The organism is Pseudarthrobacter sp. NPDC055928 (genome assembly GCF_042270935.1).
In the GTDB taxonomy this organism is placed as follows: Bacteria; Actinomycetota; Actinomycetes; order Actinomycetales; family Micrococcaceae; genus Arthrobacter.
Window position 1 is genome coordinate 1 of the sequence record NZ_JBHJZH010000008.1, and the last position, 57,671, is coordinate 57,671.

Consider the following 57,671-nt stretch of genomic DNA (forward strand, 5'->3'; position numbering starts at 1 on the left):
GCTCCGGAGCCATCTCCGGAGCCGGGCGCTTTCTTGTTGCGAATGACGCTGTGCCCTGCCGGCTTCCTGGAATGCGCTCGCCTAGTGCGCCTTCGGAACCCGGTGAAGCACGACGGCGGCAAGCACCGCAGCTCCTGCCAATAGGACCAGCGCGATCCCCGCGGTGATATGCACCCCGGAATCGAAAGCCGCACGCGCTGAGGCGCGGAGTGCTTCCGCGAGCGGTGCGGGCAACGTGCCCGCGAGCTCCATGGCACCGGCCAGGGTCTCGCCCGCCTGGTGAGCGCCGGATCCGGATGTGGCCGCTGCGAGACCGGCGGGTACCAGCAGGTTGTGCTGGTACGAAGCAGTCAGGATTGAGCCCAGGACGGCCGTTCCCAGCAGCGATCCCACTTCGTAGCCCGTCTCGGAAATGGCGGCTGCGGCGCCTGACTTCTCGGCGGGAACAGCGCCCAGGATGAGGTCGTTCGAGATGGTCTCGGCCGTTCCCACCCCCAGTGCCAGGATGAGGAGTGCTCCCAGCAGGAGGGCCGGGCCGGCGCTGTGGTTACCGAAGGCCACGAGCCCGTGGCCGGTTGCGCTCAGGGCCAGCCCACCGGCCACGACAAAGCCCGGACGGACCTTCCGCACCAGGGGTACTGCCACCAGTCCGGCCACCACCGTTGCCACGAGGGCCGGGATCATGGCCACGCCGGAGGCGGACGGCGTCATGCCCTCCAGTAACTGCAGATGCTGGGCGAGGAACAGGATAAAGCCGTTGAAAGAAAACAGCGCCAGGACGTTTGCCGTGATGGCCGTACTGAAAACCCTGTTGCGGAACAGGGACATGTCCAGGAGGGGGCTCGCCAGCCGCAGTTGCCGGCGGACAAAGACGAATCCCATGGCAAGGCCAAACCCTATGACGAGCAGCGGAAGCGTCCCTATGCCTTCAGTGGCAAGTTCTTTGATGCCATAAACAACGGGCACCATCACCAACAGGGAAAGCAGGATGCTCGGCACGTCAACCCGCCCGGGGTGTGGGTCCTTGGACTCCGGGATGAAGGCGGGACCGAAGGCCAGGAGGGGCAGCATGATGGGTACGGCGACCAAAAGGATGGCGCCCCACCAGAACTGCTCCACCAGCCAGCCACCGAAGATCGGCCCCAGCGCGGCGCCGCCGGAAAAGCCGGCCGCCCAGATGGCCACGGCCAGCCGGCGCCGGTTGGGGTCCGGGAAGATATTGCGGATGAGGGACAGGGTGGACGGCATCAGCATGGCCCCGAAGAATCCCAACGCCGCCCTGCCGGCTATGAGCCACTCGGGGCTCGGGGCGAATGCTGTGGCCGCCGAGACTGCCGCGAAACCGACACTGCCGACCAGCAGCAGCCGCCGGCGTCCAATCCGGTCACCCAGGCTGCCCATGGCAACCAGCAGCCCGGCAAGCACGAGGGGATAGGCGTCCACAATCCACAGCAGCTGGACGCCTGAGGTCTCCAGGCTTCTCGCGATGGCAGGCAGCGCAAACGTCAGCGCCGTGTTGTCCACGGCAACCAGGAGTACCGGAAACATGAGCAGCCCCAGAGCGAGCCAGTCCCGCCACTGCCCGGAAGTGCCGGCGGGTATTGATGCGGTGGTGGGTGGCGTGCTGCGGGTGTTCTGGCGGGAGGTTGCGGACGTGGTCATGACAATAACTGTACCGTCTGGACGGTATAGTTAAGAAATGGGGGACCCTTAGGATGCATGATTGGACCCATGGCCAGAAAACCCGTCGCGCGAGATGCCGTCCTCGACGCCTTTGAAGAACTCCTCATCGACGTCGGGGAGCGTGCTGCCACCCTCGATGCAGTTGCCAAAAAGGCCGGGGTGTCCAAGGGCGGCCTGCTGTATCACTTTCCGAACAAGGAAACGCTGATCACCGCAACCCTTGAGCGCCTGGACCGCCTGGCCGGTGAGGACCTTGCGGCCATGGCGGCAGCGCCTGAGGGTGCCGCGGCGTACTTCATCCGGTCCTCACTCTGGTCGGACACCCCCATGGACCGTTCGTTTGTTGCCGCCACCCGCCTGGCCGAGGTAGCCCACGAGGAGGCCCGCCGTCGTTTCGCCGCCATCCAGCAGCAGTGGCTGGAGTTGATCGGGGCGGACGTTGGCAAGGCGATGGCCAAGGCCGTGCTGTACATGGGGGACGGCTTGTACTTCAACGCCATGTGGGAGAGCGGGCCGTCCGGCAATGCAGACGGCAGGCAGGGTGACGTTGCCGAACTCCTCGCAGCGGTAGAGCGGCTGAGGGGCTGAGTGGCGCCAGGCCGGTCCAAAGTGGTGATGCGGTCACCATTTGCCCGAAAGCCTGCGGCATAGGACAATTGGTGATGGCTGTCACCGGCCAAATCTCAATCCCAAATGAATAAGCCTTTGATCTGCGGCGGGAGAGTTCTGCTAGTAGGTACAAGCAGGCGCCGTAGGAGCAAATCCTCCCCAGGAATCTCTCAGGCCCATGTACCGCCGCGGCGAGGCAACTCTGGAAAGTAGCAGGCTGTCCGCCTGAGGTGTCCCGGTTCGTTCCGGAACACCCGGACCGGTCTGCTCACCGACGGTGCAAGTGTTGTCCCGCAGCAGCGGAACCGCACGGAAACTCTCAGGTCCAATACAGAGCGGGGAGGAACCCGAATCGATGTGGCGTACCCTCGCCGCCTGAATTATGGAGTTCCTTGTGACCGTCTATCCGGCCTCCGCCGCCCCAGCTACCGCTACTTCAGCCTCTGCGCCCTTTGTTGACAGGCACATCGGTGCCCGCCGTGAGGCTGACGTCGACGCCATGCTTAAGGCCGTCGGCTACGACACCGTCGATGCGCTGGTAGACACCGCGGTTCCGAAGGACATCCGCCAGGACTCCGCGCTGGAACTCTCAGCAGCCTTGAGCGAGGTTGAGACGCTCGCCGAGCTGCGCAGGATCGCCGCCAAGAACAAGACCGCCGTGCAGATGATCGGCCAGGGCTACTACGACACCGTGACGCCGCCGGTGATCCGCCGCAATATCCTCGAGGGCCCGGCCTGGTACACCGCGTACACGCCCTACCAGCCGGAGATCTCCCAGGGCCGTCTTGAGGCGCTGCTGAACTTCCAGACCATGGTCCAGGACCTCGTGGGCCTTCCCATCGCCAACGCGTCCCTGCTGGATGAAGCCACCGCCGTGGCTGAAGCCGTGCTGATGATGCGCCGGGCCAACAAGAACAAGGACGCCCGCGATGGCAAGACCGTCCTGGACGCCGACTGCCTGCCGCAGACCATCGCCATCGTGAAGGGGCGTGCTGAGGCACTGGGCTTCGAGGTGGAGGTCGCTGACCTTTCCAAGGGCCTGCCCGACGGCGTCATCAACGGTGTGGTGCTGCAGCAGCCAGGTGTTTCCGGCCGTGTCTTCGACCACTCCGCCGTGATCGCCGACGCCAAGTCCCGCGGTGCCCTGGTGACCGTGGCCGCGGACCTGCTGGCACTGACCCTCATCACGCCTCCCGGCGAGCAGGGTGCCGACATCGCCGTCGGCTCTGCCCAGCGCTTCGGCGTCCCGCTGTTCTACGGCGGCCCGCACGCCGCCTACATGGCAGTGCAGAAGGGCCTCGAGCGCTCCATGCCGGGCCGCCTCGTTGGGGTCTCCAAGGACAACGCCGGCGTGCCGGCCTACCGCCTGGCGCTGCAGACCCGTGAGCAGCACATCCGCCGCGAGAAGGCCACGTCCAACATCTGCACCGCGCAGGCACTGCTGGCCATCGTGGCCTCCATGTACGCCGTGTACCACGGTCCGGACGGCCTGAAGGCGATCGCGCAGGCCGCCCACCACCACGCTAGGACCCTCGCAGCGTCCCTGAAAGCCGCCGGCCTGGACGTGCTCCACACCAGCTTCTTCGACACTGTCACCGTTTCGGTACCGGGCAAGGCCGCCGCGATCGTCGCCGCCGCCGAAGCCAAGGGCATCAACCTGCGCAGCATCGATGCCAACACTGTTGGCTTCTCCACCGATGAAACCACGACGCCGGCAATCGTCGATGACGTACTGGCCGCCTTTGGTGCCGAGGCTGTTGACGCGGCCGCTGGCACCGACCCTGCGTTCGAGCTGGATGCCGCCGTCGAGCGTTCCTCCGACTACCTCCAGCACCCCGTGTTCAGCACCCACCGCTCCGAGACCCAGCTGCTGCGCTACATCCGCAAGCTTTCGGACCGGGACCTCGCGCTGGACCGCACCATGATCCCGCTGGGCTCCTGCACCATGAAGCTGAACGCCACCGCCGAGATGGAAGCGATCTCCTGGCCGGAATTCGCCTCCATCCACCCGTTCGCGCCCGACTCCCAGACCGAAGGCTGGCGGGAACTGATCGCGGACCTCGAGTCCCAGCTGACCGAGATCACCGGCTACGACCAAGTATCCATCCAGCCCAACGCCGGTTCCCAGGGTGAGCTCGCCGGCCTGCTGGCTATCCGCGGCTACCACCGCTCCCGCGGGGACGAACAGCGCAACATCTGCCTGATCCCAGCTTCGGCGCACGGCACCAACGCGGCCTCGGCCGTCCTGGCCGGCATGAAGGTGGTTGTGGTGGCCACCGCCGCCGACGGCACCATCGACCACACCGACCTCTACGCCAAGATCGAGGCCCACAAGGACGCACTGTCCTGCATCATGATCACCTACCCGTCGACGCACGGTGTCTACGACGCCGACGTCCGCGAAGTCTGCGACGCCATCCACGCCGCAGGCGGCCAGGTGTACATCGACGGTGCCAACCTGAACGCCCTGGTGGGCCTGGCCCAGCCCGGCAAATTCGGCGGCGACGTCTCGCACCTGAACCTCCACAAAACCTTCTGCATCCCGCACGGCGGCGGCGGACCCGGTGTGGGCCCGGTCGCCGCAAAAGCACACCTGGCACCGTTCATGCCGGGCAACGCTGCCACCTGGACCGAAGGCGACGACGTCCCGATCTCAGCCTCCCGCTTCGGCTCCGCAGGTGTCCTGCCGATTTCCTGGGCCTACGTGAAGCTCATGGGCGGTGCTGGCCTGACCGAGGCCACCAAGTCGGCACTGCTCGCGGCCAACTACATCGCGGCCCGCCTGAACGACTTCTTCCCGGTGCTGTACACGGGCGAAGGCGGACTCGTGGCGCATGAGTGCATCCTTGATCTGCGTGAGCTGACCGCCCAGACCGGCGTCACGGCCGAGGACGTGGCCAAGCGCCTGATCGACTACGGGTTCCACGCCCCCACCCTGGCATTCCCCGTGGCCGGGACACTCATGGTGGAGCCCACCGAGTCCGAGGACCTGCACGAGATCGACCGCTTCATCACGGCGATGATCGCCATCCGGGCCGAAATCGACCAGGTGGCCCACGGCGACTTCACCGTCAACGACAGCCCGCTGCGCAACTCCCCGCACACGGCTGCCGCCGTCATCAGCACCGACTGGGACCGTGCCTACCCGCGCGAACAGGCCGTGTTCCCGGTGGCCTCGCTCAAGCAGGACAAGTACTTCCCGCCCGTGGGCCGCATCGACGGAGCCGCCGGCGACCGGAACCTGATCTGCTCCTGCCCGCCGCTTTCCGAGTTTGAAAACTAAGGACTCCACGATGACTGAGAACTACACCGCGCTCTACGAAGAGCACAAGAAACTCGGCGCCTCCTTCACCGACTTCGGTGGCTGGCAGATGCCGCTCAAGTACAGCTCCGAACTGGCCGAGCACCACGCCGTCCGCAGGGCGGCAGGCATCTTCGACCTCTCCCACATGGGCGAAGTCTGGGTCACCGGCCCCGATGCCGCAGCGTTCCTGGACTACGCGCTGGTGGGCAAGATCTCCGCCATGGCCGTGGGTAAGGCCAAGTACTCGCTGATCTGCAACGAGGACGGCGGAATCATCGATGACCTCATCACGTACCGCCGTCCTGCCGCAGAAGACGGCACAGACCGCTTCCTGGTGGTCCCCAACGCCGGCAACGCCAAGACTGTGGCAGCTGCGCTGGCCGAGCGCGCTGCCGGCTTCGACGTCGTGGTGGACGACGTCTCCGCCGAGACGTCCCTGATCGCTGTCCAGGGACCTAAAGCGGAGGAACTCCTGCTACGTCTGGTCCCTGCCGCCCAGCACAACCTGGTCACGGAGCTCAAGTACTACGCCGCCGTCGAGGTCCCGTTCCTGGTGGCAGGTGCCGGCCAGGAGTTGCTGCTGGCCCGCACCGGCTACACCGGCGAGGACGGCTTCGAGATCTTCGTGGCCAACGAGGACGCCGCCGCGCTTTGGCAGGCCATCGTCGCCATCGCGGACGAAGGGGAACTCGTGCCTGCAGGCCTCGCCTCCCGCGACTCGCTCCGCCTCGAAGCCGGCATGCCGCTCTACGGCAACGAACTCTCCCTGGAGGGCGACCCCTTCGCCGCCGGCCTGGGACCCGTCGTCGCGCTTTCCAAGGAAGGCGACTTCGTGGGCAAGGCGGCGCTCGCCGCCAAGAAGGAAGCCGGTGCCGGAGCCACCACCGGCCGCAGGTTGGTTGGCCTTAAGGGACTCGGGCGCCGGGCCGGCCGCGGACATTACCCAGTCCTCAAGGACGGCGCCGTGGTTGGCGAAGTCACCTCCGGCCAGCCCTCGCCCAGCCTGGGCTACCCGGTGGCCCTGGCCTACGTCGACGTCGCTTTCATGGAGCCCGGCACTGCCCTGGACATCGACCTCCGAGGCAAGACCGAGCCCTTCGAAGTCGTGGCATTGCCGTTCTACAAGCGCCAAAAGTAGTCCGCGCCACCCGACGTTCTCTCAGTTTTCAAAACCAAACTAAGGAAATAACACATGGCTAAAGTTGCCGCAGAACTGCAGTACTCCGACGAGCACGAGTGGGTTGCCCGCGAGGACGGGAACCTCGTGTCCATCGGCATCTCCGCCGTGGCCACGGACGCCCTCGGTGACATTGTGTACGTGGACCTGCCCGAGGTCGGCTCGACCGTGACCGCGGGGGAGACCTGCGGCGAGGTGGAATCCACCAAGTCCGTCTCCGACCTCTACTCCCCGGTGACGGGCGAGGTCACGGAAACCAACCCGGCCGTCGTCGAAGATCCCGCACTGATCAACAGCGACCCGTATGGCGCCGGCTGGCTGTTCAAGGTGGCGGCCGAGTCTGACGGCCCGCTGCTCTCCGCGCAGGACTACGCGTCCAAGAACGGCGGCGAGCTGTGAGCCCGGCAACGTCAGAAACCGCGGAGTTTACGCAGGTCGTTTCCCCGTCACTGGACGCGGACCTGTCCGTCCTGGACCCGGAGATCGCGGCCAAGATCGACGACGAACTGGGCCGCCAGCGCGACGGCCTGGAAATGATCGCCTCGGAGAACCACACCGCGGTGGCTGTCATGCAGGCGCAGGGCTCGGTCCTGACCAACAAGTACGCCGAGGGCTACCCGGGCAAGCGCTACTACGGCGGCTGCGAGCACGTCGATGTGATCGAGCAACTGGCTATCGACAGGGTTAAGGCCCTCTTTGGCGCGGAGTTCGCCAACGTGCAGCCGCACTCCGGTGCGCAGGCGAATGCCTCGGTGATGCACGCGCTGATCAAGCCGGGCGACACCATCATGGGCCTGAACCTTGCTCACGGTGGCCACCTGACCCACGGCATGAAGATCAACTTCTCCGGCCGCCTGTACAACGTGATCCCGTACCAGGTCCGCGAGGAGGACCACCGGATCGACATGGCCGAGGTGGAGCGCCTGGCGCAGGAGCACAAGCCGCAGCTGATCGTCGCCGGCTGGTCCGCATACGCCCGGCAGCTGGACTTCGCAGAGTTCCGCCGGATCGCCGATTCCGTGGGCGCCTACCTGATGGTGGACATGGCGCACTTCGCAGGGCTCGTGGCCGCCGGGCTGCACCCCTCGCCGGTGCCGCACGCCCACGTCACCACCTCCACCACGCACAAGACCCTCGCCGGTCCGCGCGGCGGCATCATCCTGACCAACGACGCCGCGATCGCCAAGAAGATCAACTCGGCCGTGTTCCCGGGCCAGCAGGGCGGGCCGCTGGAGCACGTCATCGCAGGAAAAGCCGTGGCGTTCAAGATCGCCGCGTCCGCCGAATTCAAAGAACGGCAGGAACGCGTCCTGGCCGGTGCCCGGATCCTGGCCGACCGCCTGGTCCAGCCAGACGTCACCGCCAAGGGCATCAACGTGATCTCCGGCGGCACCGACGTGCACCTGGTCCTGGTGGACCTGCGCAACTGCGAACTTGACGGCCAGCAGGCCGAGGACCGGCTCGCGGAGATCGACATCACGGTCAACCGCAACGCCGTGCCGTTCGACCCCCGCCCGCCGATGGTCACCTCCGGGCTGCGCATCGGCACCCCGGCGCTGGCCACCCGCGGCTTTGGCGAAGCCGCCTTCCGTGAGGTCGCGGACATCATCGCCGAGGCTCTGAAGGCCGACGCCGGCACGGACCTTACGGGCCTGCGTCACCGCGTAGAGGCCCTTGCTGCAGCCCACCCGCTCTACCCCGCGGTCGCCAACCTCGCCTGAGTGCCTCGTTGCGGCTGGGTCCGCGCCGGCGGACCGGACTTTTCACGCGTGCTGCTCCTTCGTCGCTTTGACGCACGCTTTCGAAAAGCCCGGCTCCGCCGACGCTCGCGGTCCCGTCGCCCTGGCGACATGCTCACGCAACCCCACCACTTACCTAGTTAGGAACTGACCATGGCTGTTGGTGTCTTTGATCTTTTTTCGATCGGGATTGGACCTTCCAGTTCACACACTGTGGGTCCCATGCGGGCTGCTGCTGTGTTCGCAGAGGAGCTTCAGGCCTCAGGGAAGCTGGGGGACGTTGCGAGCCTGCGGGTTGACCTGTACGGCTCCCTCGCCGCGACGGGCCACGGGCACGGGACGATGACGGCGATCCTTCTCGGCTTGGAAGGCTTCCATCCCGAGAAGATCCTGCCTGACGAGGTGGAGGAGCGGCTGGCTGCGATCGCTGAGACGGGAACGCTTCAGTTGGCCGGTGCTGGCGGTGGGAACGGTGTTCCCCTGCCCTACGGCGTGAAGGACATGGTCCTGCGCCCGCTGACCATCCTGCCGCGGCACACCAACGGCATGACCTTCACCGTTTCGGACTCTGACGGCGAAATCCTCCACAGCGCCACTTTTTTCTCAGTGGGCGGCGGCTTTATCGTCCGCGAGGGCGAGGAGGACGCCGCGCTGAAGGAACTGGACGAGTCCAAGAAGGAACTTCCGCTTCCGTTCCGGACAGCGGCCGAACTGCTGGGCCGCTGCCAGTCCAAGGGCCTGTCCATCGGTGAGGTCATGTTCGTCAACGAACGCGCCTCCCGGTCCGAGCAGGAGATCCGCGCAGGGCTCCTGCACATCTATTCGGTGATGGAAGGTTGCGTGGAAACCAGCCTCAAGCGCGAAGGGCTGCTGCCCGGCGGACTGAAGGTCCGCCGTCGGGCCCCCGACTGGCACGAACGTCTCCTGAAGGAAAGCCGGGACCACGATCCCGACTACCGGGACCCCAAGTACTGGCAGGAATGGGTAAACCTGATCGCCCTAGCCGTCAACGAGGAGAACGCCTCCGGCGGGCGGGTGGTCACCGCCCCGACCAATGGTGCCGCCGGCATCATCCCGGCTGTCCTGTACTACGCGCTGCACTTCGCCCCAGGGATGGAGAACGCCACTCAGGAAGACCGCGACGACGTCGTGGTGAAGTTCCTGCTCACGGCCGGCGCCATCGGGGTGCTGTACAAGGAACAGGCGTCCATTTCCGGCGCCGAGGTGGGTTGCCAGGGCGAGGTGGGGTCGGCGTCGTCCATGGCCGCCGCAGGCCTGGCCGAGGTGATGGGCGGGACACCGCAGCAGGTGGAGAACGCCGCGGAGATCGCCATGGAACACAACCTGGGCCTCACCTGCGACCCCATCGGAGGGCTCGTACAGGTGCCGTGCATCGAACGCAACGCCATCGCTGCTGCCAAGGCCATCAACGCGGCGAAGATGGCGCTCTGGGGTGACGGCTCGCACCGCGTGTCCCTCGACGAAGTCATCGTGACCATGCGCGAAACCGGCAAGGACATGAGCTCCAAGTACAAGGAGACCGCGATGGGCGGCCTGGCCGTCAACGTTGTTGAATGCTAGTTATGCAGCGCCGCCCAGAGATTCAGGGATGACGCAAACACGATCCAGGTGATGTAGGGCAGCAGGAGTAGTCCTGCTGCCGTGCTGATGGGTCCGAACCGGAGCACCGTGAAAGCCACAGCCACGATCAAGGCAAGGATGATCGCGAACGCCAGCCACAGCGCAGTGGTGCCCAGCACAGGGTAGAGGCCAAAGAAAACCGGGGTCCACAGCAGGTTGAGGATCAGCTGGATACCGTAGGTGACCAGCGCCGGCCTCGACTCCGGCACACGGCGGCGCCACACCAGCCAGGCGGCCACGGCCATGGCCGCGTACAGCAACGTCCAGACCGGACCGAAAACCCCATTGGCCGGCGTCCACGGAGCTTTGTCGGCGGTGACGTACCAGCCGTTGACGTTGTTTACGGTGGCAAAGGCCCCCAGCCATGCCACCAGTGCTGAGGCTCCCAGGAAGATGGCGAGTGCCACAATCTGCGTGCCCGGTCCGTAGTTTCCTGCGGGGTTGCCGGAGCGGGGCGTGGACTCTTCAGGGTGCGGCTCCATGCGTCAACCCTTACGAAGCGTGGACCCCGAGTCAAGGCGGCCACGGACGCGCGGAAAAGCCCGTACCGGTTCAGGCTTTAGACTTGTGGCTACATGTCTGCCCGCAGCCACACGTACAGAACCGCGCACAAGACCAACAGACAGGACACGCCCCCTTGCGAGAATTCACCGCCCGCTTTGCCACAGGCGAGGAAATTGAGAACTGGGACAAGCACGTCACTGCGAACCCGAACGGCGGCAATATGCTGCAGTCTGCGGCCTACGCTTCGGTGAAGAACGGCAACGGTTGGGCTGTCCGCTTCCTGGTCCTGGAGAACAGCGGAACCGCCAGCTACAACCTGGTCCTGGAGAAGAAATTCCCGGTGCTGGGCCGTCTCTGGTACCTCATCAAAGGGCCCGACGTCCGGGCCGCGGAGGACCTCAAACCGGCCTTGGCCGCCTGTGCCGAATTTGTGAAAGCACGGAAGCTGAACGTTTTCGCCATCAAAGTGGAGCCGGACATCGTCGCCTCACCGGAAGCCCGGGCTGAGCTGGCTTCCGCCGGCCTGGTGAAGGCCCCCAACATCCAGTCGAACGACTCCACAGCCCTGCTGGACATCTCCGCGCCGGAAAACGAGGTGTTCCGGTCCATTTCCTCACGTGCCCGCAACGCTATCCGCCGGGCAGAGCGCGAGGGCTGTGAAGTGGTCCAGCGGGAGCAGGGCCCGGAGACCTACCGCGCCCTCTATGACCTGATGGCCAACACCGTCAAAGCCAAAGGGTCCATGCCCCTTCGCAGTTATGAGTACTACGCCCGGTTCTGGGACGAGTTCTGTGACCGTGGCCAAGGCAGCTTCTTCTTCGCCTACGAGGACGGGAAACCGAGCGTGGGCGCCTTTGTAATCAACTATGGGGCAAAGGCGACGTACAAAGACGGCGGGTCCACCCAGAACCGGAAGCAGTACGGTGATTCGCACCTGGTCCAGTGGGCCGCGATCCGCAGGATGAAGGAGCTCGGCTGCGCCGAGTATGACTTCTGCGGCACCCCGCCCGCGGACAGGATCAAGGACAAGTCCCACAACCTTTACGGCATGGGCATGTTCAAAACCAGCTTCAGCAAAACAGTCACGGACTTTGTGGGCTGCTACGACTTCGTCCTCGCACCCGTCCGGCACCGGCTCTGGGTCAAGGGCGCCGAGCGTGTTTTCCGGCGCCTCGAAACCATGCGTACCGGCAACCAGTTCTACTGAGCCGCCACACACCACCGTCCACAACATCTCAGCGCTGCCACCATTCGGCAGCACATCCACAGGTGAGGAACTTTCCCGTGAATTCAACCAAGGCCGCGACCGAGCTCGAGTTCGCTATCCTCAGCGACGCCGACTTCGAGGCCTTTTCAGTCAGCCACCCGCAGAACAACTTCATCCAGTCCGCCGACTTCGCCCGGTTCCAGCGCGCCCGCGGGCAGGCAGTGGAGCTGTTCGGAGTCCGTCGTGATGGCGAACTGGTGGCCGCCGGCAAACTGAACTACACCACCAACCGCTTCGGGTACACAGTGTGCGAGTGCGCCAAGGGGCCGCTGATGGACTACACGGACTCCACCCTGGTGCGTGACGTCGTCGAACTCCTGAAAACCAGGGCAGCGGAACGCAAAGCCGCTGAGCTGCGGATCTCCCCGAACCTTCCCTTTGTCGCACGCGACGAGGACGGGGCCGAACACCCAGAGATCACGGACAACCGCCCGCTGGTAGCAGAGCTTGCGCGGCTCGGATTTGCCCACCAGGGCTCGGACATGAACTTCGCCAACGTGAACTGGATGTTCATTAAGACCCTCGACGGCGTCACGGACGCCGAAGAGCTCATCATGGGCACCAGCTACCGCACGCGCAAAGCCATCCGGAAGGCCGAAAAGAACGGCGTCTTCCTGGAACAGGCCACCCTGGAAACCCTGGACGAGTTCTACGACGCCCTGAGCACGGCCGGCGACGAAAAGGGCTTCATCTACCGCGAACGCGAATACTACGAGCAGCTGCTGCGGACCACTTCGTCCGAGTTCACCAAGCTCATGATGGCCAAGATCGACATCCCCGCGTACCGCAAATCCATCACCGAACGCCTTGAAGCCGAGACCGCTGCGGCGGCCGAACTCCGCCGGGAGGTCGAAGAGACCGGCAGCAAGAAGAAGGCCAACCGCCTCAAGGTGGTACAGGACCTCGTCGACAGCTATGAGCGCAGCCTCAAGGACATTGAGCGGTTCCCGGATTCCGTTGGCGTGGCAACGGTGGCGGCCATCCACTTCGTCTGCTTCGGCGACGAGCTGGTGTGCGTCATCGGCGGCACCAAACAGGACTATATCTACTTCAACGGGGCCACCTCCCTCTACTGGGGCATGATGCTCCATGCGCTGGAAAAGGGCTACAGCCGCTACAACTTCTACGGCACCTTCGGCATCCAGGGACAGGACGAGGAAGGCCACGGCGGCTACGCCTTCAAGAAGGGTTTCGGCGGTGAGGTGGTCCAGCTGCTGGGCGATTTCGTGATGCCGGTGCGGCCCTTGGTTTTCCAAGCCAACAGGATCGCCCGGGCCGCGGTGGCAATTGCCCGCACGCTGCTGGGCAGGCTCCCGCTGAAACGCCAGGCTTCCGGCGAAGAACCAGCCCCCGCCGAAAACACCGCGTAAAGACCACGATAAGCACCCCCGGAAGAGGACCAGCGTGACAGATCGACCCGGGGATCCCCGGAACAGGCCTCACACTGACGGCCTGCCGAAGACTGAGCCACTTTCCCCCTCCCAGGTCCGGCAGAACGCCGCGGCAAAGCGGATGCTGCGGCGCCTGGTCCAAGGGGAGAACCCACCGACGGCGCCGCTGAGTATCGTGGACAGGCTCGCAGGCAGCCCGTACGCCAACCCCATGATCCAAGTGGGAGGCGTGGACACTTCCGCCCGCAAGACCCTGGACTTTGCCCTGCACCTGGCCGAAACCATGTTCCGTTATGGCGCCGGCGCATTGGAAGTCGAGACGAGCATCATCGCCGTGACGGCAGCCCTGGGGCTGAAGAACATCGAAGTGGACATCACCAACCAGTCGGTCGGGATCAACTACGCGCCCAAAGACCAGACGCCCATAGCCCTGTTGCGCGTTGTGCGGTCCTGGACCAACAACTACGCCGGGCTGGCCAAGGTCCATCAGCTCGTTACGGACATCGTGGCCGGGGGAGTGGGCCGGGACGAGGCAATCCGCCGGCTCGATGAGGCCATCACCAGCCCCAAGCCCTTCCCACGTTGGATGGTGACCGTGGCCTTCGGCGTCTTCGCGGCAGCATTCGTTGGCGTACTGGGTGGCGGTCCCGTGTCCTCAGCTATCGCCTTTGTGGTCAACATCGGCGTGAGCCTGCTGTCGCGCCAGCTGGGCCGTTGGCGAGTACCTGACTTCTTCACTACCGCGACGTGTTCGTTTGTGGTGACTTTCATGGCACTGCTGCTGTGGCAGTTCAACCTCACCACCGCGCCGGCCATCGTGGTGGTGGGCGGTATCCTGCTACTGCTGCCCACGGGCCGCCTGGTGTCCTCGGTGCAGGACGCGATCAACGGCTTCCCGGTGACGGCCGCCGGAAGGTTCCTGTCCACAGTCCTGATCTTCGGCGCCCTCGTGGCAGGCATTGCCGTCGCGTTGGTGGTCGGTTCCATGACGGGGATGCAGGAAATCGACGTCACGGAAACATTCAGCCCCGCCTATGACCTGTGGGTGCTGGTGGTCCTCACGGCCCTGGCTGTCATGGCCATCGGGGTCACCGAACAGACGGCGTGGAAGCTGCTCCTGCCCACCGCTGCCGTGGGCGTCGCCGGGTACCTGGTGCTTCTCGGCGCCAGCTCGCTGGGGATCAGCGACAGGTTCTCGCCGGCGTTGTCCGCCGTGGTGATCGGTCTGCTGGCCCGGGTGGTGGCATTGAAGATGGGTGCGCCCCAGCTGGTGGTCGCCGTGCCGGCGGCGCTGATCCTGCTGCCGGGCCTGACGATCTTCCGGTCCATGTATGTCCTGTCCATCGAGGAATCCGAGATCCTCCTGGGCGCAGGGGGCATGCTGAACGCCGGCGCCATCGTGCTCGGCGCTGCGGGCGGGATCGTCCTGGGCGACACCCTGGCCAGGCCGTTGACGCGGAGCCTGGCCAGCAACGAGCGCAGGCGCGCCCGCCGCCGCTAACGGGGCTAAATCTGCCCGATGGGCAGTTTCTTCTCGGCCTGGAAGTCATCTTCGACCCGGCCCGCGGCCCAGTAACCGGACAGCGAAACCTGCTTGCGGTCCAGGCCCTGCTGGACAAAGAACACCTCGCGCAGGCCCTTCATGTAGCCGCGCTCGCCATGGGCAAAGACGTCGACCTTGCCGACGGCGGGCCAGTCGGCGTTAGCGACTGCCGACACCAGCAGGTCACCGGTGCCGGCCGGTGCGCCGTTGCGCCGGAGCCACGTGAGCTTGACACCGGCAGGGGCTGCGATGGGCTGGATGTCGGCGTCGGAGTCAACCTCGAGGAAAGCCACGCCCTGTGCCTCCGTTGGCAGGGCTTCCAAGGAGGCCGCGATGGCGGGCAGGGCGGCTTCATCGCCGGCGAAAAGGTACCAGTCGGCGTCGGGCGCCGGGTTGTAGGCGCCGCCGGGACCGGTAAAGGTCAGCGGGTCGCCGGGCCGGGCGGAGGCCGCCCACGGGCCGGCCAGTCCTTCGTCGCCGTGGATCACAAAGTCGATGGCCAACTCCTGTGCCACGGAGTCCACCCACCTGACGGTGTAGGTCCGGGTGAAGGGCCACTGCTCACGGGGCATGGTCTCGCGGATGGTCCACAGGTCCAGCGGCTGGGCGTAGTCAACGCCTGCCTGGGGGAACACGATCTTCACGTAGCGGTCAACAAAATCGTTGTTGACGTAGTCGGCGAAGCCGTCGCCGCCGGCAACGATCCTGACCATGTGCGGCGAAAGCTGCTCGCGGCGGACCACGGTGAGGTTGATTTGGGGACGCGACTTTTTGGTGGCGCTGGTGGCAGCGGGAACGGTGCTCATAAGGCAAGCCTAAGCTAAGGGAGTGGCGGGAGTTCCCAGGTTACGCCAGGGCTTCCTTGCTCGTTCAGCAGCGCATTGGCTTGGCTGAACGGCCGGGAACCGAAGAAACCGCGCGACGCCGACAATGGGCTCGGGTGCGCGCTGGACACTACCGCGGCGCCGGGCAAAAGGGGCCGGACTGCCTCCGCGTCCTTGCCCCACAGCACAGCCACCAGCGGAAATGCGCTGCCGTCAGCTTTCCGTCGCCCGGCCACCGCGGTGACTGCCGCCGTCGTGATTTTCTCCCAGCCCTTTCCGCGGTGGGAACCCGCGGCTCCGGCACGCACGCTCATGACCCGGTTCAGGAGCAGCACGCCCTGGTCCGCCCAAGCGCTGAGGTCGCCGTGCACGCGCGCCGGTACTCCCACATCGGCCTCGAGCTCCTTGTAGATGTTTGCCAGGCTGCGCGGAATGGGACGGGTCTGCGGGGCCACAGCGAAGGACAGGCCGACGGCGTGCCCCGGGGTTGGGTACGGGTCCTGCCCCAGGATCAGTACCTTGACGTCCGCCAGCGGCTGCCGGAACGCGCGGAGGACATTCGACGGCGACGGCAGCACCTGGTGCCCGGCCGCGACGTCGTCAGCGAGGAACCTCAGTACGGCACGCAGGTCATCTTCCACCCCGGCCAGGGCAGCGGCCCAGTCGGCGGCCATCAGTTCGTCCAGTGGCAATACAGCCATCTCGGCATAACCGACGGGCTCCGCCGCTTCCGGCTCCAGCTCGAACAGGGGTTCCGAATCAAACACGCCCCCATTGTCTCAGTACTCCCGTTTGTCTACTGCCAGCCCGTTGCGGCGTAAATGACAACGCTGTTATTCGTCCGTAACATGGGGGTGAGACTTTTAACCTTATCCAGCGAAGGAGTATGCCGTGGCGGAACCAGCCCGGGAACACCTGGCAGAGCCTGGCGAGCGTGGCTCCCTGCTGGCTGACTTTTCGCTCCGGGACTCGCCGCTCGGCGAGCGGGAGCAACAGATGCTCGCCCTTGAGCGGCAGTGGTGGAAGTACGCCGGTGCCAAGGAACAGGCCATCAGGGAACTCTTCGACCTGTCAGCTACGCACTACTACCAACTGCTCAACGCGCTGATCGACTCCGAGGATGCGCTCGCGCACGATCCCATGCTCGTCAAGCGATTGCGTAGACTACGTACGTCGCGACAACGGGCACGCACCGCACGTCGCCTGGGTTCGGACGCGTAACTTCGCTCGTGCTGAGCCATCAGCAACAATCAACAAGGATGTCTCTCCACTATGACCAGATACGCTCGGGATGAATTCGACAAAGTTCCGGAGGCTGCCTCCCGCCAGGGCGTCCACCGTTCAGCTTCGGCACCGTCCAGGCCCCGGCTATGGCCCATGCTCGCCGTGGGCGTTGTGGCACTTGCCGTCGGCCTGGTCTCCTTTCTGATCCTGCCTCAGCTGGGATTCACCCAAGCCGGCAGCCAGGCGTCCACCAGCGTGGAGTCATCTGCCCCCTCTGAGGCTGCCTCTCCCTCTGCCAGCGCTGAACCTTCCGCAACTGCAGAGCCCACGGCCAGCGCCGAGCCCTCACCGAGTGGCGAACCTGAGCCGAGTCCCACACCCTCCGCCGCGGCCTCCCAGGCCGCCGTGAACAAGACCCAGGGCCTGGCGGTCTACAACGCCGCCGGAACAGCCGGCCTGGCGGGCAGGGTCAGCTCCACCGTACAGGCGGACGGTTGGACCCTCGGCCAGGTAGGAAACTGGGGTGGCGCACCCCAGCAGACGTCGGTAATTTTTTATGCTGGTCCGGCACAAAGGGCCAACGCGGAGGCCCTCTCCGAACTCCTGAACATTCCCACGATGGTCGACAGCGCCGACTTCCAGGTTCCGCTGGTGGTTGTGCTGGGGCCGGGCTTCCAGTAAACGGGTTACACCTGAATAACTATTGAACACCGACGCGGCCCTGTGCCTCGGCTCGTCCGGGGACCATTGGCTAGAGTGATTTCAGGCTTCGGTCCGTAACGAGCGGCACACAGTGGCGTGGGCCTTACGGACGCTACTGAAAGAGTGGGCATCATGGCACTGGGAACCGTGAAGTGGTTCAACGCTGAAAAGGGCTACGGCTTTATTACGGTGGACGGCTCGGGTGACGACGTCTTTGTCCACTGGTCCGCCATTCAAGGCGAGGGATACCGCGCACTCGATGAGGGGCAGCGGGTGGAGCTTGAAGTCGGCGAAGGCGAGAAGGGCCCGCAGGCAGAAAGTGTCCGGCCGGCAGAGTGAAGTCCGTAAGTTTCCGATCTTCCTTGGTCCGTGTCCCCGCATCGGCGGCCCTCCTTCTTGGGCTGGCCGGGTGTGGGGCTGCTGCTGGGAATGCCCGCCTTGACTCCGTTGAAGCCTCCGGCGATGGAACGCTGCGCGTTGGCGTGATCCTGGACAGCACCGGAACGCGGGACTTCCTCAGTGGCTCGCAGCTGGCCGCGGCAAAACTGGCCGTGCAGGAAATCAACGCCACCGGCGGGCACAAGGGCAAGCCCATTGAATTGTTGCCCCGGGCCGCCGGCGACTCCGGCGCGCAAGCCATGGAGCTGGCCGCGGCCAAGGCCGACGTCGTGATTGGACCCACTGATTCCAGCAACGCGGCTGCTGCCATTGACGTTCTCTCCGCCGCGAAGATTCCACTCATTTCACCGGCCAATTCGGCGGCAGGGCTGAGTAAGTACAAAAGCGGCGGCTACTACTTCCGGACTGCACCGGCCGACGTCGCCCAGGCTTCGGTGCTTGTGAAGCTCGCCAAAGACGGGGGCGCGAAGAGCCTGGCGATCGTCCACCAGGACAGCAGCTACGGCAAGGATGTTTCCGCAGCGGTGGCCAGTGCGGCCAAGGACGCAGGCGTGGAAACCTCCAGCACGTCAGCGTTCGAGCCCGGCGATGCCCAACGGGCCGCAGCTGCTGCCCGGAAAGCGGCCCCGGATGCAGTGGTGCTCATTGCGCGGGATGGCGCCCAGGGGGCCATCGCTGAGCTGAACAACGCTGGACTGTCCGGCAGTAAAGTCATCCTCAGCGACGGCGCTTTCGCCCAGTATGGTTCCGGGTTGGGGTCAAAAGCGCTCGACGGCGCACGGGCAGTGGTGCCCGGCGTATTCCCCTCCGCGGACTTCCAGGCCCGCCTGCTGGCGGTCGATCCTGGGTTGAAGGACACCTCTTTCGCCGCTGAGACGTACGACGCCGTGACGCTGGCTGTCCTGGCGGCCGCGGCAGCCGACGACGACGCCGGCCGATCAATAGCCGCACACCTCATAGCTGTCTCCGGAGGCACGGTCCCCGGCGCGGAACCGGCGAAGGCCGCACCCTGCCAGTCCTATAAGGACTGCGTGTCAGCGCTGAAGACCGCAGGTGCCGCGAACTACGACGGCCAATCCGGTCCGATCGGCTTCGACGCCAACGGCGACATCACCTCTGCGAACTTTATGGTGTTCACGTACGGAGCTGACAACAGGGCAAAGCTCAGCGGTCGTGAATCCGCGGGTCGGGCCGCAGGCTGATCGCCGGGAGCGAAACGAGGCCCCGCAGGCACTGGTTTTCGGGACTATTCGCTTGCACTCTCACCTATGGAGTGCTAATTATTGACTTAGCACTCTTACGTACCGACTGCTAAAGCGACGCCCGGCTCAGGCCGGTTACGAAGCCCAGGCGCCGGTCGAGGAGCGAAAGAAATACTTACTGGAGTGAGATCGGGAACCTGAGGCGTACAGAGGCCGAGGGCGAAGGATCGTCCGTCGCGGGCACTTCGGTGGGTTCATTCTTAACGTCTGTCCCGAAAGGACTACTGCCGTTATGGCCAAGATCATTGCATTTGATGAAGAGGCACGCCGCGGCCTTGAGCGGGGCCTGAACATCCTCGCCGACGCCGTTAAGGTCACCCTCGGCCCGCGTGGACGCAACGTCGTCCTCGAAAAGAAGTGGGGCGCCCCCACGATCACCAACGATGGTGTTTCCATCGCCAAGGAGATCGAGCTGGACGATCCTTACGAGAAGATCGGCGCCGAGCTGGTCAAGGAAGTTGCCAAGAAGACTGATGACGTCGCTGGCGACGGCACCACCACGGCCACCGTGCTCGCCCAGGCACTGGTTAAGGAAGGCCTGCGCAACGTCGCGGCCGGCGCCGATCCGCTGTCCCTCAAGCGCGGCATCGAGAAGGCTGTAGAAGCCGTCACGGTGGAGCTGCTCGCTTCGGCCAAGGAAATCGAAACCAAGGAAGAGATCGCCGCCACGGCTTCCATCTCTGCCGGTGACGACGAAATTGGTGCCCTCATTGCCGAGGCCCTGGATAAGGTCGGCAAGGAAGGTGTTATCACCGTCGAGGAGTCCAACACCTTCGGCCTGGAGCTTGAACTCACCGAAGGCATGCGCTTCGACAAGGGTTACATCTCCGCGTACTTCGTCACCGACACCGATCGCCAGGAAACGGTCCTCGAGGACCCGTACATCCTGATCGTCAACTCCAAGATCTCCAACGTCAAGGAACTGGTTGCTGTCCTGGAAAAGGTCATGCAGTCCAACAAGCCGTTGCTGATCATTGCCGAGGACATCGAGGGCGAGGCCCTGGCCACCCTGATCGTCAACAAGATCCGTGGCACCTTCAAGTCCGTCGCCGTCAAGGCTCCGGGCTTCGGCGACCGCCGCAAGGCTCAGCTGGCCGACATCGCCGTTCTGACCGGCGGCCAGGTCATTGCCGAGGAAGTTGGCCTCAAGCTGGAGACCGCTGGCCTGGAACTCCTGGGACGCGCCCGCAAGGTTGTTGTCACCAAGGATGAAACCACCATCGTTGAAGGTGCCGGCGACGCCGACCAGATCGCTGGCCGCGTTTCCCAGATCCGCGCCGAGATCGAAAACTCCGATTCCGACTACGACCGCGAGAAGCTGCAGGAACGCCTGGCCAAGCTGGCCGGCGGCGTTGCAGTCATCAAGGCCGGTGCCGCAACCGAGGTTGAGCTCAAGGAACGCAAGCACCGCATTGAGGACGCTGTCCGCAATGCAAAGGCTGCCGTTGAAGAAGGCATCGTCGCCGGTGGTGGCGTTGCACTGATCCAGGCTGGCGCCAAGGCGTTCGCGAACCTGAACCTGACCGGTGACGAAGCAACGGGCGCCAACATCGTCCGCGTTGCCATCGACGCCCCGCTGAAGCAGATTGCCTTCAACGCTGGCCTTGAGCCGGGCGTTGTTGTGGACAAGGTCCGCGGCCTGCCCGCAGGCCATGGCCTGAACGCTGCAACCGGCGAATACGTCGACCTGCTTGCTGCCGGCATCAATGACCCCGTCAAGGTGACCCGCTCTGCCCTGCAGAACGCGGCCTCCATCGCCGGCCTGTTCCTCACCACTGAGGCTGTCGTGGCCGACAAGCCGGAGAAGAACGCTCCGGCCATGGGTGGCGGCGACGACATGGGCGGCATGGGCGGCTTCTAGTCTCCAAGCGCCCGGAATACGTTCCGCGCAAACAATGCGGCCCCCTCCGTTTGGAGGGGGCCGCATTTGTGCGTCTTGGCAGGCTCTGCAGCCGCCGGGCTCCGCTACTTCCGTGCCGTTGCCAGCATTCCTTCGACTTCTTTCTTGAAGGCTTCGGCTGCTGCCTGCGGAGTCAGGCGGTCGTACAAGACCTCGTCGGTGAACCGCTTGATGACGTTCTGGACGCTGCCCGCGCCCACCGGCGGGACGGGTGGAGCGTCGGCGATGTCCGGCGCGATGTCCTTCAGGAAGGCCACAACGGTTGTGTCTGCGGGTTTGAGGGTGGACGTGATGCTCTCGACGATCTCAGAGTTGCTGGGGACGCCGCGGTCAGTCATGAGGATGGCACCGGCAGCCGGGCTGTTCGCCAGGTAATTAATGAAGGTTGCGGCCGCCTCAGGATGCTTGGAGCGAGAAGACGCAGACCAGAACATCGTGGGCTTGTAGTACATGCCGTTGTCTGCGGACTTACCGTCCAGGCTGGGGGCGCGGAGCATTTTGATGCTGCTGCCTGTAGTGGTTTCCAGCGAGCCGAGCTGGTTGGTCCACCACCACGCCATGCCGACCCGGTTGGTGCCGAACAGGCTCTCCTCCAAGCCTGCGCCGGAGTCTTCGGTGGCCACGGTGGCGGGCGGGCTTGCCTGCGAGTCACGCTGTTCCTTAAGCCGCTCCCAGAAGGAAGCAGCGGTGGCTGTGTCGAAATCCAGCTTTCCGTCCTGGGAGTAGAGGTTCTCGCCGTGCTGCCGAAGCCAGATGATGAGGTCTGCTTCGTTGCTGCCATAGGCCGCACCGTAGCTCTTCCCGTTACCCGCCGCGCTGAGCTTCGCGGCAGTGTCCATGAAGTCACTCCATGTCCACGTGGTGTCGTCGGGTAAAGGGACGTTGGCTGCTTCGAAGACCTTGGTGTTGGCCATGATGACGTAAGCATTCTTGCCGGTGCTCAGGCCATACTGTGCGTCGTCGTATTGGCCGGAGGCCAGTGATTCCTTGTCCAGCTTGGAGGTGTCGACCCCGCTTTGCTTGGACAGGTCCAGCAGTGCTCCGCGGCCGCCGTACTCGGCGATGTACTTCTGGTCCATCTGGATGACATCCGGTGCATCGTTGGCGGCGGTCTTAGTGGCCAGTTTGTCCCAATAGCTGGCCCATTCGCCGGGCTCGGATTCGATCTGGATGTTGGGATGCTCAGCCTCGAACGCGTCGATGACCTTTTCGGTCTGGGCGTTGAGGTACTCGTTGCCCCACCAGGCGAAACGCAGGGTGACCTGGTCGTTGCTGCTGGATCCTGCGGGCGCGCCGCAGCCGGTGGCGAGCAGCGACACCGCGACGGCGACTGCGCCGAGCTGGAATCTCCTGCGGCTGATGGCCTGAATCTTCATTGATGTGCCTTCCTCGAAGGGTGGGGTCCACCCCGCCTGTGTTCCCGTGCCGCGTCGATGCCGGTGGGAGAGCGTCGAATGAGAAAGCGTTTTCTCACTCAGGTTTCCGATTCTGCCCCGCATCGACTTCAGCGTCAAGAGTTTTCGGTAAGCGGTTTCCCGGCAGTTGCCGAATTCCATGTAGGCGTCGTCTGGCAGGATGGTTCCGTGACGATTACTGCAGCGGCCGACGGTTCGGCTCTAGGAAATCCAGGTCCGGCTGGCTGGGCATGGTACGTGAACGACGACTGCTGGCGGGCCGGAGGGTGGCCTCACGGCACCAATAACCAGGGCGAGCTGATGGCCGTGCTGGACCTGTTCCGTGCCACAGCCCACGTTCCCCACGAAGACCTGAGAGTTTTATGCGACAGCCAGTACGTGATCAACTCCATTACCAAATGGATGCCTGGATGGAAGCGCAAGGGGTGGCGGAAAGCGGACGGAAAGCCAGTCCTGAACGTTGAACTGTTCAAGGAATTGGACCGGGAACTTGCCGGGCGAAAGTACACGTTTGAATGGGTCAAGGGGCATGCGGGCCACGACCTCAATGAGGCCGCTGACGAACGGGCCAGGGCCGCGGCCACCGCATACCAGCAGGGCGTTGCTGCCCGCTCCGGTCCGGGATTCGCCGGCGCGCCGGGCCACGTGGGCGCCAAGGCTCCTGCCGCGGCCGGTGCGGCGGCGGGTATGGGCGGATCTGTTGGTTCCAATAATGCTGCCTTGTCCAATCACCAGGAGCTGCTGAGCGAGCCAGATCTGTTCAGCGAGCTGGAGGAAGATCCGCTGGCCACGCCTGGCGCCCCCGGGAAGTCGCCGGAGGAAATCGTTGAGGCCCTCGAACGGGAGCTGCTGGGCCCCGATGTTCGAGGCGACATCGGCCGCACGGGTGTCCTGCTGCATCCCGACTTCATGGAGATTGGAAGCTCGGGGAGGGCGTGGACCCGCGAGGCGATGATGCTCGCGCTGGAGGAAGATCCCGGTGAGCGGACGGAGCTGGAAATACTGGGCGCGGACCGCATCGGAACCGGCGCGGTCCTGCTGACCTACCGCAGCTACGCGCGTTCAGGAACAACGCTCCGCAGCTCCTTGTGGGTTCTCGACAACGGCCGCTGGCGGCTCCGCTTCCATCAGGGAACGCCCGAAGCCTGAAAGCAGGCATCGCAGTGGCGGCGGGGCCTCTACGGGCACCGCGCACTGCCTCCACGTCCGGCCGCCGTTCTCAGCTAAAACGCTGGGTGTTGCCCTGCTCGGCTTGGGCATAGGTGGCCGCGGCCAAGGCCAGCGCAAGGTTGATTGACGCAAGCGAGGCCTCCACCTTGCCCTGGGTCAGGGTCCATTCCGATATCAGCGCCTGGAAGTTGGTGGCCGCCGAGCCCCGCCAGGTGGACTGTAGCTCGTCCAGGCCGCGCTTCATGGCCTGGACGTCGGCGCTGATCCGGTCCACTGTCGCTTTGACGTTGGCGGACTTGAGCTGGAGGAGTTCGGTGTCAACGGAAATGATGCTCATGGCTGCTGCCTTTCAGGTGGTGGACAGCCAGGCTGTCCGGTCCGGCGGCTCCGGACCACTGCCATGAGCCTATGGAGCCGGACGCAGCCAGGGCCACGGGCAGTTGCTATATGTGGATAACGCGGCCGTCGTTGGCGCTTCCGCCGTCGCCATGATCCTGCCCACCGGTGTCCTGGACTTCGCGAATCCGTCCCTGGCCGGGTTCGCCTTGTGGGTCCTGTCCTTCGTCCTCGTCCCGTGTGGGCAGGCTGACCACCAGGGTGGCGCCGCCGCCGTCCGTGGCCTGGACCCTGACGCTGCCGCCATGTGAGCCGACGATTGCCGCGACGATGGCCAACCCCAGACCGCTGCCGCCCGTGTCTCTGGTCCGCGACGTATCCGCGCGGTAGAAGCGCTCGAAGACCCTGGAGGCGTCGTCGTCGGAAATCCCGGGGCCGTGGTCCCTGACCTCGATCACGGAGGCGGGCTGGCCGCCGTCGGACGTCCGGACGCCCACCGCCAGCTCGATCGGGCTGCCGTCCGGCGTGTAGCGCAGGGCGTTACCGACCAGGTTGCCTACCACCTGGCGCAGTTTTGCTTCGTCCCCGAGGACGGGGGCGGGCGCCGCATTGTCGCCGTCGAGACCAACCAGTGAAATGGTGCGCGTACGGTCACTGGCCTGGGTGTCCACCACGGCGTCATGGGCGATCAGCTGGAGGTCAACCGGCTTCTGCTGGAGAGGCCGCTGTTCGTCCAGGCGGGCCAGGAGCAGGAGGTCTTCCACCATGGAACCCATCCGCTTGGCTTCACTTTCGATGCGGTCCATCGCGGTGGCGACGTCGGCATCCGTAGCGAGGGCGCCATGGCGGTACAGCTCCGAGAAGCCCCGGATGGTTACCAGCGGTGTGCGGAGTTCGTGTGAGGCATCGGCTGCAAAGCGGCGCATCCGGCCCTCGGAGGCTGTCCTGGCGGCAAACGCCGTTTCGATGTGCGCCAACATGGCGTTCAGCGAACTGGCCAGCCTGCCCACCTCCGTGCCGGGATTCTCGACTTCCACGCGCCGGGACAGGTCGCCGGCGGCGATGGCGGCAGCGGTCTTCTCAACCCGGGCCAGTGGACGGAAGGACCGCGACACGGTCCAGCTGGCAATCAGCGAGGCGAGCAGGAGCGTCAGCAGTCCCACGCCTGTGACCACCAGCGTGGCGTGCTTGAGGACGTCGTCCACGCTCTGCAGCGGCAGGCCGATGACAACCACGGCGCTGCGTCCGTTGTTCAGGACGGGCACGGCCACCACCCGCCAGTTCTGGCCGTCGGTGCCGCGGACCTGGTAGGGGCGGGTTCCCAGATCCTGCGCTTGATCCGCGGTGATGTTGCTGATGTCCGGGCGGTTCACGGCATCACCGCCGAACGGGTAGGGATCCTCGCCCGGGGTGTAGAGAATCAGGGAGTAGTCCGTGGGTACCGGATTGGGTGCCTGCAATTGTGTGAAGGACCGCTGTCTGTGGGCCAGTTCGACGGCGGCATTGAGTTTGTCATCCACCTGGCCTTGGAGGTAGCTATGGAGCAGCGTCAGGGTGCCCGCGCCGGTCACCGTCAGCGCAACGATCAGCAACGCCATGATGATGGCGACGAGCTGGGACCTCAGGGAGGCCGATTTCCACCGCTCCAGCAAGGTCAGCGCTTCTCTGCCGTCCGGAGCACGTAGCCCACCCCGCGCTTGGTCTGGATCAGGGCCGGCGCCTCCGGGTCAATGTCCACCTTGCGGCGGAGATAGGAGATATAGGACTCCACGATGGAGGCGTCCCCGTTGAAGTCGTACTCCCAGACATGGTCCAGGATCTGGGACTTTGAGAGCACCCGGTTGGGGTTCAACATGAGGTAGCGGAGGAGCTTGAACTCTGTGGGGGAGAGCTCGATGACGGTGCCGCCACGCCGGACTTCGTGGGCGTCGTCGTCGAGCTCCAGGTCATCAACGCGAATGACGGCGTCGTCGTCGAGCAGCGGCTGGGTACGGCGGAGGACGGCGCGGATCCGCGCCACCACCTCGTCCAGGCTGAAGGGCTTGGTGACGTAGTCGTCGCCGCCCACAGTGAGGCCAGTGACCTTGTCCTCGGTGTCATCCTTGGCAGTCAGGAACAGGACGGGAAAGTGCTTCCCGGAGGCACGGAGCCGGCGCGTGACCGTGAAGCCATCCATGTCCGGAAGCATCACGTCCAGGACGGCCAGGTCGGGGGAGTGGAGTTCAGCGGCCGCCAGGGCATCGCGCCCGTTGCCCGCGGAGACGACCTCGAAACCTGCGAACCGGAGGGAGGTGGACAGCAGTTCGCGGATGTTGGGTTCGTCATCAACAACAAGGAGCTTCGCCTCTGGGCCGTTCTTCTTCATACTCCCATGATGCTCCCAGAGTCTGGGAGTTTTCTGGATGGATGGTGGGTGTTCTTCGTGAAAGGCAAAACAGGGCCCCTGCCATCGCATGCAGGGACCCTGGTTTTGGTGCCCACAGGCACCCCGTAAGACCTATCCGGCCTGCTCTACATCCTTGGCATCCATGATCCGGTAGGCGTAGCCCTGCTCGGCCAAAAACCGCTGGCGCTTGGCCGCGAAATCCTGGTCCAGGGTGTCCCTTGCCACCAGCGAGTAGAAGCGGGCTGCCCGCCCGTCTTTCTTGGGACGCAACAGGCGGCCCAGCCGCTGCGCTTCCTCCTGGCGGGATCCGAAGGAGCCGGAAACCTGGATGGCTACGGAAGCCTCGGGCAGGTCGATGGAAAAGTTGGCCACTTTGGACACCACCAGTGTCTGCACGTCACCGGCTCGGAACGCGTCGAAGAGCTTCTGCCGTTCCTTGACGGACGTATCGCCCTTGATGACCGGAGCGTTGAGGCGCTCGCCGATCTCGTCCAGCTGGTCGATGTACTGCCCGATCACCAGCAGCGGCTCGCCCACATGCTTGGCTACGAGCTGTTCCACGATCTGCGTCTTGGTCTCGGATGTGGAGCACAGCCGGTACTTGTCGGCGTCCTCTGCCATCGCGTAGGCGACGCGCTCGTCGCGGGGGAGGTCCACCCGGACTTCGACACAGTCCGCCGGGGCGATGTACCCCTGCGATTCGATGTCCTTCCAGGGCGCGTCGTACCGCTTGGGCCCGATCAGGCTGAAGACTTCGCCTTCGCGCCCGTCCTCCCTGACGAGGGTAGCGGTGAGGCCCAGCCGGCGTCGTGCCTGCAGGTCTGCCGTCATGCGGAAGATCGGGGCGGGAAGCAGGTGCACTTCGTCGTAGATGATCAGGCCCCAGTCATTGCCGTCCACGAGCTCCAAATGCGGATACAGTCCGCCGCGTTTGGTGGTGAGGACCTGGTACGTGGCGATGGTGACAGGCCGGACTTCCTTGACCGCCCCGGAGTACTCACCTATTTCGTCCTCGGTCAGCGAAGTGCGTTTGAGCAACTCGTCCTTCCACTGCCGGGCAGCCACCGTGTTGGTCACCAGGATGAGGGTGGTTGTGGAACTGACGGCCATGGCCGCTGCCCCCACCAGAGTCTTACCCGCACCGCACGGAAGGACCACGACCCCGCTGCCCCCGGCCCAAAAGTTTTCCGTGGCCAGCCGTTGGTAGGGGCGCAGCTTCCAGCCGTCCTCATTCAAAGCGATCAGGTGCGGCGTGCCGTCCACATAGCCGGCGAGGTCCTCCGCCGGCCAGCCGATTTTCAGCAGCAGCTGCTTGAGCTGGCCCCGCTGGGAGGAATGGACCACGATGGTTTCGCCGTCGATCCGTGGCCCCAACAAGGGCTGGATTTTCTTGGCCCGGATGACCTCTTCCAGCACGGGGTAGTCGTCAGTGCGCATGACCAGGCCGTGCTGCGGATCCTTTTCCAGCCTCAGCCGCCCGTATCGGGACATAGTCTCTTCGACGTCGATCAGCAGCGAATGCGGCACCGGGAAGCGTGAGTACTTCAGCAGCGTGTCCAGGACCTTTTCCGCGTCCAGCCCCGCGGCCCGCGCGTTCCACAGGCCCAGCGGCGTCAGCCGGTAACTGTGCATGTGTTCCGGGGCGCGCTCGAGCTCGGCGAACGGGGCAATGGCGTGGCGGGCTTCGGTGGCCAGTTCATGGTCCACCTCAAGCAGTATGGTCTTATCGCTCTGGACAATTAGCGGTCCGTCGTTCACGCGGTGGCGTCCTTTACTGGCGCAGTTCCCCTGCGGCCTCGATATCAATGATCCGGTGGATGGAAACCACCCGTTCGGTCTCCCGCGCCGGATCGAAGACCCTGACCCGTCCGCCACTTACCGATAAGGGAACAACCGTCTCCAGGCTCGCATTCCCCCCACCGTCCACGACATTCATGCTCACAGTCTGCTTGAGCCGGATGGCCCGCTGCAGGGTCTCCAGCCCAAGCTGGGTTGCGGTTTCCCCGGACCCGGACTGGGGTGGGGACACGGACGACGGCGGGACGCCGGCCCCCGGTCCTCCCACCGCTTCCTGGCCATCGTGGATGCCGGAGGGTGAGGTTTTGTGATGGCGCAGGACAGACAGCTGGGCATCCATCTCCGCTTCGGCCGGCGCGGTCCGCGGGGCGGTGTATACCGGACGGGTGCTCCCCGGTGCCTGCGTGGTGCGGCGCAGCCGGACCACCGACGGTTCGGATTCCTCCACTGACGGCGAGAGCCCCATGCTGCGCAGGACCTGTGCCGTTTCGCGTGGGGGCGCCTTGGATATGAGCACTGTGGGCGCGATTCTCACGAGGCCAAGGCCGGAGGCCTTTGATTCGGAGGCCAGCTCCAGCACGGCGGTCTCGTCGTCGCTCTGGACAAAGCTCGCGGCCATCCCCACTCGCAGCCGTCCGTGGCGCGAGGCCGTGTCCTCTACCAGGTATTCCAGGGGTTGCGGCACAGCGGTGGCGGAGTGCTCCCTCAGGAAGCCCAGCAGGCTCGCCGCATCCTGCCCTGCCTCCAAGGCGCGGCGCACGGACGCAGCAGAAAACCGGTAGATCGTTGCCGGACCCTGCCCTTCGGCGTCGGCCATCAACAGCAGTTTTTCGCTGAGCTCGGGACTGAGGTACCCCGGGGCAACGGCCGTGAGATCGGCCTGGAGCAGCACGTGGTTCAGGGCAGCGGGAAGGTGCTCACCGAGGATCCCCAGCGCTTCATCGGGCTTGTCCTCGGCGATCGCGCTTCCCAGCTGGCTGAGCGCCCCTGAACCGGTCAGGCCAAGCATGTCGGCCTCCGCCAGCACGCCGCGGATCAGCGAACTGAAGCGCCGCGCCATCCGGGGCTGTTCCCATTCAGCCCGCTGCAGCACAGCCGCCGCGTCCAGGACGGGGGCGTGGGCGTCGGGAGCTGTGGCCTCATTGGTGAGTTGGTTCAGGATTTCCAGGATCCTTTTCCGGACAACGGGAGCATCAGGCCGTTGCGCTTCGGCCGAGAGCGCGTTGATGGTGGTGCCGGTTGCGCCGCGATGGGCAACTGCCGGTGCGTTGGGCTGCCCACTGACGGGCTGGCCCACGAGAGACGGGACGCGTTCACTTGCCAGCCACGCGTTAACCAGCCACAGCCATTGCTCCTGCCGCGGCAGGAGCAGCCATTCCAGTTCCGGAGGCTGCACCCAGGCAGAGGAATCCACATCAAGGCGGATCAGGCCGGATAGGGCACACAGTTCCACCAGCAAGCCCGCACGATGCTGCTCAATCCGCAGCGTTTCCGCGACCCGCCTCATCTCCCGTACCCCCACGCCGCCGGTGCGCAATGTTGCCAGTGGCTGTTCCCTGACTGCGTAAAGAAGCTCGCCCACCAGCCGAAGCGTTTCCGCAATGGCACCCAGCGCGGCGTTCCGGCGGAGTGCAGCTGTCGTGTGGCCAAGTTCAGGAACGGGCGGCGAAAGGGTGAAGTCGTTGATAATCGCACCGCCCCGGAGGGACACGCCCACGCTGTGCGGCAGTTCCACGTGGGCTGCGTCCAAGGGGACCAGCAGGCCGCGGGCCAGCAGCCAGTCAACGGGCCCGACGTCGGCGGTTTCGTTGGTCACGGATGCTTTCCGTTGCGCTTGGGGGACAGCACCCATGGCCCAGTTTCCGAATCGGGCCAGTAACGCCGTGGTACGTTCCGGTGCATCCGCCAGGATCTGCTGCAGCGACTCCGGCGACGACGTCCAGTGCTGCAGGGCAAGCGCTGCTTCCATAGGCGTGGTGGCTTCCTGGACGGGCACGCCGCTGCGGTGCAACTCGGCAACCAGCTGTACCACGCGCTGGGCGAACGCCGGCTGCAGGCGGACCAGTTCCGTGTAGCTGCGGCCCAGCCCGGCCGGGTAGATGCCCACGACATCCCGAAGGGACCCCACCGGGAGGTAGAAGCGCTGGCGGTGTCCGGTAGGGGTTGTTCCGTGCGGGGGATCCGCCCGGTGCACGAGCGCGAGGTCCTGAAGGGAGGCCAGGATCCGGTCAACGGCGGCCACCGAAGCACCGGGAATGAACTTCCGCAGCCCGGCGGCGCACGCGCTGTGGGCCGTGTCCGTATTTGTGCAGAGATGGAGGGTCTCCAGGACCTGCATCTGTGGTTTGTTCAGGCGTTCCAGTGCCCGCTGGACACTTACCCTGGCGCTGGCACGCGCCGCGAGGGCGGAAAAGTCCGGAACGGCAGGCGAGATAAGGTCCGGCCGCGCGGCGAACAGTGCCCGCAACGACTCGTCGCTGCGTGCCTCCAGCTCTTTGCTCAACGCGCGGATAAGGGACATCAGTCCAACGTTACCGTCCGCCGGACTTTCCTGCCCGGCGCCGTCCCGCCACACTGTCCAGGATCAGGAAGAGCATCAGCAGGAAGGCCAGCGGCAGGCCGTAGAGGGCCGTTGAGGTGACCCACACGGGGGCTGCCGAGCCGGCAAAGGCCAGCGCCATCACCGCGCCCACTGCCATCAGTGAGAGCAAGGCGACCGCTGCCGCACAGATCATCAGGGGACGCCGGTAACGCGAGGGTGTCATGGACGTAACGCTAACAGTCCTTCGGCAGGCGATGGTGTGAAGGAGGGAAAGCAGGATTCGGGCGTGCGGCAGGATAACCTTGAAGTAACAGACCAACTCGGCCCGGGCAGTCATACCCTGAACCCGCATATCAATGCGGATGCGGTGACTGCCGGTCGTGTCTCAAGACGTCAGAACGAAGAAGGTTGATTACGTGCCTACCGGCAAGGTCAAGTGGTATGACAAGGAAAAGGGTTTCGGATTCCTCGCGGGCGAGGACGGCCAGGAAGTGTTCCTGCCCAAATCGTCGCTGCCTGAGGGCATTACTGAGCTGAAGGCTGGAACCCGGGTGGAGTTCGGCGTTGCCGACGGCCGCAAGGGTGCCCAGGCCCTGGGCCTGCGCGTCCTGGATAAGACGCCGTCCATCGCCAAAGCAAAGCGGCCCAGCGCCAAGGACCTGGCACCATTGGTGCAGGACCTCGTCAGCGTGCTGGACAACCTCTCCGGCACCCTGTCCGCCGGAAAGTACCCGGAAGGCAACAAGGGCAAGGCCATCGCCGCAGCCCTGCGTAAGGTTGCCGACGAGCTGGACGTTTAGGCCTGCTGATGAACCCGGAAGCTGAACAGCCGGACCCCGCGGCAGCGGATCAGGCAGGCGCCGCCGTCGAACCGTCAGCGGGAGCCGCGGCGAAGGCCGCCCCGGCCGCCACCGAAACCAAGCGCCGTGCGGGTGTCCCCGTCTGGCGTATCGGAAAACCGGACGCCTTCCTCGCCGCCGCAGTTGACGTAGCCCGGACCGCCGTTGAAGGCATCACTGCGGCCTCGACAATAGGCGCCCACCTCGGTGCCAAGAGTGAGGGCGACCGCCTGGTGACGCACCTCTTTGAGTCGCGCCTGCCCGGATACCAGGGGTGGCAGTGGTTTGCCGTCCTGACGCGTAACTCGCGGTCCAAGGTGGTCACGGTCAGTGAACTTGGACTGTTGCCCTCAGAGGACTCCATCCTTGCCCCCGAGTGGGTGCCTTGGGCAGAACGCGTGCGCCCCGAGGACGCCCAGGACGCCGAAGCCCTGGAGGTGGTTGGGGCACCGGACATCGAGGAAGGTCCGGACACCAACGTGCCTGGCCCGGAAGCGTTGGATGGCGAAGGGACTGTCGCGGAGGACGCTGATGCTGAAGACGCCGAAGAGCCTGACGCTGACGAGCCTGAGCCTGACGAGCCTGACGCTGACGAGCGTGACGCCGAATAATCGGCGAGCAGACACGCGACTCACACTAAACGCAGACGGCGCCGTCCGGGACCAAAGTCCGGACGGCGCCGTCGAGCGTTAAGAGCCCAATATTGCCCCAGGCATCCTGACGCCTCATACCCATCGATTGCTCCGTAGGCGCCCTTTAGGGGCCCAAAAGGGCGTTGCTGGAGCAATCGATGAGTGGGTGGGGGACTACTTGCGCAGTTCGCCCACCACAAAGTCGATGCAGGCCAGCAGCGCAGAGACATCTGCCGGTTCGATTGCCACGAAAGTGGCGATCCTGAGCTGGTTACGGCCCAGCTTGCGGTAGGGCTCCGTGTCCACAATGCCGTTGGCACGCAGCACCTTGGCAACGGCAGTGGCGTCAATGGAGTCGTCAAAGTCGATCGTCGCGATAACGTTTGAGCGCTCCTCCGGCTTGGCCACGAAAGGCGTGGCAAACTCGGAAGCCTCAGCCCAGCTGTAAATCCGGCCGGCAGAGTCCGCTGTACGGGCCGACGCGAAGTCCAGGCCGCCGTTGCTGTTCAGCCACTGCACCTGGGCATCCAGGGTCACCAGGGTGGAGAGCGACGGCGTGTTGTAGGTCTGGTTCAGGCGGGAGTTCTCGATCGCCGTCTGGAGGTCCAGGAAGTCGGGGATCCAGCGGTCGCTGGCCTTGATCCTGGCGGCACGCTCCAGCGCTGCCGGGGAAAAGAGGCCCAGCCACAGGCCGCCGTCGGACGCGAAGTTCTTCTGCGGTGCGAAGTAGTACACGTCTGCCTCGGCAACATCAACGTCCAGGCCACCTGCGGCGGACGTTGCGTCCACCAGGACGAGCGCGCCCTCATCCACACCGGAGACGCGCTTGACGGGCGCCGAAACACCGGTGGAGGTCTCGTTCTGCGGCCAGGCGTAGACGTCAACGCCGGCCTCGGCCTGGGCAACCGGCCGCGTACCGGGCTCGGACTTGATGATCGAGGAGGCGTCCAGGAACGGCGCCTTGTTGGTGGCTGAGGCAAACTTGGAGCCGAATTCGCCGAAGGACAGGTGCTGGGCCTTCTTCTCAACGAGGCCAAAGCTGGCAATATCCCAGAATGCTGTGGAACCGCCCACGCCCAGTACTACCTCGTACCCGTCAGGGGCACGGAAGAACTGGCTCAGGCCTTCGCGGACCGAACCGACAAGGTTCTTGACCGGAGCCTGGCGGTGGGACGTGCCCAGAATGGTCGTGGACGCCGCCGAGAGTGCTTCAATCTGTTCCGGCCTGACCTTGGAAGGTCCTGCGCCGAACCGTCCGTCCTTTGGCAGGAGGTCGGCAGGAATAGTGATGCTGTTTTCGCTCACAAGGGCTCCAATTTCGGCGTGGACGTGACACATGTCCGGGACGGTGGGGTGGCCGGCAGTCGTCAGTGACCGCAACGAGGACCTCCTATATTCTGCCTGAACCGCTGATTCGGCGGGAACCGGCTACGTCATAGTCCAGCCATTGAGACAGGCCGGAGGGGCCGTAGGAATTATCCGGACAAATTCAAAATAGGCTAAGCTTTTCAACGGACTACGTCGCTGTCGGTACGCGATACGGTGGGACAACGCAAGGTAATGCGCTCGAGGAGCTGAGCTGGATGACGGATCTGATCGATACTACGGAGATGTATCTTCGGACCATTTTGGAGCTTGAGGAAGAGAACATCGTTGCTCTTCGCGCCCGCATTGCCGAACGGCTGCGGCACTCCGGACCCACGGTGTCCCAAACGATTGGCCGGATGGAACGCGACGGCCTGGTGGTGGTCTCCGGAGACCGTCATCTGGAACTGACGGAAACCGGGCGTAAACGGGCCACCGAGGTCATGCGCAAGCACCGGCTCGCGGAGCGCCTCCTGGCGGATGTGATCGGCCTGGACTGGGCGTACGTCCATGACGAAGCGTGCCGCTGGGAGCACGTGATGAGTGAGCGCGTCGAGCGGCGCATCTACGAAATGCTGAACCACCCCACTGAATCGCCCTATGGCAATCCCATCCCTGGCCTGGCGGCATTGGGAGGCCAGGCATCGTCGCCCTTCACGGACGGTGTGATTAATCTCCTGGAAGCCATGAAGGGCTATGGCCCCGGATCCACCGTGGTTGTCAGCAGGCTGGCAGAACCCATCCAAGTGGACCCTGAGCTGCTGACCCAGCTGGACGAGGGCGGGATCCGGCCGGGCGCCCCGATTTCGCTGGAGCGCGTGGGAGACTACATTTCGGTCCGGGTCCCCGGGATCGAAGGGGCACTGGAGCTTCCCCCCGAAGTGGCGGCGCACGTATTCGTATCCGTCCGCTGACCTCTGACGGAGCGCCCGGGTCCGGCGGGCGGGTTACCCCAATGAATAGGCTTTAAGCAAAGATAACGGAATTGTTACTGTCTGGCTTAATCGCCTATAGTTAACGCCAAGCGTCGATACAAAAGCGTTACCTGATCTGGAGCCGAGCTCTGCCAGCAGATCAGTAGTACGAGTCACCAACTGGCAGAGGCGGGGGAACCACAACCGGCAGTCGCAAGGCTGCCTTGGGGTGAAGTCCGTCAGCAGCAAGCCTCTTCCAGCGAAGGATCCTCACGGGATATCTCTGCGCCGAAGCTTGCTTACGGCGGACCGGGTCTATGAACTCTCTGACCCGAATCCGACAGCTAACTTCGCAGGCTTTCCAGAGAGGAACCGTTCTTGACCATGCAGAATTCCAGGGGCCGCCGCCGCGCAGCGGGCCCCGCAGCAGCGCCCCGCGTTGCTGCAGCTGTGGCCGCGGACAGGCCCCGGGATCCACAGCGCGATGCGCGCCGCCGCCGGGGACCCTTCCGGCAAATCACTGACTTCGCAGCGGCCAGTGGGGTGGGCCAAAAGGCCGGCATCGCCCTCGCGGCCACCGGCCTGGTGCTCACAGTCACCGTCCCTGCCACCAGTCCCGTCCTGGCCACGCCGGACGCCGGTCAGCAGACATCGGCTGTTTCCGCAGCTCCGCAGCCTGAAATTTCCGCCGAAGCAGGCGCAAAAATCGACTTCAGCCGCTCATCCGTAGTCACCATGGGTGATCCGGACGGCAAACTCAAGCAACTCCTGAGCGCCCAGTCGGCGGGGTCCATCACCCGGGCCGCCTCGGCCGGCAGCCTCGGTGCTCCGCTGGCGAGCCTGGTTACGGCCTCCCCATTCGGCTACCGCGTGAGTCCTATCACTGGCGGCTCCGGTGACTTCCACCGCGGCCAGGACTACGTGGCACAGTGCGGCACGTCTGTCCTGGCGGCCGCCAGCGGCACTGTGACCTTTGCGGGATGGCACCAGTTTGGCGGAGGTAACCGCGTGGTCGTGGACCACGGCAACGGCCTTGAAACGACGTACAACCACCTGTCTTCCTTCAACGTCAAGGTTGGCCAAACGGTCAGCCGAGGCGAGGTAGTGGCGCTCAGCGGCACCACCGGCGCCTCCACAGGCTGCCACCTCCATTTCGAGGTCCAGGTCAATGGCGAAGTCGTTGACCCCACCGGCTGGCTCTAGCCCAACTGATGGAAAACTCTCACATTTGCGTGACATGCCGTGACCTGAATGTGACATTCGCTCTGAACTGCTGTACCGTCTAACTTGCGTCAACTTTTCCGAAGTTGACGTTCTTGAGTGGATTGCCTAGCTCTGCCACCGCTCAAGGTCCGTTCGCATGACATCGTCTGGCAGGGGCGGGGGAACCAATTTTGGCCTTTGAAGTTCGAAGGCCTTGGGGTTAAGTCGCAAAGCTTCCTGTGGAAGCGGCGTGGCCGGGTGAACTCCCATCCGAATCCGACAGCTCACCTCGTAGGCATTGGGAGAGGCTACCTTCGTGTCTTCACGCCATAATTCTGCGCGTCACCGCGCACAAACGGTTCGCACCAACCCGTTGGGCCCCGTGTCCAAGGCTGTCAGTGCAAATGCCGGGACCGTCGGTCGCCAAGCTGCTGTCATCGCAGCTGCATCAGGTCTGATCCTGAGCATGGGGCTTCCGGCCAACGCAGCGGACACCACCGCTGGCGTTTCCGCCTCCACCGAGTCCGGCTCGCAGACGGCGCTTGCCGTCACCGCTGCCCCCACCGCCACCGTCTCCTTCGAACGCCCCGTGGTCAAGACCACGCCGGCCCCGAAGGTCGAAACGGTCCGTGCACAGTCCACTGACACGGAACGGGCAGCAGATGCAAAGGCCCCCGCAGCCAGCAAGCTGACGGACGCGGTATCTTCCGCGGCCGCCTCCGGCCTGGCCGCAATCGCCTACACCGGAATCGGCCACCCCTACGTCTGGGGCGGCACCTCGCCCAGCGGCTGGGACTGCTCCGGCTTCACCCAGTGGGTGTACGCCCAGGCAGGCATCAGCATTCCCCGTGTAAACGCGTGGACGGCAATGACCCCCACGTCAACACCGTCTCCCGGTGACCTTGTTATGCAGAATGGCGGCGCACACGTAGGCATCTACGTTGGCAACGGCATGATGATCAGCGCCCTGAACCCGTCACAGGGAACGCTGCTGCACTCCGTGGCCTCCACGGGCGGCGGATCCTTCTACACCCTGAAGTAGAAGAACCGCGCCCGCTAGAACACTTTTCGCTAAATCCCCGTTCGGGGTGTGCCGGCGTACCCCCAAGATGCCGGCGCACCCAAAGCCCTTGGCCTGCCTGTGCGGTCCTGAGGAAAACGAAAGAGAGAAATAATGACTACACGTGCAATTGCTGCACGGCACCGCGCGGAGGTCACCACGACCAACTCGCTGGCTGTCATTGCCAAGGCCCTCGGCGACAACGCCGGTGGCATGGGTCGCCAGGCCGCGGTTATCGCTGCTGCCTCCGGCCTGGTCCTGACCAGTGGTATCGCCGCCAACGCTGCAGACACCAACGTTCAGCGCGAATCGGCTTCCGCTTCCAACGTTGAGGTTGAGGTTGCCGCTCCGGCGGTCATTTCGGCCGCTTCCACCATTGCCATCTCCTACGAGAAGCCCGCGGTGACCACCACGCCGGCTCCCGTGGTTGAAGCGCCGGAACCTGAGCCTGAGGTTGAGGTTGAGGCTCCCGCACCCGCCGCTCAGGCTGTTTCCACCGTCAAGGTAGCGGCTGCAGCTCCGAAGGCACCTGTGGCCGCCAGCAGCAAGGGCCAGGCCATCCTGTCCGCAGCCTACGCCCAGCTGGGCGTCAACCAGGACTGCACCATGCTGGTCACCAACTCCCTGGCCGCTGTGGGCATCAACTTCCACGACTGGCCTGCAGGTTACCTGTCCCTGGGCCAGACCGTAAGTGCCGCCGAGGCCCAGCCCGGCGACCTGATCTACTACGCCGATGGCGGTGCGGGCGTTGCCCACGTGGCTGTCTACGCCGGCAACGGCCAGGCCGTACACGGTGGCTACAACGGCAACCAGACCGTTGTTTTCAGCGCCAACGTTGGCTCCGGCCCGGTTTTCATCCGCGTCAGCTAATTTCCGTAGCAACGCTTGGCAAGGACCCCCGCCCTACGGCGGGGGTCCTTGCGCTTTAACGACGCAGCCGGGCCCAGACCCGGTAAGAGGCGATCGACACGGGCGCACCCCGAAACCATGGATTAGTTGATCCCGGGTTTCTTTGTTTACTCTTGTGGTGTCGATCCATAGCCCGGACATGCCGAGGGCAGCCGGCCCTCGCGCCCCTGACGGGTGCGGCCGTGAAGAGGTACGTGCATGCGCACTCTCGTTCTGAATGCTGGATATGAACCGCTGGCGGTAATCACCTTCCGCCGGGCGCTGGTCCTTGTGCTCACGGGGAAGGCAAGCGTTGTAGCCGAAGGCGAGGACCCCGTAGTGGGGCCACAGGAGATTCTGGGCCGCCCGTCCGTGATCCTCCTGAACCGCTACATCCGCCCCCGGTACAACCAGACCACCGCCGTGAGCCGCCGTGGCGTGCTGCGCCGGGACGGACACCGGTGCGCCTACTGCGGAAAAGCAGCCCACACCATTGACCACGTCCAGCCCAAGTCCCGCGGCGGTGCAGATTCCTGGGAAAACCTCGTGGCCGCCTGCCTGCGCTGCAACAACGTCAAAGGCGACCACACGCCGGGGGAGATGGGGTGGAAGCTCCGGTTCACCCCGGAACCACCGCATGGGACCATCTGGCAAATCAAGGAGCTGGAGAAACCCACACCGGCGTGGGATCCCTTCCTGTTGCCTGAACGGGCTGCCTGACCCGGCTGAAAGCACGGATAATTCCCGCCCCGCTAGGCTGGAGTGGTGGCTCCTGATACATACGAATTTGACGCGGTAATCCTTGCGGGCGGCCGTTCGTCCCGTCTGGGTGGCGTCCCCAAGCAGTCATTGATTTACGACGGCGCCACCCTCCTGCAGCGGTCCCTCGCAGCAGCCGGGGGTGCCCGGAGGGTCGTGGTGGTCGGCCCGGACCCGGGCCCCCTGCCCGAGGGGGTCCTCAGGTGCCGGGAAGAACCGCCGTTTGCCGGTCCGGCGTCGGCCATTGCAGCAGGCTTGGCCGCGCTCGATGGAACCGCGGGGCCGCGTCCTCCCTTCACGCTCTTGCTGGCCTGCGACATGCCCAGGGTGGGCCAGGCCATTGATGCCCTTCGGCGGTCGCTTGGTCCTGGCGACGGCGCCATGGCCATTTCGCCGGATGGCCACCGCCAACCCCTGGTGGGCTTTTACAGCACTCCCGCACTCCACCGTTCAGTACAGGACCTTGACTCCCGCGGGGCCTTAATGAACGGTTCAGTATCCGCTCTCCTTGCTAGGCTGGACGTGCAGCTTGTCACCGTCCCGGCGGGCTCTACGGATGACGTAGACACCTGGGATGATGCCGCCGCGCTTGGAGTGGCCGGCCGGGAACCACGATGAGGTACCGGACCTGCATGGCCGCAGTTGAATGGGAGGCATACAGTGAAGAGCCAGGATGAGACGCTGGAAGAATGGTGCAGGGCGCTCCTTCAGGCCTACGAACTCGAAGACGTCCAGATAGACGTCAATGCCATCCTCTCGCTCGCCGGAGTGGCTGCACATTCGGTAGTGCGGCCCGCAGCGCCCCTGACCACCTTTATCGCAGGCTTCGCCGCCGGCCTGGCCTCAGGCTCGGGGAAGGCGCCGGACACCGCGTCAATGTCCGCTGCCATGGACGTGGCACGGTCCCTGGCCGTGGACTACGATTCTGAATCCGCCGGGACTCCGCGCGAATGACGGCTGCCCCCGGCGACAACGACGACGCACCCAGGCAGGACACTCACGACGAAAAAACCAGGCATCTGGCCCACACCTGGGAAGAGGCCCGACAGGCTGCGTTCGATTGCGCCGTGCCGATACCCCCGGGACGCGTTCCGTTGCAGCAGGCCCTTGGCCGGACGCTTGCCGAGGACATCACAGCCCTCCAGGAGATGCCGCACTACGCCTCGTCCGCCATGGATGGCTGGGCGGTCAACGGCAGCGGCCCCTGGATCCTGGCCGAGGCCGGGCAGCGGCTGGCGCCGCACCAGGCCAGCCCCATTGTCACAGGTGGCCTGATCCCGGCCGGTGCCAAGGCCGTGCTCCGCAGCGAAAGCGCAGTGCTGGGCACTGACGACGACGGCCTCCCGGTCCTGATGGTTGGCGGCGGCGCCCGCCCCGGCGAACCGAAGAACGGCCAGCACATCAGGAAAGCCGGGGAGGAAGCGGCCGTGGGTGACGTGCTTGTCAAGGCAGGAGTTACCCTCAATCCCGCCCACCTTGCCGTGGCGGCCCTTTCCGGCCATGACGACCTCCTGGTGCAAGGCAAGCCGGTGGTCAAACTCCTGCTGACCGGCTCCGAAGTGGTGACCCATGGACTGCCGGCGCCCGGGCAGGTCCGTGACACATTTGGTCCTCAGCTGGCTGCAGTCGTGGAAATGCTGGGGGGCATTCCCGCCGGGCAGGAAAAGATCGGCGACTCCTACGAAGACTGGCTCACTGCCTTGGAAGACGTCGCCGAGCCCGGCGGTGAGGTTCCCGCCGTCGTGCCTGCCGACGTCGTCATCACCACCGGCGGTACCGGCAGATCGGGAACTGACCACCTGCGCCAGGCCGTCGCCGAACTGGGTGGACGGCTGGTCATCGACGGGATCGCCATGCGGCCCGGCCATCCCGCTGTCCTCGCGGAGCTGCCCGACGGACGGTTTGTTCTCGGGCTGCCCGGAAACCCCCTGGCCGCCATGATGGCATTGTCCACCGTAGGCGCGCCGTTACTCGCGGCACTTGGCCACGGGTCCATGCCGGAAATACAGGAAGTCCCCTCCGGAACCACCATCGAGCCTGATCCCGGCCGTACCCGGCTGATCCCGTTCCGGCTGCTGTACGGCATGGCGTCGCCGGCCCAGCACACCGGCCCCGGCATGATGCGGGGGTTGGCGTCCGCCCACGGTGTGATGGTGGTGCCGCCCCACGGGGTGCAGCTCGGTGAAGCAGTCCCGGCATTCGCGCTGCCGTGGGGGCCGCCGCTCGCCACCGGAGAAAAACCCGGAACCAAGGCCAAGACCCCTGCACGGGCTGCCCGGAAGGCCGGCTCCAAGCCCGCGGCACCGGCAGGCCCGGTGGACTGGAGCGCGCTGCTGGGCTGACCGTGGCGCCGCTGGCTTAGTGCCCTTGCCCTTGCAATGATGGAGTCATGAACAGGCACCCTGGCCATCGACGGCAGCAACGGGACATACTGCATGGCTTCCGCCGGCAGGACGGGGCACAGCTATGGGCCGTGTGACGCAGCGCCGCAAGGTCCACCGGTACGTGCTGGACGGGTCCCCCCAGGCCCTCGAGTTCCCCATACGGCACAGGGAAGACACCCTGGCCGTGGAGGAACCCTTGGAGATCCGGTTGGGCTCCCTGTCTTTCTCGGTCACGATGCGCACTCCAGGCGATGACTTTGACCTCGTTGCCGGGTTCCTGGTGTCCGAGGGGATCATCTGGACTCCTGAGCAGCTGGTGTCGTTGCGGTTCTGTGCCGGGGAGGACGAAAACGGCGTGCAGACGTTCAATGTCGTGGAGGCACAGCTGCGTCCGGACGTGGACGTCCCGACGATCGGCCGTAACGTCTATACGTCCAGTTCGTGCGGCATCTGCGGCACCGATTCGATCGAAGCCGTGCGGAAGTCATCGCACTACAGCCCTGCCGAGGACCCGGTCTCGGTGCCCGCGGAAGTCCTCGCGTCGCTGCCGGACCGTCTCCGCGAGGCGCAGGCGGTGTTCGACGTCACCGGGGGAGTGCACGCCGCCGGGCTGTTCAGGGTAGAGGACGACGGCGGGGTGCAGCTTTTGTGCCTCCGCGAGGATGTTGGCCGGCACAACGCCGTGGATAAGGTTGTTGGCTGGGCGTTGCGGGAACGGATGCTTCCGCTGTCCGGACTGGTGCTCCAGGTATCCGGGCGGGCGTCCTTCGAGCTCGTCCAGAAAGCGGCCCTGGCTGGCATCCCGGTGCTGGCTGCCGTGAGCGCGCCCTCCAGCCTGGCGGTAGAACTCGCCGAGGCGTCCGGAATGACCTTGGCGGGGTTCAGCCGGGGGACAAGCCTGAACGTTTACGCCGGGCAGCACAGGATCACCGTCCCTGTTCCGGCCGAGGATCCGGCGGAACTTCGAGGATAAGCAACTGGCACGCAGCCGGACCCGCCGAGGCTTGGTTATTAAGCTACGACGCAGTAGATTTTATCCATCGAATGGACACTTTGATCCAGTTTCAAGCGTTAAAGAGGGCTTACATTGCATGACGACCGCCGGATCACGGAAGTCCGCCTGGACCGTTTCGTGCGCGAACGGATCATCCCCGCTGTCTACACACGCACCGTCCCACTGAACCTCAGCACCTGGGACGTGCCGGACGAGCCCGTGACTGTGATGGAGGCGCTACGGCACGACTTCGTGCCCCAGGAGCCGGGTGCCGCGTGGGGCAAACCCTGGGGGACGAAGTGGCTGAGGCTGCAGGGCGACGTCCCTCAGTCCTGGGGAACCGATCCTGACACCACAGTGGAAATCGTGGTGGACCTTGGTTTCACCACCGAGGCGCCAGGCTTCCAGTGCGAGGGGATCGCATGGCGTCCGGATGGCACCATCATCAAGGCCATCTCGCCGCGGAACCAGTACATCCCGCTCAAACTTCTTGGCAGCGGCATGGCCGTGGACTTCTACGTTGAGGCTGCGGCCAACCCTGACGTCGCGCAGGGCTGGACCTTCGCGGCCACTCCTTACGGAGACAAGGCGACAGCAGGCACTGCGCCGCAGTACCGCCTTGGCCACATCGCCATCGCGGAACTCAACCAGACGGTGTGGGAGCTCCAGCAGGACATCTGGACCCTTTCAGGGCTGATGCATGAGCTGCCCATGGAGCAGCCGCGGCGCCACGAAATCCTCCGCGCGCTCGAGCGGATGATGGACGCCATGGACCCGGACAACATTGCCGGAACGGCCGCAGCCGGGCGCCAGGTGCTCGTAGAGGTGCTTTCCAGGCCTGCGTATGCCTCGGCGCACCAACTGGTGGCCACCGGACACGCCCACATCGACTCCGCCTGGCTCTGGCCCGTGCGGGAAACCATCCGCAAATGTGCCCGGACATTTTCCAACGTCGTGGCGCTGATGGATGAGGACCCGGACTTTGTGTTCTCCTGCTCCTCGGCCCAGCAGCTTGCCTGGATGAAAGAGTTTTACCCGGAGCTGTTTGGCCGCATCCGGGAGAAGGTCAAGGCCGGCCAGTTCGTGCCGGTGGGCGGAATGTGGGTGGAATCGGATACCAATATGCCCGGCGGCGAAGCCATGGCCCGGCAGTTCGTCGAAGGCAAGAGCTTCTTCCTCAACGAGTTCGGCATTGAATGCCGTGAAGCCTGGCTGCCCGATTCCTTCGGCTACTCAGCCGCACTGCCGCAGATCGTCAAATCGGCAGGCAGCCGCTGGTTCCTCACGCAAAAGATCTCCTGGAACCAGATCAACCGGATGCCGCACCACACGTTCAACTGGGAAGGGATCGACGGGACGCGGCTCTTTACGCACTTCCCGCCAGTGGACACCTACAACTCCGAGCTCAGCGCACGGGATTTGGCGCATGCCGAACGCAACTACCGCGACCACGGGCGCGGCAGCACCTCCCTGGTTCCGTTCGGCTATGGCGACGGCGGCGGCGGACCTACGCGCGAGATGCTGGCCGCCGCCCACCGCACCGCTGACCTTGAAGGATCGCCCAAGGTCCGGGTGGGCTCCGCCGAAAGCTTCTTTGCCAAGGCCGAGGAGGAGTACAGCGCCCTTCCCGTGTGGGTGGGCGAAATGTACCTTGAACTCCACCGCGGCACGTACACCAGTCAGGCCCAGACCAAGCGCGGCAACCGCCGCAGCGAGCACCTGCTCCGCGAGGCCGAACTCTGGTGCGCTACCGCAACCGTCCGCACGGGCGGGTCATTCACCTACCCGGCAGCGGAACTCAAGCGGCTCTGGCGCCTCGTGCTGCTCCAGCAGTTCCACGACATCCTGCCCGGCAGCTCCATCGCCTGGGTCCACCAAGATGCCGAAAGGAACTATGCTGCCATCAGCGCCGGCCTCGAAGCCCTGATCGCGGAGGCAGCGGCCGCCTTGCTGGGCGAAGGCCCCCATGATTTCCTGCTCAACGCCGCCCCCCACGCCCGTGACGGCGTCCCCGCGCTGGGTGCCGCCGAACGGCTGGCAGCCGGACAACCAGCGACGGTATCGGAGCAGGACGGCGGGTACGTGCTGGACAACGGCGTCATCCGCGCAGTCCTGGATGCTGACGGCCTGATCGCGTCCCTCTCGGATTACGCCAGCGGACGGGAAGCCATAGCTCCCGGCCAGCGCGGCAACTTGCTGGAACTGCACCGGGACACCCCCAACGAGTGGGACGCGTGGGACATCGACGCGTTCTACCGGCGTAACGTCACGCGGCTGGACCAGGCCCAGGCTGTTCGGGTGGAGACCCACGGCCAGTCCGCCGTCGTCGTGGTGGAGCGTGTCGCCGGGTCCTCGCCGGTCACCCAGCGGATTGTTCTGGCACTAGGCAGCGATTCACTGGAAATCACTACGGCCGTCGATTGGCAGGAGAGCGAGAAGCTCCTCAAGCTCGGATTCGCACTGGATGTCCGGGCGGACCGATCGGCCTCCGAAACGCAGTTCGGCCACGTCTTCCGGCCCACGCATGTGAATACCTCGTGGGAAGCTGCCAAGTTCGAGATCTGCGCCCACCGATGGATCCATGTGGCCGAGCCGGGCTACGGCGTGGCAGTGTCCAACTCGTCCACCTATGGGCATGACGTCACCAGGAACATCCGGGAGGACGACGGCGGGACCACCACTACCGTCCGGCTATCACTCCTGCGGGCCCCCAAGTTTCCCGATCCTGCTGCTGACCGCGGACATCACGAACTGACGGTCACCATCCGCCCGGGTGCCGGTATCGCCGAGGCCGTGGAGGAAGGGTATCGAACTAACCTGGCACCGCGGATGGTGCGCGGCGCCAAACCGGCGGAACCGCTGTTCACCGTGGGCAACGCCGCGCTGGTTATCGAGGCCGTGAAGCTGGCCGAGGACGGCTCGGGGGATGTCATCGTCCGGCTTTACGAGTCCCTGGGCCAGCGTTCGGCCGGGCTACTTACGGCGAATTTCCCGGTCGCCAAGGCGTACGCCACTGACCTGCTGGAACGGCCCGTCGAAGCGCCAGGCGTGGCACCGGCCGGGGATGGCGGCGTCACGCTGGCCCTGCGCCCCTTCCAACTGGTCACGTTGAGGTTCGTCCGTTGACGCCACCAGCCGGCTTTACGCCCGCTCCTGGCTGAGGATCCGTTCCCCTGATTCCGCCTGCGGGAATATGCAAATGCATCTATTGCTTGGATAAGGCATGGAACTAGGAATCTTCACCTTCGGCGATATCCACCGCGATCCCGTACGCGGCACTGTGGTCTCTCCTGAACAGAACACCCAGGATCTCCTGGAGAGGGCCCGCCTCGCCGACGAGGTAGGACTTCACTACTTTGGCGTCGGGGAGCACCACCGCGCCGACTACTCCGTCACGTCGCCGTCCACGGTGCTGGCGGCCGTTGCGGCGCAGACCCGGCAAATCAAAGTGGGAAGCGCAGTCACGGTCCTCAGTACCGAGGACCCGGTGCGGGTTTTTCAGCAGTTCGCCACGATCGACCTGATCAGCCAGGGCCGTGCGGAACTTACGGCGGGCCGCGGTAGCTTCATCGAGTCGTATCCACTGTTCGGGGCGCGCCTGGAGGACTATGACGCCCTCTACGAGGAGAAGTTGGAGTTGCTGCTCCGGCTCAATGCGCAGGAGCGGATTACCTGGAGCGGCAAGTTCCGTTCCGGCCTGCATGAGGCGCAGATCCTGCCGCGCCCCTTCCCGGCGGAGGACGGCCGCCGTGAGCTGGACATCTGGATCGCCACTGGTGGAACACCTCAGTCGACAGTGCGGGCCGCAGCCCTGGGCAAGAACGTGATGTACGCCTTGTTGGGTGGATCGGTACGGAACTTCGAGCGCCATGCGGCGCTCTACCGGCAGACCGCCGTCGAGCATGGACATGGAGCCGCCGGACTCAAGGTGGGCGTCAGTGCCCCCGGGCTGGTGCTGCGGGACACACCAGCTGCAACAGGCAGGGCCAAGGAGGCCTTCCGGCCGTACTGGATGGACACCATGCGCCGGATCTCGGCAGAACGGGGATTTCCCACCCCCAGCGGAGTCACCTACAACATGGAGGCGGCGCCCGGCGGCGCATTGTTCGTAGGTAACCCGGAGCAGGTGGCCGAAAAAATCGTCAGGATGCACGGCCATCTGCAGCACGACCGGCAGATCTTCCAACTGGACCTGTCCTCAGTCCCGCAGGCAACCGTGCTCGAAGCGATCGAATTGCTGGGTACCGAGGTGCTTCCAATGGTGCAGCGTGAACTGGGGCGGGCTGCCGGGACCGGAGTGCGGGCCGCGAACCACGCGGCGATTAAATAGGCTGAGTGGGGGCGGTCCCCAACGGCCGCCACCACTCATCCCCCCAATGCGCGTGAAGACATCCGAGGCGCAACGTCTAAGAATTTATCCCCGTTCGTAAACGCCCTGCGCCTCGCCTTCACACATTCATGATTGTTTCATATTCTAATGATTTTGTGAATTTGTCGAGGTTACTTTTCAGTAAAAGTCCTCTGTTTTGCCGCGTTGCGACCATAACCGACCTTGGCCGCCCAGATGATCGCCAGTCCCACAACGAAGCACAGCACTGCCGTGTAGTTGATCATGAATTTGGCCGGCCCCCAGCTGGACGGCATAAGAGGGAAGAACAGCGTTAAGGCGATGGCCACTGCTCCGACGGCCAGCAGGAAGGCCGCGGTGCGGATGGGTAGCGGCAGCGAACCGCGGACTGCCCGCACCATTGCAGGCAACAGCACCAGGGACACGTACGTGGGGTACGCCCTGCCAGCCGCACCGTAGTATTCCACCAGCACGGCATCCGGACCGCCCTTGCGCGATATTCCGGCCAACCCCGCGGACGAACCCTGTGAGTCGATCATGATGAACAAACCAATAACGGCCAGCGACACCAGGGCCAGCGCCATCATTCCGACAGGGCCGGTCAACAGCCGGTAGCCATCGGTGGCGCCGAAACCCCGGGTGACACGGATGCCCACGCAGAGGATGGCGGCGAAGATGACAAAGCGCAGGATGAGGTTTGCCACATTGAATCCGCCCAGCGCCTGGTCTATGGCCACGTAGGGCGCCTCGATGCTGAGGATGATGGCCAGGGTCATGAGCGCAAAGATCCAGAACAGCGTCCGGTTTTCACCTCTCAGCATGCTTGGAACTCTGGCGATGGCAACCAGGGCGCAGATGGCCAGGGTGGACCACTGAAGGATCTCGATCATCCGAGGTTCTCCCAGATCTTGTCGGTTTGTTGTTGGTCGTGTTCCTGGCGCTTCAAGGTTTTGCCCAAGGCCTGCAGCCGGTCGCCGGCCAACGTGGTCAGTTCGCCGTCGGGCAGGCTGTCCAAGGCGGCCTGGCGGGCGTCCGCCGACCAGCCAGCTTCTGCCTCGGTGATCAGTCCCGTGGCCACCAGCCCGCCTGCCGCGCCCACGCCTGCGGCCAGGGAAGTTGCGATGGCCAGCTCGGGGGAGAGCCGGTTCGCGCTCAGTTGGGCCGAGTAGTTTTGGGGGGCGACGCCGGTGGCGGCCGAGACACGGTGCCTCAGCTCGCCGTCGTCGATTGCCTCAACCCAGTTCTTGACGGAAGTGGCATGCGGTGCCGGGCTCAGCGGGGGCGGCTCGGCCGAGGTCTGGCCGGCTGGATCCACCGCCGAGCGGGCCAGCACTGCGCGCAGGAGGTCAGGCGTGGAGATCTGGCTGACCAGTTCACACCTCGTGGGTGGGACTGTCGGAGCCAGGTCGCGGTAGGCATCGAAGCCGGCGAGGGCCGAGACCGGATTGACGCCATACGCGCGGCTGATGCTCACCACGGTGGCCTCGGCGACCTTCCCGCGGACCAACTGCTGGGCCAAGGTGGTCCGTTTGATCCCGGAGATCCGGCAGACATCGGCCGTGCTGGCGTTGGGCGCAATGCCTTGCAGCCAGCGCTGGAACGCCTTGGCGGGGAGGGGCATGAAGTGCTCTCTTCAGAACGGACGGATGCCTCAATTTTAGCCTGCGGAACCCTTGGCGATTTTACGCGGAGTGTCGATTCGACTATGCTCGATGGTCGAGCCCGTTGGTCCGTACACCCCCCAAGTCCGGACCAGCGGGTTCTTTTATGCCCCCGTCACGAGCAGGGCGGTAGCACCCGGATTTCCCGCGGTTTCCCGCGGTTTTCTGGCGGAGTCCCGGGCGTCATTCCGCGCCAGCGCCCCAGCGGGGTCCCCGCCGTCCGGCAGCATCGAGAGGATCGACCCCATGACTGCAACCCTGGTTGCCAAAGACCTTTCCGGCGGCCACGACCACCGGACGCTCTTCTCCAAGCTTTCCCTGACCGTATCCCCTGGTGACGTTGTGGGGGTAGTGGGAGCCAACGGCGCCGGTAAGTCCACCCTGCTGCGGCTGCTGGCGGGAGTCGACCAGCCGCAGGGCGGTTCCGTCAGCCTGGCCCCTGCCGATGCCTTCGTGGGATGGCTGCCGCAGGAGCACGAACGCCTGGCGGGCGAAACGGTTGCAGCCTACATCGCACGCCGGACCGGGTGCGCCCAGGCGACGGCGGAGATGGAATCCACCGCCGAGGCCCTGGGTTCCGGTGCCCCCGGGGCCGACGACGCCTACTCCCTGGCCTTTGACCGCTGGATGGCCTCCGGGGCAGCCGATCTGGACGAGCGCATCCCTCCAGTGCTTGCAGACCTGGGGCTGGAGACCGGCACTGACGCTCCCATGACAGGCCTCTCCGGCGGCCAGGCCGCCCGTGTTGCCCTTGCCGCCCTGCTGCTCAGCCGCTTCGACATTGTGCTGTTGGACGAGCCCACCAACGACCTTGACCTCGCGGGCCTGGCCAAACTCGAGGCATTTGTGCAAGGACTGCGGGGCGGTGTGGTGCTGGTGTCCCACGACCGCGAATTCCTGGCCCGCTGCGTCACCACCATTGTGGAACTGGACCTGGCCCAGAACTCGGTGGCGGTCTACGACGGCGGTTACGAGGCCTTCCTGGAGGAACGGGCCGTGGCCCGCCGCCACGCACGGGAACGCTTCGAGGAGTTCGCCTCCACGAAGGCGGATCTCGTTTCGCGCGCCCGGACACAGCGTGAGTGGAGTTCCCAGGGCGTGCGGAACGCCATGAAGAAAAGCCCCGACAACGACAAGATCCGCCGCGCCGCGAGCACCGAGTCCTCCGAGAAGCAGGCCCAGAAGGTCCGGCAGATGGAGTCCCGCATCGCCCGGCTGGACGTGGTGGAGGAACCGCGGAAGGAATGGCAGTTGCAGTTCACCATCGGCCAGGCGCCCCGCTCCAGCGCTGTGGTGGCAACGCTGCGGGACGCAGTGGTCAAGCAGGGCGACTTCACGCTGGGCCCGGTCAACCTCCAGCTCAACGCAGGGGAGCGGATCGGCATCACCGGACCCAATGGAGCGGGCAAGTCGACGTTGCTGCGGCTGCTCCTGGGCGTCCAGGCACCCGACTCCGGCAACGCAGCCATGGGTGCCTCGGTGGCCATCGGAGAAATTGACCAGGCCCGCGGACTTTTGGCTGGCCACCTCACCCTGGCAGACGCCGTCGAGGCCGTCCTCACGAACCTGACGGCGGCGGATGTCCGCACACTGCTGGCCAAATTCGGGCTGAAGGCGGACCATACGGCCCGCCCCGTGAATTCCCTCTCACCCGGGGAACGGACGAGGGCCGCACTGGCCCTGCTGCAGGCCCGCGGCGTCAACCTGCTGGTACTGGACGAGCCCACCAACCACCTTGACCTCCCGGCCATCGAACAGTTGGAGGAGGCCCTGGGAAGTTATGAGGGCGCTTTGTTGTTGGTAACCCATGACCGGAGGCTGCTCGAAAACGTTCAGCTCGACGTCCGGTGGAATGTGGAAGATGGAATGGTAACTGAATTGATGACCGGCGCGACGGGGCAGCAGCTATGAGCATGGATGGCGCCGCCTGGCACACCTTGTACAGCATCACCCGCGCAAAGAGCGGCTCCAAGCCCTTCTCCAAGGAAACCCTGAAACGGGTTCTGGGCTTTGCCCGCCCGCACCGCGGAAAGCTGATCGCCTTCGTGACGCTGTCGGTTGTGATGGCCTTCCTGGCAGTAGCCACGCCTGTCCTGGCTGGCCAGGTGGTTGACGCCATCGTGGCCCAGGCAGGCACGGACCAAGTCATCCGGCTGGCCGTGCTGATCGCCGTCGTGGCCGTGGCCGAAGCCGGCCTGGGGCTGGTCAGCCGCTGGCTGTCCTCCACCATCGGCGAAGGCGTGATCGTGGACCTGCGCACCAAGGTCTTTGACCACGTGCAGAAGATGCCAATTGCGTTCTTCACCCGCACCCGGACCGGCGCCCTGGTCAGCCGCCTCAATAACGACGTCATCGGCGCGCAGTCCGCCTTCGCCGGGACCCTGTCCGGGGTGGTCAGCAACGTCGTGGCGCTGGTCCTGACGCTGATCGTTATGCTCGGCACGTCCTGGCAGGTCACCGTGCTGGCCATGGTCCTGCTGCCGATCTTCCTGATCCCCGCACGCCGCATGGGTTCCCGCCTTGCTGACCTCCGCCGCGAAGCCGCCGAACATAACGCCGCCATGGGCACCCAGATGACAGAGCGCTTCTCCGCCCCTGGCGCCACGCTGGTCAAGCTGTTCGGCCGTCCGGACGAGGAATCACATGAGTTCGCGGTCCGGGCCGGCCGGGTCCGTGACATCGGCGTCCGCACGGCTATGCTGCAGTTCACCTTCGTCACGGCGCTGACCCTGGTTTCGGCCCTCGCCCTTGCCCTGGTCTACGGACTGGGCGGTGTGCTGGCCATATCCGGCCAGCTTGCTCCGGGCGACGTGGTGGTGCTCGCGCTGCTGCTGACGCGCCTGTACGCACCGCTGACTGCGCTGTCCAATGCCCGGGTGGAAATCATGAGTGCCCTGGTCAGCTTCGAGCGGGTCTTCGAAATCCTGGACCTGAAGCCACTGATCCAGCAGAAGCCCGACGCCGTCGAGGTACCGAAGGGACCCGTTTCCGTGGAATTCCACGACGTCCGTTTCGCCTACCCTTCGGCGGACAAGGTGTCACTGGCCTCCCTTGAAGAAGTGTCCACCCTTGACACGCGCGGCGGCGAAGAAGTGCTGCACGGCGTCAGCTTCCGGGTGGAACCAGGGCAGACCGTGGCCCTGGTGGGCTCCTCCGGTGCTGGAAAGTCCACCATTGCCCAGCTGCTTTCAAGGCTTTACGACGTCGACTCCGGCGCCGTGCGGCTCGGCGGCACCATTCCGGGGACGGGGCTGGACGTCCGCGACGCCACCTTCGATTCCCTGCGTGACACCCTGGGCATGGTGACCCAGGACGGGCACCTCTTCCACGAGAGCATCGCCTCCAACCTCCGGCTCGCCCAGCCGGATGCCACCGACGACGACATGTGGGAAGCCATCCGGCAGGCCCGCCTCGAGACGATGATCCGGTCCCTTCCCGACGGCCTGGATACCGTGGTGGGGGAGCGGGGATACCGTCTTTCCGGCGGTGAACGCCAGCGGCTCACCATCGCCCGGCTGCTCATTTCCCAGCCCAGGGTGGTCATCCTCGATGAGGCGACTGCCGCACTCGATTCCACCAACGAAGCTGCCGTGCAGGCGGCCTTGAGTGCGGCGCTCGAAGGGCGCACCGCCGTCGTGATTGCCCACAGGCTGTCCACCATCCGCGCTGCCGACGTGATCCTGGTAGTCGAGGACGGCCAGATCGTGGAGCGCGGAACGCACACGGAGCTGCTGGCGGCCGAGGGCCGCTATGCGGAGCTGTACCGGACGCAGTTCGCGGAGGCCACTGCGGTGGCCGCGGAAGCCGTTCCGGAGTTCTAGCGGCGTTGCCCAACTAGGTAGCAGCAAGTGTCGTTTTGAGCCGTCAAAATGACACTTGCTGCTACCTACTTGGGCCGGGGCGCAGTGTGGCCAGTTCTGGCAGGATGTGGTCCGTCAGGAGCGGCGCGAGGTCCCCGGGCAGCCGGGCACCCCGATCCAGGGCGGCCAGGTCAAGCCAGCGGATCTCGTCGATCTCGGCCGAGGGGTGCGCCGTCCACGTCCCCGGAGCGGTGAACACGGTTGCCTCAATGTCGGTGGAGGCCTCGTTGGCGGCGTCCGCGATCCACACGCCCATCAGCTGTAGCTCGTCCGGATCCACGATGATCCCCACTTCCTCCTGGAGCTCCCGGGCTGCAGCGTGGGCGGCGGTTTCGCCTGGTTCGGGCTTGCCGCCGGGGTGCATGAACATGCTGGTGCCGCGTTTGCGGACGGTCAGGAGCCGCCCGGCGGCGTCGAAGACACAGACGGCGGACACAACGATGCGGGCTTTCACGGTTTCGAGCCTAGCCGGTTCAACGTGGACGATAGCAGCAGGTCCTTGCTGGGTCCGCGGACGTCCCAGGTGTAGCTGAACCGGTCCGGGCCCTCCAGCGCATACGCCACCCGGTAGGTGTCGGGATCGCACCAGTGGTTGTCCAGGTTCGCTTCCGGCGTGAAGCTCATCCGGTGGAAGGGCCGCCCGTCGGCGAAAAACACGTCCATCGCATCACGCTGTTCAGCGGGCTTGAGAAGGTACTCGCGGGAGGCCGGGCCCGTGAAGGTAGGCCAGCGCATGGTGCCCTCTTCGCGAAGGTGCAGGCCGCCGTCGTCCGTGGAGGAAAAAAGTACGACGCCGGAAAAGGTTCCGCGGGTGCCTGCCGTCCGGTCCAGCAGCTGCCGTTCAACGGCCCAGCGTGCAGCCTGCGACGGACCGAGCAGGTAGGCGCGGAGATCAAAATCCGCCCCCGTCTGCCCGGGAGCCTGGGGTTCAGGAAGGTTCAAGTGCCCTCGATTGGAATCGAACCAACGACACCGGCTTTAGGAGAGCCGTGCTCTATCCACTGAGCTACGAGGGCGCGCATCCGCTGTACCGGCAGGGCCGGTCCGTCCGGACACGGATATAAGCATACAAGGTGGGAGGCCGTACTACGCTCTTGGCATGAGATCAGGCCCGACGTCCGCTCCAGCCGCCGTTTACATCCCGGACACGGCCTCCACCCGCCAGTACGTCGGTGCCTGGTCCGTCCTGAGCGTCCTGCAGTATTTTGCCGCGGAAACAGCGGTGATCGGGGCGTGGGCCGGACCGCAGCCCTATGACCGACGGACTGGCTACATCAGTGACCTGGGCGCGGTTCATTGCGGGATCTACGACGGCCGGGACGTGTGCTCGCCGCTGCATTGGCTCATGAACGCCTCGTTCGTCGTCCAGGGGCTGGGCATGCTCCTCGGGGCGCTGCTGCTGAGTTCCGGGCTGTTGTGCATCGCCGCCCGGGCGGGTGTGCGCGTCCATCCGGGGCGCAGGAAGCCCTGGTTGGCGGCCCTCTGGATGCGGGCACTGACCGGGATCGCGGGAGCAGGCACAGTCATCGTGGGGCTGGTTCCCGAGGACGTTGGCTCAGCCTGGCATTTTGCCGGTGCAGTGATGTATTTTATCGCCGGGGCCGCGGCACTGCTTGTGCTGGGCATACTGTGGCTGAACCAGACACCGTTGGGATGGTTCATCCTGGCGTGCGGCGTGGTGTCCGCCGCCGCGCTGGTTACTGGTGGACTGACAAGGATGGACGTTCCCGAACCCGGCACGCTGGAGCGGCTGATGGGCTATCCCGTCACCGTGGGAATGGCGGCCGCCGGGCTGGTGGTCGCGCAACGGGTGCACAGGCACCGGCAGGAGCGCCGCCTTCACCCATCCGTTGCTCCGTAAACGCCGTTTAGGGAGCTCAAAAGGGCTGTTACGGAGCAGTCGATGGGGAGTTGGCTTTCTGCCGCGGCCGCTTGCCCAGGAACACTGCCGCCGCCCCGGCCAGCAGGCTGAGGACGAACAGCACCCACCCCGCGACGGTGAGGCTGGACGCCAAGGCGACCTGGCCGGCGTCGGGCGTTCCTGCGGCCAGCGCCGTGTCGATGGCGACGTTGCCCCACAACCGGACTACCACGAACAGCAGCGGCACTGCCCAGAGGGCCCAACGGAGGGCCTTCCTGGCCACGTTCGTGCCGATCAACAAGAGCCACGTGAAACCAAAAATGAGCGGGAACAGGGTGCCCGCGGTCTTGTGCACGTAGTTGAGCTGGCCGCGGGCGTCGTCGTTCATGGCAGTATGCAGCTCGCCGACGTAAGCGGTGTCGAAGCCACCTACCAGTGAATCCGGCATAGCCAGCCCGCTGGCGAGCTGCCGCAGCTGGTCCAGGGTCAGCAGGTGGACGTACCAGAACAGGAACAGGCTGGCCACGACCCCGGCAATGACGATCAGGTTGCTGTTGTTCCGGGCTGTCTGCGGGGACCGGTCAGTGGTGGGATTGATCACCGGCGGGAGGTGGTGCTGCGGAACAGCCGCCTTGGAGCCGTGCTTCTTGATCCGCTGCGCAGGTGTCTTGGCCATGCCACCATTATCCCGCCCCATAAACTGGGTGCATGACCATAGGCCGGCATAGCGCTGTTGAACTTGATTCCTCACTGGACGACTACCAGCTGGCATCCGCGCTGGTCCGGGAGGCGGGGCAGTTGGCGCTGCTGATGCGTATGGCCGGCCTCCAGTCCCAGCAGAAAACCTCGGTTTCTGACGTGGTGACGGCCGCGGACCATGCGGCTGAGGCGTACGTCCTCGAACAGCTCCGCCGCTGCCGCCCCGAGGACGGCATCCTGGGTGAGGAAGGCGCCTCGGTGCGGGGAACCAGCGGGCGGACCTGGGTCATCGACCCCGTGGACGGCACGTACAACTTCCTGCACGGCTCCACCTACTGGTGCTCGGCCATCGCGCTTAAGGACTCATCGGACGTGCTGCTCGGAGCTATTTTCCAGCCGGAAGAGGACAAGCTCTGGCTGGGCGGCAGCACGCGGCAGGCGACCCTGAACGGCGAGAGCCTGGGGATCTTCCGCGACAACAACGGATCCCGCAACGGCACCCCGGTGGCGGAGCTCGGCGCGGCAACGTACATCCACCCCACGTGGCTGATGGATCCGCTGTGCGCTATGCCCTGGCACGCTGCCGCAACCTCCGCCGCGGCTCTGCGGATGCTCGGCTCCGGGTCCTGCGACCTGGGGCGGGTGGCCGACGGCCAGCTGGGGTGCTGGTTCCAGCACAGCTGCCCCGAGTGGGACTGGCTCCCCGGCAAGGCGATCGTCCGCGCCGCCGGCGGTGCCACGGACACGGTCCGGATCAACGGCCTGGAATGGTTCATGGCTGGAGGCACGACGGCGGTACGCGAGTTGCGTGCGGCCCTTGAGTCCGGCTCGGTGGCCTGAGCCCCGCTGCCCTGGGAGATGGGCGTGTCGCGCGGGCTTGCTCGCAGTAATCCACAGGCCGGAAGTGAGTGTCGGCCCCACCGCCTAGACTTGTAGGCACCATGGATATGTTGTTTGACCCGTACTCTGACGGACCGTTCAAGGCCGCCCCGGCGGCCGCTGCCCGCACCAAGTCGCGCCCTGAGGGCTTAGCGACGGCCGCCGAAATGGGAGGCGGCGGGGGAGGCCGGAGCGCGGAAACCCACCAGGCCGCGCACCACCGGCCGGACGCCGCGGAGCTCCTGCAGGGACTCAACCCCCAGCAGGAAGAAGCCGTCAAACACGCCGGCAGCGCCCTGCTGATTGTGGCGGGCGCAGGTTCGGGCAAAACCCGTGTCCTCAGTAACAGGATCGCCTACCTGATCGCCACCCGCCGGGCACACCATGGCGAGATCCTGGCCATCACGTTCACCAACAAGGCGGCCGCGGAAATGCGGGAGCGCATCGAGGCGCTGGTGGGCGGCCGGGCGAAGATTATGTGGATCTCCACTTTCCACTCCTCCTGCGTACGCATCCTGCGGCAAGAAGCGGCCAATATCGGCCTCAAGTCCAACTTCTCCATCTACGACTCAGCGGACTCGCTCCGGCTGGTCACGCAGGTTTCCAAGAGCCTTGACCTTGATCCCAAGAAGTTCGCGCCCAAGGCCATCCAGCACAAGATCTCGGCGCTCAAGAATGAGCTCATCGATGCCGATTCCTACGCTTTGTCCGCCAACCACAACGACCCCTTCGAGTCCGCCGTGGCGGACGTCTTCAAGGGCTACACCCAGCGGCTGCGCCAGGCCAACGCCATGGACTTTGACGACCTCATCGCGGAAACCGTCTACATGTTCCGGGCATTTCCCGCGCTCGCGGATTCCTACCGGCGGCGGTTCCGGCACGTCCTGGTGGACGAGTACCAGGACACCAACCACGCCCAGTACGCGCTGGTGCGCGAAATCGTCGGCGAAGGGCCCGGCGCGTCCGAGCTCACTGTGGTGGGCGACTCCGACCAATCGATCTACGCCTTCCGCGGCGCCGACATCCGCAACATCGTGGAGTTCGAAAACGACTACCCCGAGGCGCGCACCATCAAGCTGGAGCAAAACTACCGCTCCACCCAGAACATCCTCAGCGCCGCCAACTCCGTCATCTCGCGGAACCCCAACCGCCCCGAGAAGCGGCTGTGGACGGCCGAGGGCGAGGGCCACAAGATCATCGGCTATGTGGGCGAAAACGAGCACGACGAAGCCCAGTTCATTGCCAAGGAAATCGACCGGCTCCAGGACGAGGACAACCTGCGCCCCGGCGACGTCGCCATTTTCTACCGCACAAACGCCCAGTCCCGCTCCATCGAGGATGTCCTGGTGCGCGTCGGCTTGCCGTACAAGGTGGTGGGCGGCACGCGATTCTACGAGCGCAAGGAAATCAAGGACGCCCTCGCGTACCTCCGCGTCCTGGTTAACCCGGACGACGACGTCAACCTGCGGCGCGTTCTGAACGAACCCAAGCGCGGAATCGGCGACCGCGCCGAGGGCGCCGTGGCCGCGCTGGCACAGCGGGAGCGGATGTCCTTCATGGCTGCGGCCCGCCGTGCCGAGGAAGCCCCGGGCATGGCCACCCGTTCCGTCAACGCGGTGCTGGGCTTCGTGAAACTTCTCGACGACCTCGCCGAGGTAGCGGCAGGCTCAGGCGCTGCCGCGGCCCTCGAGGCGGTATTGGAGCAGACCGGTTACCTCGCAGGCCTGCGTTCGAGCACCGACCCCCAGGACGAGTCCCGCGTGGAAAACCTGGCGGAACTGGTCGCCGTCGTCCGCGAGTACGAGCAGGAGAATCCAGAGGGGACGCTGGGCGCCTTCCTCGAACAGGTCTCGCTGGTGGCTGATGCTGACCAGATCCCGGACGCGCCGGGTGCGGATATCGATGCCGCCGTGGCGGAAGCGAAGCGGCTGGGAGTGGTCACCCTGATGACCCTCCACACAGCCAAAGGACTCGAATTCCCGGTGGTGTTCCTGACCGGGATGGAGCACGGGCTGTTCCCTCACCAGCGATCCGCCACGGATCCGAAGGAACTTGCCGAGGAGCGGCGGCTGGCCTACGTGGGCCTGACCCGCGCCCGCAAACGGCTATATGTCACCCGCTCCGAGGTCCGCAGCATGTGGGGCCAGAGCCAGTACAACCCCGCCAGCCAGTTCCTGGAGGAAATCCCGGCCGAGCTGATGGAGTGGAAGCGGGAAGGCACCAGCCGGCAGTCCAGCGGCGGCTGGGGCGGTGGATCCATTGGGTCCAACCGGTACAGCGGATCCTTCTGGGGTGCGGGCACGGCACGAGGGGCGGCGGCCGACTCTTCGGCCGGTTTCAACGCGGACGTTCCCGCGGCCATCGCGAAGAACCGCGTGCAGCCGCAGAAGGAAATTGTGGCAGTAAGCGTGGGGGATAAGGTCAACCACACGAGCTTCGGCAATGGGACGGTGCTGGCACTGGAAGGGGCCGGCGACAAGACCGTGGCAAAGGTCAAATTCGATGTGGGG

The 57,671-nt window shown here is 65.2% G+C and carries 51 protein-coding genes, 1 tRNA gene and 3 riboswitches (1 of these 55 running past the window's edge); of the genes, 33 read left to right on the forward strand and 19 right to left on the reverse strand.

Annotation, left to right across the window (positions count from 1 at the left end; all coding sequences use genetic code 11):
• Positions 1-81: 81 nt before the first annotated feature.
• On the reverse strand, positions 82-1,662 hold the full coding sequence (locus ACFC25_RS11510; RefSeq protein WP_337346312.1) for an MFS transporter: 1,581 nt from the start codon (positions 1,660-1,662) through the stop codon (positions 82-84).
• Between the two features lie 69 nt (positions 1,663-1,731).
• On the opposite strand from ACFC25_RS11510, the gene ACFC25_RS11515 reads away from it, so the two are divergent.
• The 6 genes from ACFC25_RS11515 to ACFC25_RS11540 all read left to right on the forward strand — a co-directional run bounded on the left by ACFC25_RS11515 (position 1,732) and on the right by ACFC25_RS11540 (position 10,093).
• Positions 1,732-2,271, forward strand: a complete 540-nt coding sequence (locus ACFC25_RS11515; RefSeq protein ID WP_376045263.1) for a TetR/AcrR family transcriptional regulator — start codon at positions 1,732-1,734, stop codon at positions 2,269-2,271.
• A gap of 118 nt (positions 2,272-2,389) precedes the next feature.
• A riboswitch (glycine riboswitch) is annotated at positions 2,390-2,488 on the forward strand.
• Positions 2,489-2,674: 186 nt separating this feature from the next.
• A complete protein-coding gene (gcvP, locus tag ACFC25_RS11520) occupies positions 2,675-5,575 on the forward strand; it encodes an aminomethyl-transferring glycine dehydrogenase (RefSeq protein WP_376045264.1) in 2,901 nt (966 codons plus the stop codon).
• A gap of 10 nt (positions 5,576-5,585) precedes the next feature.
• Entirely contained in the window at positions 5,586-6,734 is a 1,149-nt protein-coding gene (gcvT, locus tag ACFC25_RS11525) for a glycine cleavage system aminomethyltransferase GcvT (protein WP_376045265.1), read from the forward strand.
• Positions 6,735-6,788: 54 nt separating this feature from the next.
• Positions 6,789-7,172 (forward strand): glycine cleavage system protein GcvH, encoded by a 384-nt coding sequence (gene gcvH / locus ACFC25_RS11530; RefSeq protein WP_376045266.1) that lies wholly within the window; start codon positions 6,789-6,791, stop codon positions 7,170-7,172.
• On the forward strand, positions 7,169-8,494 hold the full coding sequence (gene glyA, locus ACFC25_RS11535) for a serine hydroxymethyltransferase (RefSeq protein ID WP_337350398.1): 1,326 nt from the start codon (positions 7,169-7,171) through the stop codon (positions 8,492-8,494). The genes gcvH and glyA overlap by 4 nt, the downstream gene beginning before the upstream one ends.
• 171 nt (positions 8,495-8,665) lie before the next feature.
• Positions 8,666-10,093 (forward strand): L-serine ammonia-lyase, encoded by a 1,428-nt coding sequence (locus ACFC25_RS11540; protein WP_376045267.1) that lies wholly within the window; start codon positions 8,666-8,668, stop codon positions 10,091-10,093.
• Here the strand turns inward: ACFC25_RS11540 and ACFC25_RS11545 are convergent.
• A complete protein-coding gene (locus tag ACFC25_RS11545; protein ID WP_376045268.1) occupies positions 10,090-10,635 on the reverse strand; it encodes a TspO/MBR family protein in 546 nt (181 codons plus the stop codon). The genes ACFC25_RS11540 and ACFC25_RS11545 overlap by 4 nt on opposite strands.
• 155 nt (positions 10,636-10,790) lie before the next feature.
• Between ACFC25_RS11545 and ACFC25_RS11550 the strand changes: the two genes are divergently transcribed.
• The 3 genes from ACFC25_RS11550 (at position 10,791) to ACFC25_RS11560 (ending at position 14,816) form a co-directional block, all read left to right on the forward strand.
• The gene (locus ACFC25_RS11550; RefSeq protein ID WP_376045269.1) at positions 10,791-11,864 is read left to right on the forward strand and encodes a lipid II:glycine glycyltransferase FemX; all 1,074 of its coding nucleotides are present in this window, start codon (positions 10,791-10,793) and stop codon (positions 11,862-11,864) included.
• 77 nt (positions 11,865-11,941) lie between these two features.
• Entirely contained in the window at positions 11,942-13,294 is a 1,353-nt protein-coding gene (locus ACFC25_RS11555) for a peptidoglycan bridge formation glycyltransferase FemA/FemB family protein (protein WP_376045270.1), read from the forward strand.
• A 34-nt stretch (positions 13,295-13,328) separates the two neighbouring features.
• Positions 13,329-14,816 (forward strand): threonine/serine exporter family protein, encoded by a 1,488-nt coding sequence (locus ACFC25_RS11560; RefSeq protein ID WP_337346322.1) that lies wholly within the window; start codon positions 13,329-13,331, stop codon positions 14,814-14,816.
• A gap of 5 nt (positions 14,817-14,821) precedes the next feature.
• On the opposite strand, the gene ACFC25_RS11565 is transcribed toward ACFC25_RS11560, so the two are convergent.
• On the reverse strand, positions 14,822-15,664 hold the full coding sequence (locus ACFC25_RS11565) for a siderophore-interacting protein (protein ID WP_376045271.1): 843 nt from the start codon (positions 15,662-15,664) through the stop codon (positions 14,822-14,824).
• 14 nt (positions 15,665-15,678) lie between these two features.
• A complete protein-coding gene (locus ACFC25_RS11570) occupies positions 15,679-16,449 on the reverse strand; it encodes a uracil-DNA glycosylase (RefSeq protein ID WP_376045272.1) in 771 nt (256 codons plus the stop codon).
• 124 nt (positions 16,450-16,573) lie between these two features.
• Between ACFC25_RS11570 and ACFC25_RS11575 the strand changes: the two genes are divergently transcribed.
• The 5 genes from ACFC25_RS11575 (at position 16,574) to groL (ending at position 21,130) form a co-directional block, all read left to right on the forward strand.
• Entirely contained in the window at positions 16,574-16,903 is a 330-nt protein-coding gene (locus tag ACFC25_RS11575) for a DUF3263 domain-containing protein (RefSeq protein WP_337346325.1), read from the forward strand.
• 51 nt (positions 16,904-16,954) lie between these two features.
• Positions 16,955-17,587, forward strand: a complete 633-nt coding sequence (locus tag ACFC25_RS11580; RefSeq protein ID WP_376045273.1) for a LytR C-terminal domain-containing protein — start codon at positions 16,955-16,957, stop codon at positions 17,585-17,587.
• A 153-nt stretch (positions 17,588-17,740) separates the two neighbouring features.
• On the forward strand, positions 17,741-17,947 hold the full coding sequence (locus tag ACFC25_RS11585) for a cold-shock protein (RefSeq protein WP_337346327.1): 207 nt from the start codon (positions 17,741-17,743) through the stop codon (positions 17,945-17,947).
• Positions 17,948-17,970: 23 nt separating this feature from the next.
• Positions 17,971-19,209 (forward strand): ABC transporter substrate-binding protein, encoded by a 1,239-nt coding sequence (locus ACFC25_RS11590; protein ID WP_376045274.1) that lies wholly within the window; start codon positions 17,971-17,973, stop codon positions 19,207-19,209.
• Positions 19,210-19,501: 292 nt separating this feature from the next.
• Entirely contained in the window at positions 19,502-21,130 is a 1,629-nt protein-coding gene (gene groL / locus ACFC25_RS11595) for a chaperonin GroEL (RefSeq protein WP_337346328.1), read from the forward strand.
• Between the two features lie 104 nt (positions 21,131-21,234).
• Here the strand turns inward: groL and ACFC25_RS11600 are convergent, their stop codons facing one another.
• Positions 21,235-22,545: an ABC transporter substrate-binding protein gene (locus ACFC25_RS11600; protein ID WP_376045275.1), complete on the reverse strand. Its 1,311-nt coding sequence runs from the start codon at positions 22,543-22,545 to the stop codon at positions 21,235-21,237.
• A 207-nt stretch (positions 22,546-22,752) separates the two neighbouring features.
• Between ACFC25_RS11600 and ACFC25_RS11605 the strand changes: the two genes are divergently transcribed.
• On the forward strand, positions 22,753-23,733 hold the full coding sequence (locus ACFC25_RS11605; RefSeq protein WP_337350388.1) for a ribonuclease HI family protein: 981 nt from the start codon (positions 22,753-22,755) through the stop codon (positions 23,731-23,733).
• Between the two features lie 70 nt (positions 23,734-23,803).
• Here the strand turns inward: ACFC25_RS11605 and ACFC25_RS11610 are convergent, their stop codons facing one another.
• The 6 genes from ACFC25_RS11610 to ACFC25_RS11635 all read right to left on the reverse strand — a co-directional run bounded on the left by ACFC25_RS11610 (position 23,804) and on the right by ACFC25_RS11635 (position 31,038).
• Complete coding sequence (locus ACFC25_RS11610; protein ID WP_376045276.1) at positions 23,804-24,091, reverse strand: WXG100 family type VII secretion target; 288 nt, start codon at positions 24,089-24,091, stop codon at positions 23,804-23,806.
• Between the two features lie 106 nt (positions 24,092-24,197).
• Positions 24,198-25,742 (reverse strand): ATP-binding protein, encoded by a 1,545-nt coding sequence (locus ACFC25_RS11615; RefSeq protein WP_376045277.1) that lies wholly within the window; start codon positions 25,740-25,742, stop codon positions 24,198-24,200.
• 2 nt (positions 25,743-25,744) lie between these two features.
• The gene (locus ACFC25_RS11620) at positions 25,745-26,455 is read right to left on the reverse strand and encodes a response regulator transcription factor (RefSeq protein ID WP_337346333.1); all 711 of its coding nucleotides are present in this window, start codon (positions 26,453-26,455) and stop codon (positions 25,745-25,747) included.
• A 132-nt stretch (positions 26,456-26,587) separates the two neighbouring features.
• Positions 26,588-28,234, reverse strand: coding sequence for a DNA repair helicase XPB (locus tag ACFC25_RS11625; RefSeq protein WP_337346334.1), 1,647 nt, complete (start codon positions 28,232-28,234; stop codon positions 26,588-26,590).
• A 13-nt stretch (positions 28,235-28,247) separates the two neighbouring features.
• Entirely contained in the window at positions 28,248-30,794 is a 2,547-nt protein-coding gene (locus ACFC25_RS11630) for a helicase-associated domain-containing protein (RefSeq protein ID WP_376045278.1), read from the reverse strand.
• 10 nt (positions 30,795-30,804) lie between these two features.
• Positions 30,805-31,038, reverse strand: a complete 234-nt coding sequence (locus ACFC25_RS11635) for a hypothetical protein (protein ID WP_337346336.1) — start codon at positions 31,036-31,038, stop codon at positions 30,805-30,807.
• Positions 31,039-31,231: 193 nt separating this feature from the next.
• On the opposite strand from ACFC25_RS11635, the gene ACFC25_RS11640 reads away from it, so the two are divergent.
• The gene (locus tag ACFC25_RS11640) at positions 31,232-31,615 is read left to right on the forward strand and encodes a cold-shock protein (protein ID WP_214962901.1); all 384 of its coding nucleotides are present in this window, start codon (positions 31,232-31,234) and stop codon (positions 31,613-31,615) included.
• Positions 31,616-31,623: 8 nt separating this feature from the next.
• Complete coding sequence (locus ACFC25_RS11645; protein ID WP_376045279.1) at positions 31,624-32,265, forward strand: DUF3027 domain-containing protein; 642 nt, start codon at positions 31,624-31,626, stop codon at positions 32,263-32,265.
• A gap of 195 nt (positions 32,266-32,460) precedes the next feature.
• Here ACFC25_RS11645 and serC read toward each other — a convergent pair whose 3' ends face one another.
• Entirely contained in the window at positions 32,461-33,591 is a 1,131-nt protein-coding gene (serC, locus tag ACFC25_RS11650) for a phosphoserine transaminase (RefSeq protein WP_376045280.1), read from the reverse strand.
• A 278-nt stretch (positions 33,592-33,869) separates the two neighbouring features.
• Between serC and ACFC25_RS11655 the strand changes: the two genes are divergently transcribed.
• The 11 genes from ACFC25_RS11655 (at position 33,870) to ACFC25_RS11705 (ending at position 46,183) form a co-directional block, all read left to right on the forward strand.
• Complete coding sequence (locus ACFC25_RS11655) at positions 33,870-34,565, forward strand: metal-dependent transcriptional regulator (protein ID WP_337346339.1); 696 nt, start codon at positions 33,870-33,872, stop codon at positions 34,563-34,565.
• Positions 34,566-34,695: 130 nt separating this feature from the next.
• A riboswitch (cyclic di-AMP (ydaO/yuaA leader) is annotated at positions 34,696-34,939 on the forward strand.
• 10 nt (positions 34,940-34,949) lie between these two features.
• Positions 34,950-35,768 (forward strand): M23 family metallopeptidase, encoded by an 819-nt coding sequence (locus tag ACFC25_RS11660; RefSeq protein WP_376045281.1) that lies wholly within the window; start codon positions 34,950-34,952, stop codon positions 35,766-35,768.
• 148 nt (positions 35,769-35,916) lie between these two features.
• Positions 35,917-36,080, forward strand: a riboswitch (cyclic di-AMP (ydaO/yuaA leader).
• Positions 36,081-36,150: 70 nt separating this feature from the next.
• On the forward strand, positions 36,151-36,810 hold the full coding sequence (locus tag ACFC25_RS11665) for a C40 family peptidase (RefSeq protein ID WP_376045523.1): 660 nt from the start codon (positions 36,151-36,153) through the stop codon (positions 36,808-36,810).
• 132 nt (positions 36,811-36,942) lie between these two features.
• On the forward strand, positions 36,943-37,698 hold the full coding sequence (locus tag ACFC25_RS11670; RefSeq protein WP_337350382.1) for an NlpC/P60 family protein: 756 nt from the start codon (positions 36,943-36,945) through the stop codon (positions 37,696-37,698).
• Positions 37,699-37,935: 237 nt separating this feature from the next.
• A complete protein-coding gene (locus ACFC25_RS11675; protein ID WP_066286886.1) occupies positions 37,936-38,436 on the forward strand; it encodes an HNH endonuclease in 501 nt (166 codons plus the stop codon).
• Between the two features lie 45 nt (positions 38,437-38,481).
• The gene (locus ACFC25_RS11680) at positions 38,482-39,093 is read left to right on the forward strand and encodes a molybdenum cofactor guanylyltransferase (RefSeq protein WP_376045282.1); all 612 of its coding nucleotides are present in this window, start codon (positions 38,482-38,484) and stop codon (positions 39,091-39,093) included.
• Between the two features lie 42 nt (positions 39,094-39,135).
• Positions 39,136-39,429 carry a DUF6457 domain-containing protein gene (locus ACFC25_RS11685; protein ID WP_337346343.1) on the forward strand — a complete coding sequence of 98 codons (294 nt, stop codon included), beginning with the start codon at positions 39,136-39,138 and terminating at the stop codon, positions 39,427-39,429.
• A complete protein-coding gene (locus ACFC25_RS11690) occupies positions 39,426-40,817 on the forward strand; it encodes a molybdopterin molybdotransferase MoeA (protein ID WP_376045283.1) in 1,392 nt (463 codons plus the stop codon). The genes ACFC25_RS11685 and ACFC25_RS11690 overlap by 4 nt, the downstream gene beginning before the upstream one ends.
• Positions 40,818-40,941: 124 nt before the next feature.
• Entirely contained in the window at positions 40,942-41,832 is an 891-nt protein-coding gene (gene fdhD / locus ACFC25_RS11695) for a formate dehydrogenase accessory sulfurtransferase FdhD (RefSeq protein WP_376045284.1), read from the forward strand.
• Positions 41,833-41,946: 114 nt separating this feature from the next.
• The gene (locus ACFC25_RS11700) at positions 41,947-44,979 is read left to right on the forward strand and encodes an alpha-mannosidase (protein ID WP_376045285.1); all 3,033 of its coding nucleotides are present in this window, start codon (positions 41,947-41,949) and stop codon (positions 44,977-44,979) included.
• Between the two features lie 97 nt (positions 44,980-45,076).
• Positions 45,077-46,183, forward strand: coding sequence for an LLM class flavin-dependent oxidoreductase (locus tag ACFC25_RS11705; protein ID WP_376045286.1), 1,107 nt, complete (start codon positions 45,077-45,079; stop codon positions 46,181-46,183).
• A 170-nt stretch (positions 46,184-46,353) separates the two neighbouring features.
• Here ACFC25_RS11705 and ACFC25_RS11710 read toward each other — a convergent pair whose 3' ends face one another.
• The 3 genes from ACFC25_RS11710 to ACFC25_RS11720 form a co-directional block, all read right to left on the reverse strand.
• The gene (locus ACFC25_RS11710; RefSeq protein WP_376045287.1) at positions 46,354-47,091 is read right to left on the reverse strand and encodes a hypothetical protein; all 738 of its coding nucleotides are present in this window, start codon (positions 47,089-47,091) and stop codon (positions 46,354-46,356) included.
• Positions 47,088-47,822, reverse strand: coding sequence for a hypothetical protein (locus ACFC25_RS11715; RefSeq protein WP_376045288.1), 735 nt, complete (start codon positions 47,820-47,822; stop codon positions 47,088-47,090). Before ACFC25_RS11715 ends, ACFC25_RS11710 begins: the two co-directional genes overlap by 4 nt.
• Before the next feature lie 144 nt (positions 47,823-47,966).
• The gene (locus ACFC25_RS11720) at positions 47,967-48,110 is read right to left on the reverse strand and encodes a hypothetical protein (protein ID WP_376045289.1); all 144 of its coding nucleotides are present in this window, start codon (positions 48,108-48,110) and stop codon (positions 47,967-47,969) included.
• Here ACFC25_RS11720 and ACFC25_RS11725 point away from each other — a divergent pair.
• Both ACFC25_RS11725 and ACFC25_RS11730 read left to right on the forward strand, forming a co-directional pair.
• Positions 48,109-49,773 carry an ABC-F family ATP-binding cassette domain-containing protein gene (locus ACFC25_RS11725; RefSeq protein ID WP_376045290.1) on the forward strand — a complete coding sequence of 555 codons (1,665 nt, stop codon included), beginning with the start codon at positions 48,109-48,111 and terminating at the stop codon, positions 49,771-49,773. The genes ACFC25_RS11720 and ACFC25_RS11725 overlap by 2 nt on opposite strands.
• Positions 49,770-51,683, forward strand: coding sequence for an ABC transporter ATP-binding protein (locus tag ACFC25_RS11730; protein WP_376045291.1), 1,914 nt, complete (start codon positions 49,770-49,772; stop codon positions 51,681-51,683). Before ACFC25_RS11725 ends, ACFC25_RS11730 begins: the two co-directional genes overlap by 4 nt.
• 61 nt (positions 51,684-51,744) lie before the next feature.
• Here ACFC25_RS11730 and ACFC25_RS11735 read toward each other — a convergent pair whose 3' ends face one another.
• From ACFC25_RS11735 to ACFC25_RS11745, 3 genes are all read right to left on the reverse strand, one after another.
• Positions 51,745-52,176, reverse strand: a complete 432-nt coding sequence (locus tag ACFC25_RS11735; protein WP_376045292.1) for an NUDIX domain-containing protein — start codon at positions 52,174-52,176, stop codon at positions 51,745-51,747.
• On the reverse strand, positions 52,173-52,664 hold the full coding sequence (locus ACFC25_RS11740; RefSeq protein ID WP_376045293.1) for a DUF6314 family protein: 492 nt from the start codon (positions 52,662-52,664) through the stop codon (positions 52,173-52,175). Before ACFC25_RS11740 ends, ACFC25_RS11735 begins: the two co-directional genes overlap by 4 nt.
• A 1-nt stretch (position 52,665) precedes the next feature.
• A tRNA-Arg gene (locus ACFC25_RS11745) sits at positions 52,666-52,738 on the reverse strand.
• Positions 52,739-52,821: 83 nt separating this feature from the next.
• Here ACFC25_RS11745 and ACFC25_RS11750 point away from each other — a divergent pair.
• Positions 52,822-53,583 (forward strand): DUF998 domain-containing protein, encoded by a 762-nt coding sequence (locus ACFC25_RS11750; RefSeq protein WP_337346354.1) that lies wholly within the window; start codon positions 52,822-52,824, stop codon positions 53,581-53,583.
• Between the two features lie 28 nt (positions 53,584-53,611).
• Here the strand turns inward: ACFC25_RS11750 and ACFC25_RS11755 are convergent, their stop codons facing one another.
• On the reverse strand, positions 53,612-54,259 hold the full coding sequence (locus tag ACFC25_RS11755) for a hypothetical protein (protein ID WP_337350372.1): 648 nt from the start codon (positions 54,257-54,259) through the stop codon (positions 53,612-53,614).
• Positions 54,260-54,291: 32 nt separating this feature from the next.
• Here ACFC25_RS11755 and ACFC25_RS11760 point away from each other — a divergent pair, with 32 nt between their 5' ends.
• Positions 54,292-55,122 carry an inositol monophosphatase family protein gene (locus tag ACFC25_RS11760; protein WP_376045294.1) on the forward strand — a complete coding sequence of 277 codons (831 nt, stop codon included), beginning with the start codon at positions 54,292-54,294 and terminating at the stop codon, positions 55,120-55,122.
• Between the two features lie 107 nt (positions 55,123-55,229).
• A protein-coding gene (gene pcrA, locus ACFC25_RS11765; protein WP_376045526.1) for a DNA helicase PcrA crosses the window boundary here: on the forward strand, positions 55,230-57,671 show its 5' portion. Its footprint extends 51 nt past the window's final position; only the first 2,442 of its 2,493 coding nucleotides appear in the window; its start codon is at positions 55,230-55,232; its stop codon lies off the right edge, out of view.

Excerpts from the sequence above, each read along its gene's own strand:
- ACFC25_RS11510 (WP_337346312.1), bottom strand. The coding sequence starts at position 1,662 with ATGACCACGTCCGCAACCTCCCGCCAGAACACCCGCAGCACGCCACCC.
- ACFC25_RS11515 (WP_376045263.1), top strand. The coding sequence starts at position 1,732 with ATGGCCAGAAAACCCGTCGCGCGAGATGCCGTCCTCGACGCCTTTGAA.
- gcvP (WP_376045264.1), top strand. The coding sequence starts at position 2,675 with ATGGAGTTCCTTGTGACCGTCTATCCGGCCTCCGCCGCCCCAGCTACC.
- gcvT (WP_376045265.1), top strand. The coding sequence starts at position 5,586 with ATGACTGAGAACTACACCGCGCTCTACGAAGAGCACAAGAAACTCGGC.
- gcvH (WP_376045266.1), top strand. The coding sequence starts at position 6,789 with ATGGCTAAAGTTGCCGCAGAACTGCAGTACTCCGACGAGCACGAGTGG.
- ACFC25_RS11540 (WP_376045267.1), top strand. The coding sequence starts at position 8,666 with ATGGCTGTTGGTGTCTTTGATCTTTTTTCGATCGGGATTGGACCTTCC.
- ACFC25_RS11545 (WP_376045268.1), bottom strand. The coding sequence starts at position 10,635 with ATGGAGCCGCACCCTGAAGAGTCCACGCCCCGCTCCGGCAACCCCGCA.
- ACFC25_RS11565 (WP_376045271.1), bottom strand. The coding sequence starts at position 15,664 with ATGAGCACCGTTCCCGCTGCCACCAGCGCCACCAAAAAGTCGCGTCCC.
- ACFC25_RS11580 (WP_376045273.1), top strand. The coding sequence starts at position 16,955 with ATGACCAGATACGCTCGGGATGAATTCGACAAAGTTCCGGAGGCTGCC.
- ACFC25_RS11585 (WP_337346327.1), top strand. The coding sequence starts at position 17,741 with ATGGCACTGGGAACCGTGAAGTGGTTCAACGCTGAAAAGGGCTACGGC.
- groL (WP_337346328.1), top strand. The coding sequence starts at position 19,502 with ATGGCCAAGATCATTGCATTTGATGAAGAGGCACGCCGCGGCCTTGAG.
- ACFC25_RS11600 (WP_376045275.1), bottom strand. The coding sequence starts at position 22,545 with ATGAAGATTCAGGCCATCAGCCGCAGGAGATTCCAGCTCGGCGCAGTC.
- ACFC25_RS11610 (WP_376045276.1), bottom strand. The coding sequence starts at position 24,091 with ATGAGCATCATTTCCGTTGACACCGAACTCCTCCAGCTCAAGTCCGCC.
- ACFC25_RS11620 (WP_337346333.1), bottom strand. The coding sequence starts at position 26,455 with ATGAAGAAGAACGGCCCAGAGGCGAAGCTCCTTGTTGTTGATGACGAA.
- ACFC25_RS11630 (WP_376045278.1), bottom strand. The coding sequence starts at position 30,794 with ATGTCCCTTATCCGCGCGTTGAGCAAAGAGCTGGAGGCACGCAGCGAC.
- ACFC25_RS11635 (WP_337346336.1), bottom strand. The coding sequence starts at position 31,038 with ATGACACCCTCGCGTTACCGGCGTCCCCTGATGATCTGTGCGGCAGCG.
- ACFC25_RS11645 (WP_376045279.1), top strand. The coding sequence starts at position 31,624 with ATGAACCCGGAAGCTGAACAGCCGGACCCCGCGGCAGCGGATCAGGCA.
- ACFC25_RS11655 (WP_337346339.1), top strand. The coding sequence starts at position 33,870 with ATGACGGATCTGATCGATACTACGGAGATGTATCTTCGGACCATTTTG.
- ACFC25_RS11660 (WP_376045281.1), top strand. The coding sequence starts at position 34,950 with ATGCAGAATTCCAGGGGCCGCCGCCGCGCAGCGGGCCCCGCAGCAGCG.
- ACFC25_RS11670 (WP_337350382.1), top strand. The coding sequence starts at position 36,943 with ATGACTACACGTGCAATTGCTGCACGGCACCGCGCGGAGGTCACCACG.
- ACFC25_RS11675 (WP_066286886.1), top strand. The coding sequence starts at position 37,936 with ATGCGCACTCTCGTTCTGAATGCTGGATATGAACCGCTGGCGGTAATC.
- ACFC25_RS11690 (WP_376045283.1), top strand. The coding sequence starts at position 39,426 with ATGACGGCTGCCCCCGGCGACAACGACGACGCACCCAGGCAGGACACT.
- fdhD (WP_376045284.1), top strand. The coding sequence starts at position 40,942 with ATGGGCCGTGTGACGCAGCGCCGCAAGGTCCACCGGTACGTGCTGGAC.
- ACFC25_RS11705 (WP_376045286.1), top strand. The coding sequence starts at position 45,077 with ATGGAACTAGGAATCTTCACCTTCGGCGATATCCACCGCGATCCCGTA.
- ACFC25_RS11710 (WP_376045287.1), bottom strand. The coding sequence starts at position 47,091 with ATGATCGAGATCCTTCAGTGGTCCACCCTGGCCATCTGCGCCCTGGTT.
- ACFC25_RS11715 (WP_376045288.1), bottom strand. The coding sequence starts at position 47,822 with ATGCCCCTCCCCGCCAAGGCGTTCCAGCGCTGGCTGCAAGGCATTGCG.
- ACFC25_RS11725 (WP_376045290.1), top strand. The coding sequence starts at position 48,109 with ATGACTGCAACCCTGGTTGCCAAAGACCTTTCCGGCGGCCACGACCAC.
- ACFC25_RS11720 (WP_376045289.1), bottom strand. The coding sequence starts at position 48,110 with ATGGGGTCGATCCTCTCGATGCTGCCGGACGGCGGGGACCCCGCTGGG.
- ACFC25_RS11730 (WP_376045291.1), top strand. The coding sequence starts at position 49,770 with ATGAGCATGGATGGCGCCGCCTGGCACACCTTGTACAGCATCACCCGC.
- ACFC25_RS11750 (WP_337346354.1), top strand. The coding sequence starts at position 52,822 with ATGAGATCAGGCCCGACGTCCGCTCCAGCCGCCGTTTACATCCCGGAC.
- ACFC25_RS11755 (WP_337350372.1), bottom strand. The coding sequence starts at position 54,259 with ATGGCCAAGACACCTGCGCAGCGGATCAAGAAGCACGGCTCCAAGGCG.
- ACFC25_RS11760 (WP_376045294.1), top strand. The coding sequence starts at position 54,292 with ATGACCATAGGCCGGCATAGCGCTGTTGAACTTGATTCCTCACTGGAC.